At 70.6% G+C, this 55,170-nt stretch carries 59 protein-coding genes (1 of these 59 cut by a window edge); 26 read left to right on the forward strand and 33 right to left on the reverse strand.

Features of this window, described 5'->3' with window-relative positions; all coding sequences use genetic code 11:
* Positions 1 to 59: 59 nt before the first annotated feature.
* The 8 genes from ACFWI4_RS11230 to ACFWI4_RS11265 all read left to right on the forward strand — a co-directional run bounded on the left by ACFWI4_RS11230 (position 60) and on the right by ACFWI4_RS11265 (position 5,724).
* Entirely contained in the window at positions 60 to 551 is a 492-nt protein-coding gene (locus ACFWI4_RS11230; RefSeq protein ID WP_387193778.1) for a SitI3 family protein, read from the forward strand.
* A gap of 126 nt (positions 552 to 677) precedes the next feature.
* A complete protein-coding gene (locus ACFWI4_RS11235; RefSeq protein WP_387193781.1) occupies positions 678 to 1,529 on the forward strand; it encodes a helix-turn-helix domain-containing protein in 852 nt (283 codons plus the stop codon).
* A gap of 9 nt (positions 1,530 to 1,538) precedes the next feature.
* Positions 1,539 to 1,742, forward strand: coding sequence for a DUF397 domain-containing protein (locus ACFWI4_RS11240; RefSeq protein ID WP_387193784.1), 204 nt, complete (start codon positions 1,539 to 1,541; stop codon positions 1,740 to 1,742).
* 105 nt (positions 1,743 to 1,847) lie between these two features.
* The gene (locus tag ACFWI4_RS11245) at positions 1,848 to 3,434 is read left to right on the forward strand and encodes a WXG100 family type VII secretion target (RefSeq protein ID WP_387193787.1); all 1,587 of its coding nucleotides are present in this window, start codon (positions 1,848 to 1,850) and stop codon (positions 3,432 to 3,434) included.
* A gap of 50 nt (positions 3,435 to 3,484) precedes the next feature.
* Positions 3,485 to 4,171, forward strand: coding sequence for a hypothetical protein (locus ACFWI4_RS11250; RefSeq protein ID WP_387193790.1), 687 nt, complete (start codon positions 3,485 to 3,487; stop codon positions 4,169 to 4,171).
* A gap of 15 nt (positions 4,172 to 4,186) precedes the next feature.
* A complete protein-coding gene (locus ACFWI4_RS11255) occupies positions 4,187 to 4,831 on the forward strand; it encodes a hypothetical protein (protein WP_387193793.1) in 645 nt (214 codons plus the stop codon).
* Positions 4,832 to 4,865: 34 nt separating this feature from the next.
* Entirely contained in the window at positions 4,866 to 5,219 is a 354-nt protein-coding gene (locus ACFWI4_RS11260; protein ID WP_387193796.1) for a hypothetical protein, read from the forward strand.
* Between the two features lie 103 nt (positions 5,220 to 5,322).
* Positions 5,323 to 5,724 (forward strand): hypothetical protein, encoded by a 402-nt coding sequence (locus tag ACFWI4_RS11265; RefSeq protein ID WP_387193799.1) that lies wholly within the window; start codon positions 5,323 to 5,325, stop codon positions 5,722 to 5,724.
* A 128-nt stretch (positions 5,725 to 5,852) separates the two neighbouring features.
* On the opposite strand, the gene ACFWI4_RS11270 is transcribed toward ACFWI4_RS11265, so the two are convergent.
* The 10 genes from ACFWI4_RS11270 to ACFWI4_RS11315 all read right to left on the reverse strand — a co-directional run bounded on the left by ACFWI4_RS11270 (position 5,853) and on the right by ACFWI4_RS11315 (position 13,580).
* Positions 5,853 to 6,320 carry a Tad domain-containing protein gene (locus ACFWI4_RS11270; RefSeq protein ID WP_387193802.1) on the reverse strand — a complete coding sequence of 156 codons (468 nt, stop codon included), beginning with the start codon at positions 6,318 to 6,320 and terminating at the stop codon, positions 5,853 to 5,855.
* The gene (locus tag ACFWI4_RS11275; protein WP_387194017.1) at positions 6,317 to 6,739 is read right to left on the reverse strand and encodes a TadE/TadG family type IV pilus assembly protein; all 423 of its coding nucleotides are present in this window, start codon (positions 6,737 to 6,739) and stop codon (positions 6,317 to 6,319) included. Before ACFWI4_RS11275 ends, ACFWI4_RS11270 begins: the two co-directional genes overlap by 4 nt.
* A 23-nt stretch (positions 6,740 to 6,762) precedes the next feature.
* Positions 6,763 to 7,224, reverse strand: a complete 462-nt coding sequence (locus ACFWI4_RS11280) for a TadE family protein (protein ID WP_385401901.1) — start codon at positions 7,222 to 7,224, stop codon at positions 6,763 to 6,765.
* A 12-nt stretch (positions 7,225 to 7,236) separates the two neighbouring features.
* Entirely contained in the window at positions 7,237 to 7,488 is a 252-nt protein-coding gene (locus ACFWI4_RS11285) for a hypothetical protein (RefSeq protein WP_037627216.1), read from the reverse strand.
* A gap of 65 nt (positions 7,489 to 7,553) precedes the next feature.
* Positions 7,554 to 8,477 carry a type II secretion system F family protein gene (locus tag ACFWI4_RS11290; RefSeq protein ID WP_387193806.1) on the reverse strand — a complete coding sequence of 308 codons (924 nt, stop codon included), beginning with the start codon at positions 8,475 to 8,477 and terminating at the stop codon, positions 7,554 to 7,556.
* Positions 8,474 to 9,463 carry a type II secretion system F family protein gene (locus ACFWI4_RS11295; RefSeq protein WP_387194020.1) on the reverse strand — a complete coding sequence of 330 codons (990 nt, stop codon included), beginning with the start codon at positions 9,461 to 9,463 and terminating at the stop codon, positions 8,474 to 8,476. Before ACFWI4_RS11295 ends, ACFWI4_RS11290 begins: the two co-directional genes overlap by 4 nt.
* An 11-nt stretch (positions 9,464 to 9,474) precedes the next feature.
* Positions 9,475 to 10,785 carry a CpaF family protein gene (locus ACFWI4_RS11300; RefSeq protein WP_387193809.1) on the reverse strand — a complete coding sequence of 437 codons (1,311 nt, stop codon included), beginning with the start codon at positions 10,783 to 10,785 and terminating at the stop codon, positions 9,475 to 9,477.
* Positions 10,782 to 11,678, reverse strand: a complete 897-nt coding sequence (locus ACFWI4_RS11305) for a hypothetical protein (RefSeq protein ID WP_387193812.1) — start codon at positions 11,676 to 11,678, stop codon at positions 10,782 to 10,784. The genes ACFWI4_RS11300 and ACFWI4_RS11305 overlap by 4 nt, the downstream gene beginning before the upstream one ends.
* A 20-nt stretch (positions 11,679 to 11,698) precedes the next feature.
* Positions 11,699 to 12,433 carry a hypothetical protein gene (locus tag ACFWI4_RS11310; protein ID WP_387193815.1) on the reverse strand — a complete coding sequence of 245 codons (735 nt, stop codon included), beginning with the start codon at positions 12,431 to 12,433 and terminating at the stop codon, positions 11,699 to 11,701.
* A gap of 496 nt (positions 12,434 to 12,929) precedes the next feature.
* Positions 12,930 to 13,580 carry a hypothetical protein gene (locus tag ACFWI4_RS11315; protein WP_387193817.1) on the reverse strand — a complete coding sequence of 217 codons (651 nt, stop codon included), beginning with the start codon at positions 13,578 to 13,580 and terminating at the stop codon, positions 12,930 to 12,932.
* A gap of 347 nt (positions 13,581 to 13,927) precedes the next feature.
* On the opposite strand from ACFWI4_RS11315, the gene ACFWI4_RS11320 reads away from it, so the two are divergent.
* From ACFWI4_RS11320 to ACFWI4_RS11355, 8 genes are all read left to right on the forward strand, one after another.
* Positions 13,928 to 14,581: a hypothetical protein gene (locus ACFWI4_RS11320; RefSeq protein ID WP_387193820.1), complete on the forward strand. Its 654-nt coding sequence runs from the start codon at positions 13,928 to 13,930 to the stop codon at positions 14,579 to 14,581.
* A 360-nt stretch (positions 14,582 to 14,941) separates the two neighbouring features.
* A complete protein-coding gene (locus ACFWI4_RS11325; RefSeq protein ID WP_387193823.1) occupies positions 14,942 to 15,616 on the forward strand; it encodes a hypothetical protein in 675 nt (224 codons plus the stop codon).
* A 142-nt stretch (positions 15,617 to 15,758) separates the two neighbouring features.
* A complete protein-coding gene (locus tag ACFWI4_RS11330) occupies positions 15,759 to 16,397 on the forward strand; it encodes a hypothetical protein (RefSeq protein ID WP_387193826.1) in 639 nt (212 codons plus the stop codon).
* Positions 16,385 to 17,425, forward strand: coding sequence for a hypothetical protein (locus tag ACFWI4_RS11335; protein WP_387193829.1), 1,041 nt, complete (start codon positions 16,385 to 16,387; stop codon positions 17,423 to 17,425). The genes ACFWI4_RS11330 and ACFWI4_RS11335 overlap by 13 nt, the downstream gene beginning before the upstream one ends.
* A 52-nt stretch (positions 17,426 to 17,477) precedes the next feature.
* Positions 17,478 to 17,780 carry a hypothetical protein gene (locus ACFWI4_RS11340; protein WP_387193832.1) on the forward strand — a complete coding sequence of 101 codons (303 nt, stop codon included), beginning with the start codon at positions 17,478 to 17,480 and terminating at the stop codon, positions 17,778 to 17,780.
* A 1-nt stretch (position 17,781) separates the two neighbouring features.
* The gene (locus tag ACFWI4_RS11345; protein ID WP_387193835.1) at positions 17,782 to 19,062 is read left to right on the forward strand and encodes an enoyl-CoA hydratase/isomerase family protein; all 1,281 of its coding nucleotides are present in this window, start codon (positions 17,782 to 17,784) and stop codon (positions 19,060 to 19,062) included.
* Between the two features lie 13 nt (positions 19,063 to 19,075).
* Positions 19,076 to 19,966, forward strand: a complete 891-nt coding sequence (locus tag ACFWI4_RS11350) for a hypothetical protein (RefSeq protein ID WP_387193838.1) — start codon at positions 19,076 to 19,078, stop codon at positions 19,964 to 19,966.
* A 13-nt stretch (positions 19,967 to 19,979) separates the two neighbouring features.
* Positions 19,980 to 20,669 carry a hypothetical protein gene (locus ACFWI4_RS11355; protein WP_387193841.1) on the forward strand — a complete coding sequence of 230 codons (690 nt, stop codon included), beginning with the start codon at positions 19,980 to 19,982 and terminating at the stop codon, positions 20,667 to 20,669.
* Between the two features lie 4 nt (positions 20,670 to 20,673).
* Here the strand turns inward: ACFWI4_RS11355 and ACFWI4_RS11360 are convergent, their stop codons facing one another.
* The 6 genes from ACFWI4_RS11360 to ACFWI4_RS11385 form a co-directional block, all read right to left on the reverse strand.
* A complete protein-coding gene (locus ACFWI4_RS11360) occupies positions 20,674 to 21,273 on the reverse strand; it encodes a hypothetical protein (RefSeq protein ID WP_387193844.1) in 600 nt (199 codons plus the stop codon).
* A complete protein-coding gene (locus ACFWI4_RS11365) occupies positions 21,273 to 21,851 on the reverse strand; it encodes a hypothetical protein (RefSeq protein WP_387193847.1) in 579 nt (192 codons plus the stop codon). The genes ACFWI4_RS11360 and ACFWI4_RS11365 overlap by 1 nt, the downstream gene beginning before the upstream one ends.
* Positions 21,852 to 22,033: 182 nt before the next feature.
* A complete protein-coding gene (locus ACFWI4_RS11370; RefSeq protein ID WP_387193850.1) occupies positions 22,034 to 22,852 on the reverse strand; it encodes a hypothetical protein in 819 nt (272 codons plus the stop codon).
* Positions 22,853 to 22,921: 69 nt separating this feature from the next.
* A complete protein-coding gene (locus tag ACFWI4_RS11375; protein WP_387193854.1) occupies positions 22,922 to 24,325 on the reverse strand; it encodes a hypothetical protein in 1,404 nt (467 codons plus the stop codon).
* On the reverse strand, positions 24,322 to 24,636 hold the full coding sequence (locus ACFWI4_RS11380) for a hypothetical protein (RefSeq protein WP_387193858.1): 315 nt from the start codon (positions 24,634 to 24,636) through the stop codon (positions 24,322 to 24,324). The genes ACFWI4_RS11375 and ACFWI4_RS11380 overlap by 4 nt, the downstream gene beginning before the upstream one ends.
* 196 nt (positions 24,637 to 24,832) lie before the next feature.
* Positions 24,833 to 25,138 (reverse strand): WXG100 family type VII secretion target, encoded by a 306-nt coding sequence (locus tag ACFWI4_RS11385; RefSeq protein WP_078943692.1) that lies wholly within the window; start codon positions 25,136 to 25,138, stop codon positions 24,833 to 24,835.
* 277 nt (positions 25,139 to 25,415) lie between these two features.
* Between ACFWI4_RS11385 and ACFWI4_RS11390 the strand changes: the two genes are divergently transcribed.
* Positions 25,416 to 29,984, forward strand: a complete 4,569-nt coding sequence (locus ACFWI4_RS11390) for an FtsK/SpoIIIE domain-containing protein (RefSeq protein ID WP_387193862.1) — start codon at positions 25,416 to 25,418, stop codon at positions 29,982 to 29,984.
* Between the two features lie 115 nt (positions 29,985 to 30,099).
* Here the strand turns inward: ACFWI4_RS11390 and ACFWI4_RS11395 are convergent, their stop codons facing one another.
* On the reverse strand, positions 30,100 to 31,932 hold the full coding sequence (locus ACFWI4_RS11395; RefSeq protein WP_387194023.1) for a serine/threonine-protein kinase: 1,833 nt from the start codon (positions 31,930 to 31,932) through the stop codon (positions 30,100 to 30,102).
* 120 nt (positions 31,933 to 32,052) lie between these two features.
* Positions 32,053 to 32,901: a menaquinone biosynthesis protein gene (locus ACFWI4_RS11400; RefSeq protein WP_339130810.1), complete on the reverse strand. Its 849-nt coding sequence runs from the start codon at positions 32,899 to 32,901 to the stop codon at positions 32,053 to 32,055.
* 343 nt (positions 32,902 to 33,244) lie between these two features.
* Between ACFWI4_RS11400 and ACFWI4_RS11405 the strand changes: the two genes are divergently transcribed.
* The gene (locus tag ACFWI4_RS11405) at positions 33,245 to 33,448 is read left to right on the forward strand and encodes a cold-shock protein (RefSeq protein WP_010986243.1); all 204 of its coding nucleotides are present in this window, start codon (positions 33,245 to 33,247) and stop codon (positions 33,446 to 33,448) included.
* 125 nt (positions 33,449 to 33,573) lie between these two features.
* Here ACFWI4_RS11405 and ACFWI4_RS11410 read toward each other — a convergent pair whose 3' ends face one another.
* Positions 33,574 to 35,478 (reverse strand): AMP-dependent synthetase/ligase, encoded by a 1,905-nt coding sequence (locus ACFWI4_RS11410; protein ID WP_387193866.1) that lies wholly within the window; start codon positions 35,476 to 35,478, stop codon positions 33,574 to 33,576.
* A gap of 527 nt (positions 35,479 to 36,005) precedes the next feature.
* Here ACFWI4_RS11410 and ACFWI4_RS11415 point away from each other — a divergent pair.
* Both ACFWI4_RS11415 and ACFWI4_RS11420 read left to right on the forward strand, forming a co-directional pair.
* Positions 36,006 to 36,962, forward strand: coding sequence for a MaoC family dehydratase (locus ACFWI4_RS11415; protein WP_387193869.1), 957 nt, complete (start codon positions 36,006 to 36,008; stop codon positions 36,960 to 36,962).
* Positions 36,963 to 37,170: 208 nt separating this feature from the next.
* Entirely contained in the window at positions 37,171 to 38,460 is a 1,290-nt protein-coding gene (locus ACFWI4_RS11420; protein WP_387193872.1) for a DUF6716 putative glycosyltransferase, read from the forward strand.
* A gap of 20 nt (positions 38,461 to 38,480) precedes the next feature.
* Here the strand turns inward: ACFWI4_RS11420 and ACFWI4_RS11425 are convergent, their stop codons facing one another.
* The 8 genes from ACFWI4_RS11425 to ACFWI4_RS11460 form a co-directional block, all read right to left on the reverse strand.
* Positions 38,481 to 39,179 (reverse strand): TetR/AcrR family transcriptional regulator, encoded by a 699-nt coding sequence (locus ACFWI4_RS11425; RefSeq protein ID WP_387193874.1) that lies wholly within the window; start codon positions 39,177 to 39,179, stop codon positions 38,481 to 38,483.
* Between the two features lie 47 nt (positions 39,180 to 39,226).
* Complete coding sequence (locus tag ACFWI4_RS11430; RefSeq protein WP_385401837.1) at positions 39,227 to 39,532, reverse strand: DUF4229 domain-containing protein; 306 nt, start codon at positions 39,530 to 39,532, stop codon at positions 39,227 to 39,229.
* 83 nt (positions 39,533 to 39,615) lie between these two features.
* Positions 39,616 to 40,149: a GNAT family N-acetyltransferase gene (locus ACFWI4_RS11435; protein WP_387193877.1), complete on the reverse strand. Its 534-nt coding sequence runs from the start codon at positions 40,147 to 40,149 to the stop codon at positions 39,616 to 39,618.
* A 1-nt stretch (position 40,150) separates the two neighbouring features.
* Positions 40,151 to 41,314, reverse strand: a complete 1,164-nt coding sequence (mqnE, locus tag ACFWI4_RS11440) for an aminofutalosine synthase MqnE (RefSeq protein ID WP_382793727.1) — start codon at positions 41,312 to 41,314, stop codon at positions 40,151 to 40,153.
* A gap of 95 nt (positions 41,315 to 41,409) precedes the next feature.
* Entirely contained in the window at positions 41,410 to 41,865 is a 456-nt protein-coding gene (locus ACFWI4_RS11445) for an Lrp/AsnC family transcriptional regulator (protein WP_266761447.1), read from the reverse strand.
* Positions 41,866 to 41,920: 55 nt separating this feature from the next.
* Positions 41,921 to 42,610 carry a UbiX family flavin prenyltransferase gene (locus tag ACFWI4_RS11450; RefSeq protein ID WP_385401830.1) on the reverse strand — a complete coding sequence of 230 codons (690 nt, stop codon included), beginning with the start codon at positions 42,608 to 42,610 and terminating at the stop codon, positions 41,921 to 41,923.
* 31 nt (positions 42,611 to 42,641) lie between these two features.
* Complete coding sequence (gene mqnP / locus ACFWI4_RS11455; RefSeq protein ID WP_385401828.1) at positions 42,642 to 43,544, reverse strand: menaquinone biosynthesis prenyltransferase MqnP; 903 nt, start codon at positions 43,542 to 43,544, stop codon at positions 42,642 to 42,644.
* The gene (locus tag ACFWI4_RS11460; protein WP_385401826.1) at positions 43,541 to 44,992 is read right to left on the reverse strand and encodes a menaquinone biosynthesis decarboxylase; all 1,452 of its coding nucleotides are present in this window, start codon (positions 44,990 to 44,992) and stop codon (positions 43,541 to 43,543) included. The genes mqnP and ACFWI4_RS11460 overlap by 4 nt, the downstream gene beginning before the upstream one ends.
* 89 nt (positions 44,993 to 45,081) lie before the next feature.
* On the opposite strand from ACFWI4_RS11460, the gene ACFWI4_RS11465 reads away from it, so the two are divergent.
* Positions 45,082 to 45,480, forward strand: coding sequence for a PLD nuclease N-terminal domain-containing protein (locus tag ACFWI4_RS11465; protein WP_387193883.1), 399 nt, complete (start codon positions 45,082 to 45,084; stop codon positions 45,478 to 45,480).
* A gap of 30 nt (positions 45,481 to 45,510) precedes the next feature.
* On the opposite strand, the gene ACFWI4_RS11470 is transcribed toward ACFWI4_RS11465, so the two are convergent.
* A complete protein-coding gene (locus ACFWI4_RS11470) occupies positions 45,511 to 45,846 on the reverse strand; it encodes an ArsR/SmtB family transcription factor (protein ID WP_387193886.1) in 336 nt (111 codons plus the stop codon).
* Positions 45,847 to 45,996: 150 nt separating this feature from the next.
* Between ACFWI4_RS11470 and ACFWI4_RS11475 the strand changes: the two genes are divergently transcribed.
* The 5 genes from ACFWI4_RS11475 to ACFWI4_RS11495 all read left to right on the forward strand — a co-directional run bounded on the left by ACFWI4_RS11475 (position 45,997) and on the right by ACFWI4_RS11495 (position 50,522).
* Positions 45,997 to 46,974, forward strand: coding sequence for a zinc-binding alcohol dehydrogenase family protein (locus ACFWI4_RS11475; protein WP_387193889.1), 978 nt, complete (start codon positions 45,997 to 45,999; stop codon positions 46,972 to 46,974).
* Between the two features lie 46 nt (positions 46,975 to 47,020).
* A complete protein-coding gene (locus ACFWI4_RS11480) occupies positions 47,021 to 47,689 on the forward strand; it encodes a class I SAM-dependent DNA methyltransferase (protein WP_387193892.1) in 669 nt (222 codons plus the stop codon).
* Positions 47,690 to 47,759: 70 nt separating this feature from the next.
* Entirely contained in the window at positions 47,760 to 48,218 is a 459-nt protein-coding gene (locus tag ACFWI4_RS11485) for a nucleoside deaminase (RefSeq protein ID WP_387193895.1), read from the forward strand.
* A gap of 127 nt (positions 48,219 to 48,345) precedes the next feature.
* A complete protein-coding gene (locus ACFWI4_RS11490) occupies positions 48,346 to 49,305 on the forward strand; it encodes an isopenicillin N synthase family dioxygenase (RefSeq protein WP_387194026.1) in 960 nt (319 codons plus the stop codon).
* Between the two features lie 131 nt (positions 49,306 to 49,436).
* On the forward strand, positions 49,437 to 50,522 hold the full coding sequence (locus ACFWI4_RS11495) for a hypothetical protein (protein WP_387193898.1): 1,086 nt from the start codon (positions 49,437 to 49,439) through the stop codon (positions 50,520 to 50,522).
* On the opposite strand, the gene ccsB is transcribed toward ACFWI4_RS11495, so the two are convergent.
* The 5 genes from ccsB to ACFWI4_RS11520 form a co-directional block, all read right to left on the reverse strand.
* The gene (gene ccsB, locus ACFWI4_RS11500; RefSeq protein WP_387193901.1) at positions 50,507 to 51,628 is read right to left on the reverse strand and encodes a c-type cytochrome biogenesis protein CcsB; all 1,122 of its coding nucleotides are present in this window, start codon (positions 51,626 to 51,628) and stop codon (positions 50,507 to 50,509) included. The genes ACFWI4_RS11495 and ccsB overlap by 16 nt on opposite strands.
* On the reverse strand, positions 51,625 to 53,463 hold the full coding sequence (locus tag ACFWI4_RS11505) for a cytochrome c biogenesis protein ResB (RefSeq protein ID WP_387193904.1): 1,839 nt from the start codon (positions 53,461 to 53,463) through the stop codon (positions 51,625 to 51,627). Before ACFWI4_RS11505 ends, ccsB begins: the two co-directional genes overlap by 4 nt.
* 3 nt (positions 53,464 to 53,466) lie before the next feature.
* A complete protein-coding gene (locus ACFWI4_RS11510) occupies positions 53,467 to 54,204 on the reverse strand; it encodes a cytochrome c biogenesis CcdA family protein (protein WP_387194029.1) in 738 nt (245 codons plus the stop codon).
* Positions 54,205 to 54,254: 50 nt separating this feature from the next.
* On the reverse strand, positions 54,255 to 54,872 hold the full coding sequence (locus ACFWI4_RS11515; RefSeq protein WP_387193907.1) for a TlpA family protein disulfide reductase: 618 nt from the start codon (positions 54,870 to 54,872) through the stop codon (positions 54,255 to 54,257).
* Between the two features lie 66 nt (positions 54,873 to 54,938).
* A protein-coding gene (locus ACFWI4_RS11520) for a hypothetical protein (protein ID WP_387193910.1) crosses the window boundary here: on the reverse strand, positions 54,939 to 55,170 show its final stretch. It continues 1,031 nt past the right edge of the window; 232 of the gene's 1,263 nt are visible here — the last part of the coding sequence; its start codon lies beyond the right edge, outside the window — the gene reads right to left on this strand; it ends in the stop codon at positions 54,939 to 54,941.

A 55,170-nucleotide genomic window follows, 5' to 3' on the forward strand; every position in this document is an offset into this window, starting at 1 on the left:
GCTCCGGCAGCGGCACCATGGTCCAGCTCCGCCCACGGCAACCAAGGAAGTCTTTCGCCATGGCAATCGAATACGACCTCGACATCGCCACCCGCTCGACTCCGGCCGAAGTCGCGGCATGCCTCGCCGAGATCGGCAGGAAATCCGACGTGTTCGACGAGTCGATCACGGGCGGCCGGTTGGCGGAGGCCGGAACCTTCGCGTACACCCGTCGGGGGACCTGTGTCAGCGTGATCCAGCAGCGGCGACCTCAGCCGTGGGACCCCGTGGCCACCGGCCTCGGGTTCACTCCGACGGTCGGCGTCGGCTTCCGCATGGGCAAGGAGGCGGACACTTCGCAGCAGCAGGACGACATGATCCGCCTGGTCGCCCCTCTGCTGGATCACGTCGGGGGCGACGCCGTGCTCCACTACCAGTTCGAGGTCGTCTGGCTGCTCCGCAGAGGCGGCGAACTCAGCCTCAACGACCGGGACGATCTCTGGCGGCCGGAGCGACTGGCGCTGATGACCCGGGCCTATCGCCGGGAAACCCACGCCATGGATGTGGATTGATCCCGTGCGGCTCAGAGTGATGGCCGTGTGACCGAACGTAGCCCTAACTCTTTAGATACCTCATGGCGGTCGCATAATCTGCCCTCGAGCACCTCACCTTCAGGGGAACGTCGAGAGGGGAAGCCGATGGCACTGAGGCGTGACCCGACAGCACGTCAGCTGCGGCTGGCGGCCGAACTGCGGCGGCTCCGCGAGGCGGCGGGGCTCGCGTCGCGGGAAGCGGCCACACTCCTCGGCGTGAGCCCCGCGCAGATCAGCCAGATCGAGGCGGGCCTCGCGGGCGTGAGCGAGAAACGGTTACGCCGGCTCGCGGCGCAATACGTCTGTACGGACGAGGAGTTCGTCGAGGCGCTGGTCTCCACGGCCACCGACCGGACACGCGGGTGGTGGGAGCCGTACCGCGGCTCACTGCCCACTCCGTTCCTCGACCTCGCCGAGCTGGAGCACCACGCGACGTTCCTGCGGGACGTCCAGTTCCTCCACGTCCCCGGCCTGCTCCAGACGGAGCGGTACGCCCGCGCGATCTTCTCCTACCGCGTACCGGAACTCCCGCCCGAAGAGGTGGAGTTGCGCGTGCAGCACCGTATGCAGCGCCAGGCACTGCTCGAAAGCCCCGCCCCCAAGCGGTACGACGGCGTCGTCCACGAGGCCGCGCTGCGCATCATGGTCGGAGACCGGGCCACGTCCAGGGCCCAGCTCGCGCACGTGCTCGACCTCTCCGAGGCCGACCACATCACCGTACGGGTCATCCCCTTCGACCTGGAGGGCTTCGGCGGGGCGGCGAGTGCCATGACCTACGCGGGAGGCTCCGTTCCCAAGCTGGACACCGTCGTGCGCGACGCTCCGCAGGGCGCGGCGTTCATCGACTCCGAGGCCCAACTGGGCGCGTACCGCACGCTCTTCCATAAGGTCGAGAAAGTGTCGCTGGACGCCGACCGGTCTCGCGACTTCATCCACAGGTTGACGAAGGAGCTGTGAAAGGCACCCATGACCACCCCTGACAACTGGCAGAAGTCGTCCTACTCGGGGCCCGGGGACGGCGACTCCTGCGTCGAGCTCGCCTCCACCCCCGCCACCCTCCACCTCCGGGAGTCCGACGACCCGACCGTCGTCCTCACCACCACCCCCACCCCCGTGGGCCACCTCCTTCTAGCCATACGCACCGGGACGGTCGCCACACCCCGTACGTAACAGCCCCTCCACGAAGCCCTGTTCGGCGTTCCACTCGCAATGACCGACGCGCTACGTTCACACGTACGTTCTGATGCAGAGGTTGCGGGTGTTACGGGGGAACGCGTGTCGAACAGGCCGACGGACTGGCACATACTCGACCTGGACCAGGACCCGACGCCGGGCGACCCGCAGCGGGTACGCAAACTCGCCGGCTCGCTCCACGACTTCGCCGACGACGTCTCGGACATCCTGCGGGACGTCAAGGGTCTGGCGCACGACGACGCGGTCCTGAAGTGGGCGGGCAAAACGGCGGACTCCTTCGCTTCGGAGTTCGAGGACGTCCCCGGACAGCTGAAGAAGCTCAAGAAGTCCTACGGCATCGCGGGCGACGCGCTCGCCTCGTACTGGCCCGATCTGGACGACGCCCAGCAGAAGGCGGACAAGGCGCTGCGCGACGGCCGCAAGGCCCGCCAGGATCTTTCCACGGCGAACACCGCGCTCTCCGGCGCCGACGACTGGGTGCACACGGCCACCGCGAAGGCCGACTCCTACGACCCGGCCAAGCACCCCGGCAAGGACGTACCCCCGCCGGACGAGGCCGACGTCCGGCGGGCGACGCGGGACGCCCAGCACGCCAAGGAGCGGCAGACCGCCGCCCGCAAGGACGTGGCCGACGCCCAAGGGCTGCTGGAGGCGGCGAAGAAGCTGGCCGCCCACGCGAAGGGTCTGCGCGAGGAGGCCGCCCGGCGCACGGTGAAGAAGCTGCACGAGGCGTCGGACGCCGGCATCCACAACCGCCACTGGTGGGAGGAGCCCCTCGACTGGGTCTCCGACCACTGGGACGAGATCGTCACGGTGTGCAAGTGGGTCGTGACGATCGTCGGCGTCATCGTGATGATCGTGGGCGGCCCGCTGGGCTGGCTGGTGTTCGCGGCGGCCCTGGTCGTGCTCGCGGACACGGTGAGAAAGATGCTCGACGGCCAGGCGGGCTGGGGCGATCTGATCTTCGCGGTCCTGGACTGCATCCCCGCCACCAAGGGCTTCACGAGCATCGCGAAGATGGGCAAGCTCTGGAAACTGGGCGGCCTGAGGGCCCTGGGCGGCGCCTTCATGAAGGGGATCGGCGGGGGGCTGCTGAAGACGGCCCGGAACCTCCGGTCCGGAGAGGCCCTCCGGGGGATCACCCGGCCGTTCAAGGGGTCGACGCGCCTCTTCGGGGGCACCGTCCCCTACCGCGACCTGTCGCCGAAGGCGCGCCAGCTCGCCAGAGCGCTGACGCGCGGCCCTGTCCGCATCGGTCCGAACGAAGTGAATGTGTCGCACATGGCCGAACTCCAGAGGTTCCACGGTGTCGAGCACGCCGTGGTCCAGAACCCGGCCGGTGAACTGCGACTGTTCCAAGGGACGGAAGTGACCACCAAGATTCCCGATGAACTGGCCGGTGACGGATACAAGTTCATCGCCCATACACATCCCGAGGATCGAATACCCGGGCCGCCGGACGAGTTGGAAGCCGCGCGCGGTACCAGGAACAGCATGAACCGCGACCTGGACAACAAGAGAAGTCCGCATATGGAGGTCGTGATCAGCCGGGACGGCAATCTGAGATTCTTCGACAACAACGGGGTGTTGGAGCTGCCGCAAGGGACCTATCCCCCTGGCGGACCCATCAGCGACCGGGGCGGACTCGTTCCGGTGCCCGGCATATAGTCCAAGCATTCGTCGAAGCAGGCTTCCGAGATCCGACCAGCAGGAGAACCATGCCCGACATCAACCGCTGCCAGATCTGCGGCGAGGCGGCTCCGCCGATCGACGGTCAGTGCGGAGAGATCACCGGATACCGACTGGTCCGGGATCCCTGGTCCGATGGTCCCGCCTTCCTCGACGGCAATCTCCATTTCTCCTGCCTTGAGCGATCGGACAAGCGGGAGGAGTTCCATGCGGAGTTCGTGCGCCTCGTCCAGGCCGGGCACGAAGAGGTCCCGGGTCTTGACGCTTCCCACCCGCCGTTGACGAGGATGGGGCTGGGCATGGCCCCCGTCTTCTCGGGAGACGAATGTGACATCTTCCAGAGCGAGCTCGCGGACCGCTGGATGCTCGTGAGGAAGACCGGTCCATGGTTCGGCTTCGGCCTCTCCCAACTCCGGGCCATCGGCTCGGGCGACATTCCGTTCTCGGATTCCGACGTGAACCGCTACCGGCTCCCCGTCGATCCCGGAGACGAGGTGGCCACGTACGGCCTTTCCGATCTCCTGGAATCCCTCGGGGTGGCGCATCGGTACGAGGACGCGACCGGACTGGCCCGCGTGAAATACCGTTTCATCGACTACTACGCCCCGAAACAGCTCATCGACTACGTGGCCGTGGCGCCCTTGCCGCTGCCCGAGGAGGCCCGGACCTTCCTCGCCGCCCACGCGAAGACGTACACCCCCGTCACCTTCGAGTGAGAGAGGCGATCGACCTTGACCACAAGCTCTACCCCGCCGCAGAGCCCGGGTCTGTCCTCGGGGTTCTCGCTGTCCGTCCCCGACTCCTGGTGGGAGTTCGACATCCGTCCGGAGGGCCGGGACGCGACCGTTCGCGCGCTGGTCGACGAGCGGATCCGTGAAGTGCCCGAACTCGCGGAGTACCGCGGCGATCTGGCGGCCGTGCTGCGCAGGATGGCCAAGGACGCGTACGACTCCGGCGCCGTGTACATGGGCTGCATGGCCGAGAACTTCGAGGGCGTTCCGCTGACCGCGACCCTCACCGTGTCGGCGCTGGGCGCCCGGAACAAGCAGGGCGTGGCGCTGTCGACCGACCCGCGCGCCATCGCGGAGAGCCTGCGGACCGTCACGGCCCGCCGCGAGGGCGACGCCTGGCGCACGGTGACGACCGTCGACATCCCGCAAGTAGGCGTCGCCGCCCGGACGTTCGGCGTCGAGGACGTACCCGTCGCGCAGGGCGACACCCGTACCCTTCGTACGGTGCTGACCCAGACGTACATCCCGGTCCCGGGAACCACCGACAAGGTCGTTCTCGTCTCCGGAGCCAGCCCGGTGCTCGACCTGGCCGAGGCCTTCCACGACATCTTCGACGCGGTGACCAGCACGTTCCGGTTCGTCTGACCGGGACTTCGGGACTCCAGGAGGGGGAACCTTCATGAGTGGTGGCGGCAAGAGCGACCTCGCGCTCCCGCTGAGCGAGCTGGAGGACTACGGCGACCGGCTGCGGGACATCAAGACCCGGCTGAACCAGACCAAGAAGCTCTTCGAGTCGTACCGGGACGACCTCGGCGACCACACCGTGGTCGACGCGCTGGACGACTTCGAGTCCGGCTGGGAGGACGGCCGCGAGGACATCGGCCAGTCCCTCGACGCCCTGGCCAAGATGTCCGACGCCGTGGTCCGGGAATTCAAGAAACTCGACGACAAACTGGCGAAGGAAGTCGCCGAGGGCGTGAAGACGGAGAAGCAGGGCGGGACGAACCAGCCGGACGGCAGACCGTCGCCGTGACAGCCATTTCCGACGGCCCGGAGTGCGGCGGGCGGATTGACGACCGGAGGTTCGACGCGTGACGTCGGCCTCCGGGAAACCAGGACGTGACCGAGGTACGGACGTGATCCGGCCCGTGGGGTTCTTCTCCGAGCTCGATCCCGGTTGGGGGCTCCCCCTCGGCGGCCTCATGCGGGACTTCGTGCGTCCCGTCGGCGACCCGGACGAGGCGGAGGTCATCGGCTATCTCAGGCAGGGCGTCCGGATCTGGGCCGAGATGAGTGCGGGGCCTGATGTCCTGGACCCCGACGCCGATGCCCCGGTTCTGTCCGGCATCGGGTCGCTCTGCACGGACGGGGTCTGGCTCTGGCGTCAGGATCTTCCGTACTACCTCTCCAAGTACCACCTCTCCCTGCCCGCGGAATTCCTCGCACGGGTCAGGAAGGTCCGGTACGAAGTGCCGGAAGTGCCGGAGGCGAAGGCGAGGGAGATCCTCACGCGGGATCTCGGCGTCGCCATGGACTGAGCCTCCGGGCCCGCCGGTACGGCCGACCTGGCCGAGGGCGACGGCACCCCTGCCCGCCTACCGCCTCGGTGATCCCGCCGGCACCCCTGCCCGCCGACCGCCTCGGTGATCGCCGCCGGCACCAGGACTCAGCCCACCTCGTTCTCCGCCACCGCTCGGCCGTGGACCGTCACGTCTCCGCCGTAGAACATCCCCGTGAAGACCGGCGAATAGGTCAACTGGACCTCGACCTCGACCTGTTCGGCGTCCGCGCTCACGCAGTGGGTCGCCGCGATGTCCGCGCCGGACATGCCCATCTCGCGGGCGAACGCCTTCACCCGGGCGCCGCAGTCCTCGAAGTTGATGGGGGCCGGACCGTTCCGGTTCTCGTAGAGGGATTCGAGGTCGATGTCCTGGGCGGCGTAACGGGCCGCCTGTTCGGCGATGTCCGCCGCCCGCTCCCGCTTGGAGATGGACATCCCGCCGTCGATGACGAACGCCGAGAGCGACAGGAACACGAGGGCGAAGATGATCACCGCGCCGGCGCCCGAGCCCCGGTCGTCGAGCCGCGCCCACCGCCGTGCGACCCAGCCCCGTACCACGGACCCGGTCGTCATGCCGTCCTCCGGAACGGGTCGAGGGGGGAGCTGAACGACGACTGCAGGGTGGTCGGCACATCGAGGCCGATCATCGCGAGGCCCCGTACCTCGCAGCTCACCTCGACGGTGAACAGCGTGTCCGGCGCGAAGCCCGCGCTGGTTTGCGTCACGCTCACCGGCCCCGAGCAGACGTCCCCGAGGTCGGCCTCGGCGGCCTTCCGCGCCTCGGCCATGGCCGTCGCGTGGTCCTTCTGGATCGAGCCGGCCCGCGCCGCGTCCCTGGCGGCGCCGTCCAGCGCGCCCCGCCCGTTGACCAGCTGCCCGAACGCCACCAGCACCAGGATGAACAGGATCATCACCGGCGCGAGGATCACCACCTCGATGGTGGACAGCCCCCGGTCCCGGCCCGGCCGCCCGGAAACACGGTCCCGGACCAACGCGGCCAGAGCCCTCGCCCCCCTCACGGCCTCTCCTCCTTCACGAACCGCTCCACCGGACCCGACGACCGCGCGTGCACGGTCAGGTCCAGGCCGGGGAAGACCGCCGGCACCCTCGCCGTGATCTCGACGCCCACGGTGTCCGGCTCCGGCTGGAGCATCGTCACGTCGGGGGACAGCACCAGCTTCGGCCCGAGCTGGCGGATGTAGCTGTCGACGACGTCACCCGCCTCGCCGCGCCAGGCGCCCGGCTGCGCGTCCGCGGTGGCGCGGGCCTTGCGCGCGCCCGCCTGGGCCGCCGCCTGGGCGACATGGTCCGCGAAGAAGTACAGCGCGAACTGCACCGTCGCGAAGATCATGAAGAAGAGCACCGGAGTGAGCAGCACGAACTCGATCGCGGTCATGCCGGAGTCACCGCGGGCGGAGGCTGCCTCCACCCGGCGGCGCACCCGGCCACGTACCGCCCGCTCCTCGCGCACTCTCATCCCCGTACGGACTCAGCAGGTCTTGCCCGCGTCGGCGCCCTTGATGCAGTTGCCGACCTTGTTGGCACCGTCGCTCAGCGCGGCGTTGATGATCGCGGCGACCACGCCGACGATCGCCACGACGACGGCGGAGATGATGACCCACTCGACCGCGGACGCGCCCCGGTCGAGTTCGCCGGAGCGGGCACGCTGCACCCGCCCCTGGAGGAAGGTGATCAGGAAGTCCACCCCCGGGATCCCGGTGCTGAAGTTCCGTCCGTTCATGGTGAGTTGTCCCCTCGGAAAGTAGTGGTGGCCGAAATCGGTGGCCCTGCGGGCGCGGCGGACGATCAGACCTGGAACACCCGCATCGCCGCCGGGAAGATCAGGAAGACCAGGAAGCCCGCGCACAGCAGCAGTTGGGCCACGAGCATCGACTGCGACTTCTCGCCCGCGCTTCCCTCGATCTCGGAGAGCTCGCGGTGGCGCATCGTCTCGGCACGGGAGGCGAGCGACTCGCGCACCTTCGCGCCGTCGTCCGCGACCAGCGCGAGCGAGGCGGACAGGTCCTTGAGCTCCTCGACCCCCAGCTCCTCGCCGAGCGAGCCGAGCGCCTGCCACTGGCTGATACCGGTGATCCGGGCGTCGGCGAGCGCGTTGCGGATGCGCTGCGTGGCCCAGCCGTCGGAGATCTCCGCCGCGGCCATCAGCGCCTCGGGCAGACCGCGGCCGCCGGCCAGGCTCATCGACACCAGGTCCAGATAGGCGCCGATCACCCGGCGCAGATCGCGCCGCCTGTCCACCGCGTCCCGCCGCACCTCGAGGTCGGGGAGGAAGAAGAAGACGCCGGCGAAGAGCAGCGCGAGCCAGACCGGGATGATCGGACTGTGCCCGACGCCGAGGGTCCAGACGACGGCGAAGAGGAACGGCCCGAAGAAGACGCCGGCCGCGGCCAGCAGCACCTTCGTCGCGAGGAACCTCTCCCAGCTCCGGTCCAGGACGGCCAGATCGGCGCGCAGGGAACGCTGTTCCCAGCCCTGCTGGAGGTACAGCTCGGCGACGCGCGCGCCGACCTGCGCGCGCAGACCGGCGAAGCGCCCGCCGTCCCGCTGTCCCTGGTGCGCCGATTCGTACGCCGCCCCGCGGGCCCGCATCGCGTCGATACGGGCGACCTGCGCGACCGCGCTGCGCCTGGACGGCATGAGCGCGCGGACAAGGGCGTAGACGCCCAGGCCCAGCACGGCGCCGATCAGGACGGGCATGGTCAGGTTCATCGGCGTACCGCCTCATCCCCGGAAACCGGTGTACGGGGCCGCACGAACCGCACGGACGACTCGTCCCGCACCAGGAAACGCTCCGGCGTCTCGATCGTGGACAGCTTGCGCAGCCACCAGAAGCCGAGGCCGAACAGACCGCAGACGCAGGCGAGTACGAGCTGGCCGACCGCCGTGCCGTACGGCGCGACGAAGTCACGGTTGAAGACCGACAGTCCGAGCACGAAGGCGACGGACACCGCCACGACGATCTGCACGGAACGCCGGGTCGAGGCGCGCTGGGCCATCACGCGCTGTCGCATGTCGACCTCCTCGCGCGCCGACTTGGCGAGCGCGCCCAGCACTTGGCGCAGACCCGGGCCGCGCAGCCGCGCGTTGAGGATGAGCGCGGCCACGATGATGTCGGCGGAGGCGTCGTCGATCTCGTCGGCCAGTTGCTGGAGGGCCTCGGGGAGCGGTGTCCTGGAGCGCAGCCGGTCCACGAGCGCGTCCAGGTGCGGCCGCAGTACGGGGGCGGAGGCGCGGGCCGAGGCCGGGATGGCCTGCTCCAGACCGACGGCGCCGGCGATGGTGTCGCGCAGCGACTCGGTCCAGGACGCCAGGGCCTCGACGCGGCGCATCGCGGCCCGTTCCTCGGAGGCGCCGCCGAAGAGCTTGTCCCAGAAGAAGACGAGGATGCCCGCGGCGAGGCCGGCGACGGCCCAGCCGGTGACGAGGAGGACGGCCAGACCGGCGAGGGCGGCGATCGAACCGCGCTGTCCGGCGAAGCGGATCAGCTCGCTCGCGCGCTCGCTCGCCCGCTGCTTCTCGTGCTCGGGCTTGGCGGGCAGTCCGCGCACGGCGGCGGCGAACAGCGCGAGGCCGCCGCCCACGGCCACGCCGCAGGCGAGCGCGTACAGCACGGGCAGGGAGAACAGGCCTCCCAGGGAGCCGTCCTGGATCACCGTCGTCGCCACGGTCGTCCTCAGGTCCGTGGTGGTGGTCATCGTCATCGTCGTCACCAATTCCCGCTGCCGGGCAGCCGGTAGCCCTGCGCGACGAGGTCGTCGAGGCAGGCGATGGGCGCGTGCGGGACGATCCGGCCGTCCGGGGCCTCGGCGAACACCTCGCTGGACAACACCCGTCCGTCGACGCCGTTGACCTCGCGCACGGAGGTCACCATGCGCTGGAGCCGGCCGCCGGACTCGTAGTCGTTGCGCCGCTGGATGAAGACCACGAAGTTCACCGCGCCCGCGATGAGCATCTGGCTGGCCTCGATGGGCAGTCGTTCGGTCGCCTGGAGCGCGTACGTGGAGATGCGGTTGAAGACCTCGCTGGAGCTGTTCGCGTGGATCGTGGAGAGCGAGCCGTCGTTGCCCTGCGACATCGCGTTGAGCATGGTCACGATCTCGTCGCCGAGGACCTCGCCGACGATGACGCGCGAGGGGTTCATGCGCAGCGACCGGCGTACCAGTTCGGCCATCGTGATGGCGCCCTGGCCTTCGGAGTTGGGCAGCCGTTCCTCGAACGCCACGACGTTCGGGTGGAGTTCGGCGAAGGTGTCGAGGCCGAGTTCCAGCGCGCGTTCCACGGTGATGAGACGCTCGTACGGCGGGATCTCGTTGGCGAGGGCGCGCAGCAGGGTCGTCTTGCCGGCGTTGGTGGCTCCCGCGATCATGATGTTCTTGCGGGCCCGGACGGCGCAGGCGAGGAAGTGCGCGACCTCGGGGGTCAGGGTGCCGTTGCCCACGAGGTCGGACATGAAGACCTTGCCCATGCGGGCGCGGCGGATCGACAGGGCGGGCCGGCGGGTCACGTCCATGACGGCGGAGAGCCGGGAGCCGTCCGGCAGCCGCAGGTCGAGCTGCGGGTTCGCGGAGTCGAAGGGGCGGGAGGACAGCCCCGAGTAGGCGCCGAGGACCTGGATGAGTTCGACGAGTTCCTCGTCGGTCTCGGCTACCGGGTCCCCTTTGGCCTCCCGGCCGTCGGCGTAGCCGATGAAGACCTCGTCGTACCCGTTGATGTCGATGTTCTCGACCTCCGGGTCGTCGAGGAGCGGCTGGAGCCGGCCGACGCCGAAGAGCGCGGCGTGGACGGCGGCCGCGTACTGCTCCTCGGTCTCCGCGTCGAGCGGGGTCCGGCCGATGCTGATCTCGCCGCGGGCGTGGTCCTCGAGTATCTGGGCGATGACGGCGCGGGCGTAGTGCCGTTCGTCCTCGCTGGACATCGGGGTCACGCCGCGGACCTGGTCCTCGCGGCGCTGTTCGGAGATGCGGTCGCCCGCGTCCTGCCGGAACCGCTTGACCAGCTGGTGGTCGACGGCGGTCATCGGCCGGCTCCGGCGGCGGGCTGTCCGTGCCCGGCCTGCGGCCCGTTCCCGGTGTGCGGTCCGTGTCCGGTGTGCGGTCCTTCGGCGGGTACGGACCAGGCGGCGCCGTACTGCTGGTACAGGTCCGCGGTGACCTTGCGGGCCGAGCGGATGAGCAGCGACTTGTCGAGGCGCCCTCGCCGGCGTCCGGCCAGCTGGGCGGCGCCCGCGGGGTCGTCGGCGATGGTGCCCACGACGGCGGCCCCGGTCCGGCCCGCCACCAGCATGTCGTTGACCTGGTGGACGAGCTTGGCGGAGTCGCCGGGGTCGGCGACGAGGACGACGCCGATGAAGGGGGTGGCGAGGCCGCCCGCGCCGTGCGGGCCCCCGTGCAGTTTGGCGGAGAGCGCGGCGGCGCGGTCGCGGACGCGGGCGATGGCCTCGGGTTCGGTGCGGGAGAGCAGCAGGACGAGGGCCGCGTGCGGGAACAGCTCGGCCGCCGGGGTGTCCCCGCTGATCCGGCCGCAGTCGGCGATGACGTCGGCGGGCGCGTTCGGGGAGTCGCCGAGCTGCGCGAACGCCCGGCCCAGGGTGGGCCAGAGTCCGGAGAGACCGGCGGCCTGTTCGGCGATCCCGAGTCCGACGAGGACCTCGAGTCCGCCGCTGAGCGGCTGCGCGTGGTCCCAGAGCTGGTCGGGGACGAGCCCGCGGCGGGCGGTTGCGGCGATCGACAGCATGCCGGTGTTGGGGTTCAGCGGGCCGCCGTGGGCGGCGGCGCTGCGGTACACGAGGTCGCCGCCGGCCGGGTCGGTCTCGGCGAGCAGGACCCTGCGGGGCCAGACCGCGGAGAGCGCCACCGCGGCGGTGGTCACTCCGGGGGAACCCTTGTCTGCGGCGAGGGCGATGAGCGCCATGTCCGTCTACTCACTCGCCTCTAGTTGCCGGGGACGATGACGAGGGCGACCTGGCCCGCGGAGGCAGCGTCGGCGACGGAGGCCGCCTGGCCGCTGTCCACGATCAGGGTGACCGGCAGGTTGGTGCTGCTGATCGTGCTGTCCTTCTGCTCCTGGACGTAACTGACCTTCGCCCGCTCGACGATGGGGCTGCCGTCCGCGTTCGAGGCACCGGAGTTGGCGGAGTTCGACGATCCCGTCGTACCGCGGCTGCCGCCGGTTCCGGTGTCGCCGACGCGGTAGACCGCCACCGTGTCACCGGACTTGATGCCCGCGGGGTACTGGCCGTCCTTGAGGGAGACGCCCACGGATGCCTTGCCGGCCGGGAGCGTGGAGCCCGAGGTGAACATCTCGCCGATGACCACGGTTCCCCGGTAGATCGTGGACTTGGCCTTGAGCTTCCTGAGCTGGGTGAGCTGGCTCCACGGGACGTAGTGGATGGAGGCGTCGTCCGCGACGAGCGCGGAGATCACGTGGTCGCCCACCGACTCGCCCGCCTGGATGTCACCGGTCACCTTCACGACCTCGACCCGGTCGCCGGCCCGCAGCACCAGCATGGTGGCGCCGAGGGCGCCGACGAGGATCAGCAGCACCGCGAGTGCGGCGAGTGCGGGTTTGCGCTCGCGAGGCGGGGTGGGGAGACGCTCGCCCGTCGCCGGGTGCGCCGACGTGGCGGAACGGTTGCCGCCCGCCCCCGTACGCTCTTGGATCTTCACGCGACCGCTCCCCGTACACCCAAGAAAATGTCTGTCAATTCACGTTCCAAGCAGGACACTTCACCCCTGGGTCACTTTCCGGGACGTACCGTGCGACCTGGCCGGATAGCCAACGCGGGAACGAGTGTCAAGCCATGGCACCGTATCAGCCGCTCATAGGCCCCTCAAGGCGCCCCAAGACCCCTGAACCACACCTGACTCGACGTTATCGACGCGCAACGCGGGCCGTTCGGTTCCGTGTTGAGCCCGGGCGCACGACCTTTCCGCCACCTGTGCGCCAGCGAATCACCGCCGCCTGCCGGGGGCGCCGTCACGGGGCGTGCACGAGGCCTGCACGAGGTGCTCACGGACGGGTCGACCGCGAGGCGGACTCACGACCCCCACGGGTGGGGCGGGGGCGAGGCTTGACGTCCGGACTGCTGCACCCCAGCCACCGCATGAGGCCACCGCATGAAGCCGGCGAGTGGAGCGGCCGCGTGACGCGGGCCGCGCTCGCTCACCGGTCGGCGAAACGGAACGTGGAGGTGACAGCGTCGAAGATGTCGAAGAAGGAGTCGGCGAGGTCGAGGACCTGGCTGCTGCCGGCCACCAGGGCCACCTTGCCCGCCTGGCCGGGCACCGGGATGAAGGTCTGCATGAGCACGGCCCGGACGGTGCGCTGGAGGCTGTCGTCCGGGACGGCGATGTCCTCGATGCCGTACGTCCTCGCGGCGGGACCGACGCCGGGTATCTCGACGGTGGTCACCTTGCGCCACGCGTCGCCCTCCTTCCTCGCCTCCCGCACGGCGAGTTGCCCCGCGATGGCCGCCGGGTCGGTGGGAAGGGGCTCGCCGTTCCGTGCGCGGCCGCCGACGATCGAGACGGTGACCGAGCCGGTGATCGGGGTGTCCCCGCCGAACGACTCCGCCATGCAGCCGCAGTACAGGGCGCCGGAGTTCCAGGCGTCGGCGGCGGCCCGGCGCAGGAAGGTGACGTAACTGTCCCGGTGCTGCGCCAACTCCGGGTGCGCCGCGATGCGTTCGCCGACCATCCGCCGGATCGAGTCGTCCCGTGACTCCGGCCGCACGTCGAACTCCCACCACGATTCCGGCACCTTGATCCGGAATCCGCCCCGTTCGACGGTCAGGGTTTCGATGTAGCGGTCCATGGTGTGCCCCCGAGTGCGCCGTTCTTCCACTGGCTTCTGTGTACGAACCTGCCGTGTGCGTTCGGCCTGTCCGGCTCGGGTCAGCCTACGAGGTGGAGCCCGGGGTGGCGGCGTGTGAAGGTGTCGAACGCAAACCCCGGGCGAGGTGTGGACGCCGGTCCGCCCCCGCTCGGACCGATGTGTCCCGGAACACCATCCGGCCGTCACAGAGCTCCGGTTCACCCCGGAAATCCCCTGTTTGACCGCCACCGGCGTGCGCTTTCCGCCTGGCGAAACCAAGAGGCACATGGATACCGTCATTGCCCTTGACCGACTTCGCTCAACCGATGTCCCACGGGGAGTCACTTGTGAAGCGCCGCACTTTGCCCGTTGCTACCGCGTTCGCCGCGGCGACAGCTCTGCTGCTGACGGCCTGCGGAGGCGGGGGCACCACCCCGAAGGCGAACGACAAGATCGCCGGGGCGGACCGGGGAAGCACGGCTCCGGCGTCCCCGAGCGCGGACGCTTCGGACAACGCGGACCGGCCGGACATCACTCTTCCCGGTGACGTGAAGGACCAGTTCGAGGGGTGGAAAACGGGGGACGCGACGAAGGACGCGGTCCTCGCGGACGCGGGGCGAGCGCAGACGGCCACCAATTACGCCATCATCAAGGGGAATCCCGACGAGCCGGCCCTCGCCTTCTACCGGCAGGGCGACGCCCTCGTCGGAGGCGCCCGGTGGGTCAAGTCCTTCGTGGACGCCGGAATCACGTACACCGGCACCGTTCGGTACTTCCGTCCCAGCGTGACGCTCTACGGAGCGACATCCGCGGGGGTCACGTTCTGCACGGACGAGACCAAGGCCTTCAACAAGAACGTGAAGACGAAGAAGGTCGACCGAACCCCGGCGACGAAGAACTCGTACGTCTACTACAACACCCACCTTAAGAAGGCCCGCAACGGCGTCTGGCAGACGACACAGCTCGTCTCCGAAAGGGGCAGCGGCAAGTGCACGCGCTGAGCGAACTGGACGCCTCCGGCCTGCGGGTACGAGCCTGTCGCGGCCGCCGAATTCACGAGGAAGGTCGAAGGCGAATACGACGACGTCGTCAACGACCCCCAACAGCCGAACTACGCCAAGTCGGCGACGGGTCAGTTCCGGGACGTCTACAAAGACGGCAAGTACAAGGACTACAACCTCGACGAGGCCGACAAGCCGGCGGCAACCTCCCCGACGGCACCTTCGGAACCACCCAGGACATCACCGTCCAGGAAATCCAGGCGGTCAACCGGTGAACACCGAAACCGCCCTTGAGAAGTAGCTCACGAAGGTGCGCCGCGTCGGCTGAACACCTCGGCCCACCTGTCCCACTTTCAACCGATGCCCCCCGGGAAGTCCACCGTGAAGCACCGCTCTTCAACCGCCGCCATCGCATTCGCCGCGACCGCGGCTCTACTCCTGACGGCCTGTGGAAGCGGAAGCGACACCCCGAAGGCAAACGACAAGATCGCGGGCACCGACCAGGACAGCACGCGTTCGACCTCCCCCAGCGCGACCGCTTCGAAGAACGCCGACCGGCCCGGCATCACTCTCCCGAAGGACCTCAGTGACAGGTTCGAGAACTGGAGTACCGGCGATGCCGCCAAGGACGCCGTTCTCGCGGACGTCGGGCGGAGGGTCGACGCGACCAACTACGCGATCGCCGAGGGTGATGCCGCACTGCCCGCTCTCGGTTTCTACTACAGCGGCACCGCCTTGACCGATGCCGGGGCCTGGGTCACGTCCATCGCGAAGAGCGGCTACTCGATCACGGGAGTCAACCGCTACTACAACGCCAAGATCGACCTCTTCGACTCGGCCTCGGCGGGCGTCGTGTACTGCGAGGACCAGTCCAAGGCGTTCGCCAAGGACAAGAAGTCGGGCAAGGCCATCAAGACGGCTGTGACGGCCAAGTCCTACGTCCTTTACTCAACGCGGCTCGAAAAGAACAAGAAGGGCGTCTGGCAGACGACGAGGCTCAGCTCGCAGAGGGGCCACAAGTCGTGCACTCCGTAGCCAACTCGGGCTGCATCGGCGGAACTCTGCCGGCTCGACCCGACGCCATCATCTACCCAAGTGCCTCACCAATAGCGTCATTTGCCCCTGACCGAATCCATTCGACCGATACCCCAGGGAGTCCACTGTGAAGCGCCGTACCTTGCCCGTTACTACCGCGGTCGCCGCGACGACAGCCCTGCTGCTGACGGCGTGCGGAGGCGGGGGCACCACCCCGAAGGCGAACGACAAGATCGCCGGGGCGGACCGGGGCAAGACGGCGTCGGCTTCGCCGAGCCCGACTGTCAAGGACAACGCCAAGCGGCCGGACATCACTCTTCCGGGCGACGTGAAGGACGAGTTCGAGGGGTGGACGACGGGAGACGCCTCAAAGGACGCCGTCCTGGCGGACGCAGGGCGCGCGCAGACGGCCACCAATCACGCCATTCTCAAGGGCACACCGAACACCCCCGGACTCTCCTTCTACTACAAGGGCAAGGCGTTGACATCGTCCGTCCAATGGGTGGAGAAGTGGCTGGACGCAGGAATCACCTACACGGGGACCACGCGCTACTACAGTCCCAAGGTCGAGATCTTCGACAGCAGGTCCGCGGGGGTCTCGTACTGCGCCGACGAGAGCAAGGCGTACAACAAGAACCGCAAGACCGGGAAGGTCGACAGGTCGCCCGCCGGCAAGGACGCCTTCGTTCTTTACAACACCCGCCTGGAGAAGACCGATCAGGGGGTGTGGCAGACGTCCGACGGAACGTCCGTCCGAGGGAGCAAGACGTGCGTCCGGTGACCCGGGGCCGCGTGGTCACCGCCGGAGCACTCGCGATCACCTGCGTGTTGGCCGTGCCCACCTCGGCCTTCGCCAAGGGTCCCGGCGGATCCCAGTTCGACGTCGAGGGCAACAATCAGCACGACGGCGGCAAGACCCTTGAATCCCGGATCGTCTACAGCGGCTCGACCGGTGGCTCCAGCGGTAAGCGTTCCGGCGGTTTCGCTCCCGTCGGCGACTGGTCACCTCCCGCGTGCTGGTACGAGCCCAAGTGGACACCGGCCGAATTCGCCGAAGAATTCCAGAAGGAGTGGGACATCCCGAACGCCAGTGGCGTCGGAGAGGCGTACGGACTGGCCAAGGAGCACTACAAGAACGGTCAGCCCTACAAGGACTTCAACAAGTCCGAGACGGGCAAGGGCATGTGGTGGGACGCAGTCCGCGACCCCGGCCGCGAGGATTCCGGTGATCCCGCCGCGTTCGCCTGCGACACCGCGACCTTCTGGGTGGAGAACGGCAGAACTCCGACCGTCAAGAACGCGGTGACGCCGGAGATCCTCGCCCAGCTCGCCTACAGCCGTATCAGGGTGCCCGACACGAAAGTCACCCTCGCCCCCCAGGACACCACCAAGGTCAACCTCCCGACCTGGGCCTGGCTCGACAAGGCGACCTTCAAGGACGTGTCCGTCACCGCGTCCCTCAACGTCGCCGGTCTCGACATCTCGGCGACCACCACGGCGAAGCCCGTCGCACTCAAGCTGGAACCGGGAACGAGCGACGCCGAGACGTACCCGGCCACGGGAGAATGCCGGATCAACGACGACCACTCGATCGGCACGCCCTACGCCAAGGGAAACGCCGGAGAAACCCCGCCCTGCGGAGTCAAATACCTCCGCTCATCAGGCGGCGGCAGCTACAAACTCCGCGCCACCATCACCTGGCAGGTCACCTGGACCGGCACAGGAGGCGCCGGCGGCAACCTCCCCGACGGCACCTTCGGAACCACCCAGGACATCACCGTCCAGGAAATCCAGGCGGTCAACCGGTGAACACCGACCGGATGCCGCGGTACGGCACGAGCTCAGGAAACGGGGATCGGACATGAGTGACCTTCGCCTTGAGGACACCGTTTTCGAGGATCTGCGGAAGACGTTCTCGACGATCAGCGACCGTATGGAAGCCACCCGCCGAGGCCTGCGCGGCACCGACGCCTCAGCCGTCGGGGATCCCAAACTCGTCGAAGACGTGCAGGACTTCGCCGACGACTGGGGCTACGGCATCAAACAACTCGGGAAACACACCAGCGGCGCCGTCAAGATGATCGACAAGATCGCCGATTCCTTCGGCAAACTCGACCTCGACCTCGCCGAGTCGCTCAAGGCACCCACGAAGAAAGGCGCATGAGGTGGCTGTGAAGCGCCCCGGATTCCCGCACATCGGCTGGGATCCCACTCCGGGCGATGTCGAGGACACCCGGGAGCTGGCAAGGAAACTCGGGAGTCTGGCAGGCGAGCTGGGTACGGCGCTGAGGGAACTCCGGCAGATCGAGGCCGGGGCGTGGAAGGGCAAGACCGCGATCGCCTTCACCGAGTACATCGGCGAGGATGTCACGCCTCTGATCCAAAAGAGCCACGACTCCTTCGACAAGGCGTCTCGTGCCCTGCACCGGTGGGCCACCGAATTGCACGGCTTCCAGGACGAAGCGAACCGCCTGGAGAAATCCGCCGGGGAGAAACTCGAAGCCAAAGCGAAGGCCGAGCAGAAGGCCGAAGGGAAGGGCAGCGAGGAACTGGGCAAGGCGTCCGGTGCGGTGGACGAGGTCACCAACAAGGTCCACGACCTCGAAGACCGTTACAAACGGGCCGCCGGGCTGATCAGCAAGGAACTCGACAAGGCGGCGGACATCGCCCCCGATGAACCAGGATTCTGGGACAAGCTGGGGCACGGGGTCGTGGACGCCTGGGACGCCACCGGACAGTGGATCAAGGACCACGCCGATCTGATCGCCTTCATCGGCGACCTGCTGAGCGATCTGACAGCGATTCTGGGCCTGCTCGCGATCATCACCATCCCCTTCGAGCCCCTCGGCGCCATCTTCGGCGCCGCCGCCCTTCTCACCAGTGGACTCGCTCTGCTGACGCACTCCATAGCCAAGGCGGCCGGAGCGGACGTCAGCTGGATGAAGCTGGGCACGGACGCGCTCGGCCTCCTCCCCGGCATCGGCCTTTTCGGCAAGGGCGTAAAGGTGGCCACAGAGGCTACGGCCATCGAACGCGCGGCCATGTTCGGAAAGGGGATGCAAGGCTCGGAACTCGCGGCGGGGACACGCAATCTCTTCGCGACCGGAGACCTTGCGACCAAGGTGGAGGGCGGCCTCGGCCTTCTGGGCAAACGAGTCGTGCTGGGCGGATCCTTCAAGGAGATCGGTCTCATCAGCTCGGAGTCCGGGACCATGAATCGGCTCGCAGGACTCGCCGAGGCGGGCTATCACCAAGGTCAATGGGTCGGGACCAAGGGACTGAAGCTCATCAGCGGCAGCAAACTCACCTTGGACCCCGAGAAGCCCTTGGGTATCGCGATCGACGCCGCAGGCAAGATCGGTCCGAAGATCACCACCATCACGCAGCACATCGGAGAAGCGATCCATCCCGGTGACCGGTTCCACGAAGCCGCCACCTCACACTGAAGGCGTCACTCAGATGGCTACCTGGCAACCCCTCCCCGGCGAGATCTGCCTGGCACGAAGCCCCGGAACCTTCGCGACGGGCACGGCCGACGCGGTGGCCGGCATGCGCTGGTTCCGCGACACAGAGCGCAACGACATCCAGAACGAGCTGGCCGGATGGCCCGAGGGCCCTGTCTTCACCGTCCGTTCGAAGTCCGAACGCCGGGCACGGGCCACCCGGGCCTTCGGTGTTCGGGCCGCCGCTCTCGCTGTCCTGGGCGCGGTGGAGACACTCGCAGCGGCCGGAAGCGTGGGCAACGCCCCCAGGGGTACCGGCCGCTCTCACGATCGCGAGAACGAGGTCGACGACTTCCCTGTCCTGTGGGCGGGTCCTGGAACTGTCGCACGCACGCTCCCGTGGCAACTCGACCCTGGCCGGTGCCCCGAGGGCTATCGCACCCACATCGTCGTCACAGACCGACGCGTACTGGTCATCGGCTTCCCCGACGACGACACCACCCGCGACGAAGTGCTCTGGCAGACGGAACGGGACGGCATCGCGGACGTCGAACGCCGCACGTTCACCAAGGTGGGCCTGGAGGCGGTGATCACCTTCACGGACCGTTCGTGGTGCAGGCTCGCCCCGCCGAGCCCCAACGACCACTGGGAGATCGTGCGCCATCTCGCCTACGCCTCCGAGGTTGTCACGCCCGAAGAACTGACTCCCGGCCAGAAGGAGAAGGTGGCCGCGTTCATGGCGGAGCACCCGTCATCGCGCAGCGTGGTCACCCTCAGGCCCAGCGGGAACTTCACGATCGAGGTGACGTCCGCATCGGGTCCCGACCCTCACGAGGGAAGCAACCCACGGCTCCGGCTCATGGGGCCGGACGGCGAGCACGTGAATTTCAAACCCGGCGACCTCTGAGCGGATCCATCACATGGCAACTCCCACCAGCGCCGTCCCGCCCGTATCCGGCGACGGCGCATCCGATATCCCGCCCATATGGTTCACGGTTCCCGAGGGCTTCTTCGCCCTCCCTGTGGCCCCGACGCCGGAGGAACGCGAGACCCTCGCCCACGCGTTCGTGCGTGAGCTCTACTCGCGAGGTGACGAGTCGCTCTGGGATCCGGCGGCCCCGTACTACGCGGCAGTCGCCGAATACATGGCCGGCGAAGGCGTTTCGTACGCTGCCATGGGGCTCTTCTCGACCGAGGGGAGCGGCGTCGCTCAATGTGCCTTCACCGTGGCCGCGGTGCAGACCGACCAGACGGATCCGGACATCGCCGCTCACGGCACGCTCGCCGTTCTCTCGGCGGATCCGTTGAACGACGCCCGTTGGCTGGACCTCCCCTGCGGTCCGGCGGTTTCCTGCGTGACGCTCAGCGAGTTCACGCTCCAGCCGGACGTCACGGCGTCCTGCGAAGAGACCAAGCTCCTCACCGGTCAGATCCAGGTCCATGTTCCCTTCGCCACGGGCCCGTACACGGCGGTGTTCACGCTGCACACCGCCTCCACCGAATACTGGGCCGAATTCTGCGACCTCCTGGTGGCACTCCTCCGCACGGTGTCCTTCGTCGAGCCGGACGGCGGTGCCGGCGGTGTCGGTGGGGGCGTCGGATCGGGCTGAGGGGTCAGCGGGCGGTCGTCACCGTGATCGTCTTCGCCAGGCCGTCCGTCAGCTCGCACAGGGCGTCGGTGTGGGCGAGGGCCCGCCACGAGGTGAGCAGGACCAGGCCCCACGTCTCGTCGGGGCAGATGCCGTAGGCGCAGGTCTCCAGGATGGTGCCGGTCCCGTCGCGGTCGGGTTCCTGGACGTACGCGTGCCGGACGCGGACCGCCGGACCGGCCGGCAGGGTGCGCCGCTCGGCCTCGGGCGGCCGGAACGACCGGTCCGTCGGCATGGCGAGATAGCGCTGGAGGAGGTCGACGGTGACCTCCGGGTACGTGTCGTCGGCGACGAGCGGGGACAGCTCGATACGGGCCAGCTCCCCGAGCGTCGGCTCGGGAACGTACGAGAGCGCGACGAGCGGACCACGGCCGCGCGCGTCGGCCGCCGCCTCGCCCAGTTCGACGGCGAGCGCCTCGACCAGCCTCGCGTCGGCGCCCGTGCCCGCACGGAGGCGGGCCGCGTCGCGCGCCCAGGTGTCCAGGTCGGCGGCACCGCGCACGGGCAGGGAGACGGCGCCGTCGGGCGCGCGCAGACGGACGGTGGAATCGGAGTACGCGGGCATCAGGCCATCCACTGGAGTGTGCGGGCGATCGAGTCGAAGAGCGTCACCAGCGCGTCCGCCAGCGGCTCCATGGGGGTGGAGAAGGAGAGCAGCAGGCGCAGGTCGCTGTTCGGTACGGCGAGGTGGACGTCGAGGTGGGTGACGGTGAGCTTGTTGCCGTCGGGGTCGTCGGGGGCCGGGCGGCGGCGGTAGAGGTGGCGTACGGCGGGGCCGGCGGGCAGGTCGACCGTGGTCACGTCGGCGCCACCGGCGGCCAGTGACAGGGCTGTGTCCCCGAGGCTCCCGTGGGCGGTTCCGGGCGGTGGCCGCAGAAGGGTCACGACCAGTCCCGCGGAGACGGGTACCTGCCCGATGACCTGGTTGACGAGGTACATCTCCACCCCGCCGTTCGCGTGCGCGGCCTCGGCCTGGTCCCGGATCCGTTCCGCCAGCGCCGCCTGGAGCCGCGGTGTCGCCCGCGTCCCGCGCAGACCGCGCCGGACGAGCTTGTCGATGCGGTAGGACCAGCGTTCCGGGTCGAGGACGACGCGCTCCCAGCCCTCCGGTACGGCGAGTCGATAGTCGGAGGGCGGCGCCACCCCGACAGCCGCGCCCACCTCCGACCCCGGCCCCGCCTCCGACCCCGACCCCAGACCCACCTCCGGCCTCAACCCCGACCCCACCTCCGACCCCGGACCCGACCCCGGACCCGGCCCTGGCCCCGACCTCGACCCCGCCCCCGTCCCGCCGTCCGACCGCCCCGTCGTCCCACCCGCACCGCTCATACCGCCCCGCCCCCCGTCCGTTCCCCGCCCTGCCGCCCGTTCCGTGATGTCCTTCCCAGGGCCACGGCGCTCGCCGGAGCCAGGATCAGGACGACCGCCGCGCCCAGCGCGACGATCGCCCCGGCCGTGCCCCCGATCTCGGACCGCGTGCCGAGGAACGGGCGGTAATGGCCCGCCGGGTCGACGACCGCGGTGTCCCCGAGGCCGGTCCGGTCGGCGCAGTCCCGTCTGTTGCCGAGCACCTGGTGGACGGAGCCGTCCCGGAGCCGGACCCTGCAGTACGTCTCCCGGGTGCCGTGGGTCCACTGATGGAGCGGCCGGACGATCGTCACCCGCTGCTCGGACCCGTGCAGCCGCAGGTACCACTGCTGGGTGCCGAAGGAGCCGTCGACGACCAGGACGGCGTACGCCGCCACCGTGATCCACCGCAGGACGAGCCCCCCGCGCGACGCCCGGGTTCTGGAGGCCACGAACACGACACCCAGGGCGCACAGAGCCCCCACCAGCAGCGCCGTCTCGTGCAGCGCGAGCGTGGAGACCTCGGTGAGGACCACTCCGGCGAGGGACGCAGCGAACAGCAGCAGCCACGGCCGTACGGCGGTCCGCCGTGCCGGCCCCTCGTCGTCGCCGGGTCGCCGTGACCGCGGCTCACTGGTGAACTCGGAGAGCACGGCGCGCACCTTTCGCATCCCGCCGTCGCCCGCGGCCATACGGCGCAGTTCCGGCAGGTCCATGCCGACCTGCTCCAGGGTGCGGCGCCCGTCCTCCGGCAGCCGCGCGAACAGCTCGTCGACGGACTCCTCGTCCTCGTTCACCACGCGTTCCTCTGTTCCGCCGGGCCGCCCGCGCCGGCCCCGTCCCCGGGCCTGCCGTCTTCGTCCGTCTCAACCACTCGCGTGCCACGTCCAGTTGTAGAAGGGGATGCCGCCGGCGCCGATGCCCGGAATCCCCTTCAGCCCGCTCAGCAGGTTCGGACCCGTCACCTTCGACTCGCCCTCGCCGACGGGTGCCAGGTTGGACCAGCCGAGCGCGAGGGGCAGGGTCTGGCTCCCGATGTAGAGGGCCTTGCCGATCCCCGCCATGGTCTTGAACGTGGATCCCGAGATCTGGGCCAGCCCGGGTGCGCCGTCGGTGACGAGGCTCGCCTCCCGGGGCAGCAGGCCGGCCGCCACCTTGATGTCGTCCACGTACGCCTTGGCGTCCAGCGACTCCTTGACCACCGACCGCATACGCGGGAGGAGTTCGGCCGGTCCCTCGGCCAGCGCCCTTCCGATCTGGCCCGGCTCGACCCCGTTGAGGGCCTCGGCGAGACCGCGGGCGGCGGCGGGGTTCAGCCCCGCTTCTCTCGCGAGGCCGACGTCCTTGAGGGCGGAGGCGCCGCGGGCGGCCACGGACGCCTCCTTGGCCGCGGTGCCGAGCAGGCGTCCGGCGCCGAAGGACAGCACGCCGATCGCGTCGATGGCGACGTCCAGCCAGGTGCCCTTGCCGTCGAGGGCGGAGACCGTGTCGCAGACCAGTGCCACGACCGAGGCGATCAGGGCCAGCGCGGCGAGCACCTCGCCGAGCACCGGCACCCAGCTCAGAACCAGTGCCAGTACGCCGAGAGCGGCCGCCGCGACTCCGGCCCAGTGTCCGATGTCGGCGACCCAGTCCTGCCAGCCGTCCCACCAGTGGTGCCGCGGATCCTTCAGACCGTCGTGCTCGACGGCGTCCTGGATGGCCGCCTCGGCGTGTCCGGCCTGGGTGTCGCGGTACTCGAGGGCGCGCCGCAGGTCCCTCTTGGCCGCCTCCAGGTCCGCGTCGGCGCAGTCCTTCTGCTTGTCCAGTCTTTGCTTGTCCGGGTGATCGTCGGGGCCCGGGTGCGCGTCGAGCTGCTTCTGGCAGTGACCGCGGTCGGCGTCGGCGGTCCTGGCGTCGACCAGGGCGGCCCGTACGAGGTTCTGGGCGTGGTCGAGCGCGGTGGCCCAGTCGGTGTGCGCGTGTTCGTCGGCGGGGGCCGCGCCCACGGTGGAGCCCAGGGCTTCGGCGGCGGCCGCGTACCGCCGGTGCGACTTGGTGAGGAGTCCGACCGTGTCCCCGGTCTTCTTCTGGAACTCACGGCCCGCGTCGGAGTCCCATCCGTTGCCGTCGACCAGGTTGTGCAGTTTGGCGGCCTGGTCCTCGATCAGCGCGGCGGTGTCGGCGATGCGCTTGCCGAGCCGGGCCACCTCGTAGGGGTCACCCGGGGTGAATTCCTTGTCGTCGTAGCGGGCGGTCTGCCAGTCGACGCCGGAGAAGTCGTCGCTCATCCGCCGTTGCCGTCCTTGCCCGACCGGGACTTGAGCAGTGCGTCGGCGAGATGCTGGTCAAGTCCGTCGTAGGCCTTGGCGGCCTCCTCCGCGGTCCGGCCGAGGAACTCCAGGCCGTCACAGAGCTGTTCGCGCTTCTTCTTCCAGTCGTCCGCGAACGCGTCGAGCGCTTCGGCCACCTCGGCCGAACCGATCTCGGCGTCATAGGAGTCGACCAGGTCCTTGGCGTGTTCGAAGTGCGTCTTCAGTTTTCCGACGGACCGTCCTATGTCCCGCAGTTCCTTCGTGGAGACCGCGATGTGATCGGCCACTGCCACCCCCGTGCGCCCGCTGCCCGGCGGCCGTCACGGCCGCCCCGTCCGGCACACCGGCCTCGCGGCAGCCGGTCTCCACCCTCGTGCAGCCGTTTTCGAACCGGCAACCAATGACGGGCAAAGGCGGGGCGCGCGGCACGGCGGGGCGCCGGAGCACCCCGCCGTGCCGAATCACCCGAGTGCCGGGGACGCGTCAGCCCTTGACGCCCTTCGCCAGCTGGTCGTCCAGGTCCTCGTACGCCTTGGCCGCGTCCTCCAGGAACTTGGCCATGCCCTTGAGGCCTTCGAGGGTGTCCTTCATGCCCTTGGTGAACTCCTTGAAGGAGTCGTCGAAGGCCTGGGAACCCTTGGACGTCGTGTAGCCGTCGGCGACGAGGCCGTCGATGTAGCTGTCGAGGCCGTGGAGCTTGTCCTCCATCTTCTCCTTCTCGTGGCCGAGTCGCTTCGCAGCGTGCCGCATCTTCTCGTAAGTGATGTCCGCGTCTTTGCCGCCGGCCATGTGGCGTCCTCCAAGCTTCAACTCGCCGCAGGGCCAACCCCCGTGGCTCCTGATGCGGATGGTGCGACCGTCCGCGTCGAGCAAGCAGCTTACTTACGGCGCTTGCAGGAGCACACCCCGGTTGTGTCACGAGCGCGCACCAAGGGCCCGCCGGGGAGCGGGCCTTCGCGGTTCCCCCACATGGGCCGTTGCCTGCGGGAAGCGGCGAGCGGCTATCGTCGGGAGCACTGTGGCCCGCGTTCCGGAAGGGGCCTTCGGTGTCTGGGGGAGGACGAGCGTGCGGTTGACTCTGACCGTCGTCGACCCGCTCGGCGGCGCCACCGCCGACGTGGTGCTCGACGCGGATCCCGAGTCCTCGGTGGGGGACATCGCCAAGGAGCTCGCGGAGCAGGTCGGTTACGGCGGCGGCGCGCAGATCATCCCCATCCAGCAGCACCGGGCCGCCGGGAGCGGCGGCGCGCCGGTCGCGTACGTCGACGGACACCCCGTCGATCCCGCCGCCACCATCGCCACCTCGCCGCTGCGCGAGGGGGCCGTCGTGAGCCTGCACGACCCCGCCGGCTGCCTGCCCGGCGAGCCGACCGGCCTGGTCGAACTGCGGGTGGCGGGCGGCCCGTCGGCGGGAGCGGTGCACCGGCTCGGGATCGGCCGGTACGACATCGGCGCCGGGGCCGCCTCGTACGTCCGGGTCGAGGATCCCGAACTTCCGCAACGGGCGCTGACGTTGTCAGTTGCAACGGACGGAACCTGCCGGGTCGCCGTGCACGGCGGGAAGGAGGGCGTGACGCTCGACGGCACGCCCTTCGCCGAGCGCGAGGACGACGAGTGGCCGCTCGGCAGCCAGGTCGCCGTCGGCAACACCCTTTTCCAACTGGACCGTTACGCACAGCCGGACGCCGCGCTCAAGTGGTCGGAGGACGGCGCCGGCCTCGACTACAACCGGCCCCCGAGGCTCCAGCCGCCCGAGCGCGAGACGAAGTTCCGGCTGCCGAACCCCGTACGGGACTACGAGGCCCGGCCGCTGCCCTGGCTGATGGCGCTCACCCCGCTGGTCAGCGCCGTCGTCATGGTGATGGTGTTCGGGCGCTGGTACTACATGATCATGGCCTTGCTGAGCCCGCTGATCATGCTCGGCAACTACTTCATGGACAAGAAGCAGGGCCGCAAGTCCCACGCCAAGCAGGTCAAGGAGTACAAGGAGCACAAGGAGCGGATCGAGAAGGACGCCCGGGAGGCGCTGCTCGCCGAGCGGCTCGACCGGCGCCGGGCGATCCCCGATCCGGCGACCGTGCTGTCGCTGGGCACCGGTCCGCGCACCCGGCTGTGGGAGCGGCGGCGCACCGACGCGGACCATCTGCTGCTGCGCGTGGGCACCGGGAAGCTGCCGTCCGAGGTCGTCCTCGACGATCCCGAGCAGGACGACCACAGGCGCCAGGTCACCTGGACCATCGAGGACGCCCCGGTCGCCCTCCCGCTGGCCGAGCGCGGTGTCGTCGGCATCGCGGGGCCCGGTGACTCGGCCCGAGCCCTCGGCCGTTGGGCCGTGGCGCAGACCGCGGTGCTGCACAGCCCGCTGGACGTCCAGTTCTACGTCCTGACGGAGAACGGCGGCCGGGACAGCTGGGACTGGGTGCGCTGGCTCCCGCACAGCAGGCCCGCCGGCGCCCAGGACGCCAACGTCCTCATCGGCACGGACGCCGAGACCGTCGGCGCCCGCATCGGCGAGCTGACCCAGCTCCTCGACGCCCGCCAGAAGGCCGCGAAGCAGAACGGCAACAAGGCCGTCTTCGGCGACCCCGACATCGTCGTCGTCTGGGACGGGTCCCGGCGGCTGCGGTCCATGCCGGGTGTGGTCCGGCTGCTCCGCGAGGGCCCGGCCATGTCCATGTACGCGATCTGTCTGGACGCCGAGGAGCGGTTCCTGCCCGGCGAGTGCCAGGCCGTCGTCGTCGCGGAGCCCAGGCCCGAGGAGCACGAGAGCGCCCGGACGCCCGCCGCCCCGGCCGTGCCGGCCGCCCCCGGCGGCTTCCCCTCCTTCCACGCCTGGCACGCCACCGGCACCGACGACTCCGCCGCCGGGTCGCAGAAGCCGCTCGAACTGCGTCTGCGCGTCCAGCAGACGGGCATCGCCCGCGTCCGGGACGTACGCCCCGACCTCGTGCCGGCCGCCTGGTGCTCCCGGCTCGCGCGTTCCCTCTCCGCGCTGCGTGACATCAGCGGCGAGACCGAGGACTCGGCGCTGCCCGGTGCCAGCCGGCTGCTCGACGTGCTCCAGCTGGAGCCGCCGACCGGGGACGCGATCGGCGCGCGCTGGCGGCTGGGCGGGCAGTCGACGACGGCGGTCATCGGCGAGTCGTACGACGGTCCGTTCGGCATCGACATGCGGCGCGACGGCCCGCACGGCCTGATCGCCGGTACGACGGGCTCCGGAAAGTCGGAGCTGCTCCAGACGATCGTGGCCTCGCTCGCCGTGGCCAACACCCCCGAGAACATGACGTTCGTCCTCGTCGACTACAAGGGCGGCTCGGCGTTCAAGGACTGCGTCCAACTCCCGCACACCGTCGGCATGGTGACCGACCTCGACGCCCACCTCGTGGAGCGGGCGCTGGAGTCGCTGGGCGCGGAGCTGAAGCGGCGCGAGCACATCCTCGCCGCCGCCGACGCCAAGGACATCGAGGACTACCAGGACCTCGTACGCCGTGATCCCGCGCACGCCCCGGTGCCCCGACTGCTCATCGTCATCGACGAGTTCGCCTCCATGGTGCGTGACCTGCCCGACTTCGTGACGGGCCTGGTCAACATCGCCCAGCGGGGCCGCTCGCTCGGCATCCATCTGCTGCTGGCCACGCAGCGGCCCAGCGGTGTCGTCTCGCCCGAGATCCGGGCCAACACCAACCTGCGCATCGCGCTGCGCGTGACCGACGGCGGCGAGTCGAGCGACGTCATCGACTCCCCCGAGGCCGGGCACATCTCCAAGAGCACGCCGGGCCGCGCGTACGTACGGCTCGGGCACGCCTCGCTCGTCCCGTTCCAGTCGGGACGCGTCGGCGGCCGCCGCCCCGGTGCCGCCGACCCTGCGGCCCTCGCGCCCTGGGCCGGACCGCTCGGCTGGGCCGATCTCGGGCGGGCCGCCCTGGTCAAGCCGAGGACGGAACAGCGCGAGGAGGAGGAGATCACCGACCTCAAGGTGCTGGTCGACGCCGTCCGCGAGGCCAACCGGGCCCTCGGCATCCCGCCCCAGCACAGCCCCTGGCTGCCCGCGCTCGCCGAGACGCTGCTGCTCGACGAGATCACCGCGCCGGCGTTCGCGGGCGGCCCCGGCAAGCTCCCGCCCGCCCCGTACGGCCTCGCGGACCTGCCCGCCGACCAGGCCCGCCGCCCCGTCGTGGTCGACTTCGCCTCCTTCGGGCACCTGCTCATCGGCGGCGCCCCGCGCAGCGGACGCTCGCAGATCCTTCGTACGATCGCCGGTTCGCTGGCCCGTACGCACTCGGCGGCCGACGTCCATCTGTACGGCATCGACTGCGGCAACGGCGCGCTCAACGCGCTGACCCGGCTGCCGCACTGCGGCGCCGTCGTCGGCCGCAACCAGACCGAGCGCGTGGTCCGTCTCATCGCCCGCCTGAAGGGCGAACTCACGCGCAGGCAGGACCTGTTGGCGGACAAGGGGTTCGCGGACATCGGCGAGCAGCGGGCCGCGGCGCCGGAGGACGAGCGGCTGCCGCACATCGTGGTGCTGCTCGACCGCTGGGAGGGCTGGCTGCCGACGCTCGGCGAGTACGACCACGGCGATCTCACCGACCAGCTGACCGCGATGATGCGCGAGGGCGCGAGCGTCGGACTGCATCTGGTGATGACCGGCGACCGGCAGATCCTCTCCACCCGGATCGGCTCGCTCACCGAGGACAAGTACGCGCTGCGGCTCGCCGACCGCTCCGACTTCTCGCTGATCGGCGTCAACGCGCGCAAGGTCCCCGAGGAGATCCCGCCCGGCCGCGGCTACCGCAACGAGCACGGCACCGAGACCCAGTTCGCCCTCCTCGCCGAGGACGCGACCGGCCAGGGCCAGGCCGCGGCGCTCACCGCGATCGGCGAGGCCGCCGCGGCGCGGGACGCCGGACTGCCGCGCTCCAGGCGCCCGTTCAGGGTCGACGTGCTGCCCACCCGGATCGGTTTCGCCGAGGCCTGGGAGATGCGCGACCCGGAGGCCTCCCGCTCCCGGCTGTGGAGCCTGGTGGGCATCGGCGGCGACGACGTCCGGGGCTTCGGCCCCGACCTCTCCCAGGGCGTGCCGACGTTCGTCGTCGCGGGCCCCGCCAAGTCCGGCCGCAGTACGACGCTGATGAACATGGCCCGCTCGTACCTGGCCCAGGGTGTCCGGCTGGTCGTCGCGGCGCCGCGTCCGTCGCCTCTGCGTGAACTGGACGGCCGGGACGGCGTGTTGAAGGTGTTCGACGAGGACGACATCGAGGGCGACGAGCTGCGCGAGGCCATCGCCTCGGCGACGCCCGAGGAGCCGGTCGTGGTGCTGGTCGACGACGGCGAGGTGCTGGAGGACTGCGACGCCGAGACGGTCTTCAAGCGGATCGTGCAGCGCGGCGCCGAACGCGGGCTCGCGCTGGTCATCGCCGGTGACGAGGAGGACGTGTGCAGCGGCTTCTCCGGCTGGCAGGTCGAGATGAAGAAGGGCCGCCGGGGTCTCCTGCTGTGTCCGCAGGACTCGTCCGCGGGTGAGCTGATCGGCATCCGGACGAACCGCAGCATGGTCGGCGGCCCGGTCGCCCCGGGCAAGGGCCTGCTGCACCTCGGTGACGGCGAGCCGATGACGGTGACGACCCCGATGTGAGCCGCCCCCCGCGCGGACGGCGCGGGGCGGGACAGCGGGAGCGGGGGCGAGCCGAAGCACCGCCGCGACCGGGACTTCGGGTGCTACAGCGGCCGACTGAACCGGGCCCCCTCGCTCAGCCGACCCTGGCCATGCGGGCCACCGGATCCCCCGCCTCGGGGTTGTCCGTCTCGTAGGTGAGATCGGTGCCGACGGGCCTCAGCCTGACCTCGTGCCGCCCCTTGGTGCAGACGTCCCGGTTGGACTCCGACGCCACGCTCGTGGCGACCAGCAGGGTCTTCGTGACCTTCTTCAGGACGAGGACGTCGTCGCAGATGCCGCCGATCTGGTCGGTCTGCCGGAAGGTGCCCAACTCCTGTCCCACGGCGGCCTGGTGGACGGTGACACGGAAGGTGCCCATCGGGAGCGTTCCGCCGAGGCCGAGACCGTCGCCCTCCCAGGTGCCGAGGTAGGACGCCGGGATCGACGACAGCGGCGTCCCCCGGCCGGACCCGCTCGCCGTCGGAGCGGGCTCCGGGGCGCTCGCCGTGGAGCCGGGGTCCTCGGCGGTCGCGCTCGGCCCGGTGGCGGACAGGCTCCCGCTCGCCGTGGGCGACGGCCGTCCGCCCGCCACGCTCCCGTGGTCGTCCTTGCCGGTGCCCGGCAGCAGGTCGAAGAGGAACGCGGAACCCACGGTCACCGCCGCCAGCGCTCCCGCGACGGCCAGGGCGACCGTGCAGCTCATCCTGCGGCCCTGTCCGCCCGTCCCGGGCGCCGAGGTCGCCGCCACGCTGACCGAGACCTTGCCCGGCCGGCCGGACGCCCCGGTCCCGGCTCCCGTGGCCTCCTCGCGGTGAACGGCGTCCTGGGGTCCGGTGGTACGGCCCCCGCCCTGACCCGGTACGTACGCGGGCATCGGGGGCGGCGGACCGAACCCCGGCGGAGGCGGCCCGAAGCCCCCGCTGCCGCCCGCACTCGCGTCCGCACCGGCACTCGCACTCGCGCCCTGCCCCGCCTCGACCGAAGGACTGCTGAACCCCAACGGCCCGGACGGCGTGGCCTGCGGGACACCCGCGGCCTCAAGGTTCAGCAGCTGTACGGCACTTCGGCTCACCCGCTCGACCAGGGCGCCCGGCAGCCAGCCCGCCGACACCAGCCGGGCGGCGCCCTGCGGGGCCAGCCGGGCGGCCACCTCTCCCGGACCGGGCCGCGCCGCGGGCTGCTTGGCCAGACAGGCCGCCACCAGCTCGCGCAACTCGCCTTCCAGGTGGTCGAGCCGGGGCTCCTCGTGCACCACCTTGTAGAGCAGCGAGGCCGAGGAGTCGCCGGGGAAGGGCGGCTCGCCGGTCGCCGCGTACGCGAGGACGGCGCCGAGCGAGAAGACGTCCGCGGCTCCCGTGACGCCCTTGCCGAGGATCTGCTCGGGCGACATGTAGCCGGGGGAGCCGACCGAGACGCCGGTCGAGGTCAGCGAGGCGGTGCCGTCGGTGGCCCGCGCGATGCCGAAGTCGATCAGGAGCGGGCCGTCGAGGGTGAGCAGCACGTTGGAGGGTTTGACGTCACGGTGGACGAGGCCCAGCGCGTGGACCGCCACGAGCGCCTCGGCCAGACCGGCGCCGAGCACCCGCGCGGAGTGGACGGGCAGCGGCCCGCCGTCGGCGATCGCCGCCGTCAGGGAGGGCCCGGCCGCGTAGCCGGTGGCGACCCAGGGGACCGGAGCCTCGGGGTCCGCGTCCAGGACGGGTGCCGTCCAGGCGCCGCCCACCCGCCGCGCGGCCTCGACCTCGCGGCGGAAGCGGGCGCGGAACTCCTCGTCGAGCGCGAAGTGCGGGTGCACGATCTTGACCGCGACCGTACGCCCGCCCGCGCTGCGTCCCAGATACACGCGCCCCATGCCGCCGGACCCCAGCCGGCCGAGCAGCCGGTAGGGCCCCACGGCCGTGGGTTCGTCGGCTCCGAGCGGCTCCATGGCACTCACGGTTCCCCCTCCCCCGTACACACTGCCCAGCAGCGTAGTGCGCTGCGCGCCCCCGGCCCCTGAACTCGCGCCCCCGGCCCCGGAACTACCGGGACCGGGGAGGCCGGCGCCTCACGGCTGGAGGAGCCGCACGTTCACGTCCGCGGGGAACCCGGTGGTGGAGCCGACCCGGCGCGCGAACTCCCGTACGGCCTCCAGCTGCGGGCCGCCGAAGCGGAAGTCGAGCGTGGTGAAGTACTGCTCCAGGACGGCCTCGTCGAACTCCTCCCAGCGGGCCGCCTGTTCGGCGACCTTGGAGACCTCGTCGAGGGAGAGGTCACGGGAGGAGAGGAAGGCCTGGTGGACCTTGCGGGTGACGAGCGGCTCGCGCTCCAGGTAGTCGCGCCGGGCGGCCCACACGGCGAAGACGAACGGCAGTCCCGTCCACTCCTTCCACAGCGCGCCGAGGTCGTGCACCTGGAGCCCGTACTTCGGCCCGTCGAGCAGATTGGCCCGCAGCGCCGCGTCGCCGATGAGGACGGCGGCGTCGGCCTCCTGCATCATCAGGCTCAGATCGGGCGGGCAGGTGTAGTACGAGGGGGTCACCCCGACCTTCTCGGCCAGCAGGAGCTGGGCGAGCCGCACGGAGGTGCGCGAGGTCGAACCGAGGGCGACGCGGGCGCCGTCCAGCTGGTCGAGGGGGACCTGGGAGACGATCACGCAGGACATCACGGGGCCGTCGCAGCCCACGGCGATGTCGGGAAACGCGACCAGGTCGTCGGCGTGCTTGAGGAACTCGACGAGCGTGATGGGCCCGATGTCGAGATCCCCTCGCACCAGCTGCTCGCTGAGCTTCTCGGGGGTGTCCTTGGTGAGCTCGAAGTCGAGGAGCGTGCCCGTTCTCGCGAGCCCCCAGTACAGGGGCAGGCAGTTCAGGAACTGGATGTGGCCGACGCGCGGCCGGGTGCGAGAATTGTCCACATCGCGAGGCTAGCCCCCATGCGATAGCGTGCAGGCTTCAGGGTCGGCGTGTGCTGGTGGAAACCATCCCGACCGCGCGTGTCAACCGTCGTGACACCTTGCAGTCAACGCACGTCAGGCCGCTGACCGGGGCGGACCACCCGTCCGGATGACGTGATCTTCGCCTCTATTGCTTTCGGCTGCCTGCGTGCTAGGCTCGCCGCAAGTTGCAGTTTGGTTTCCCTTGCAGTACAGAGCCTGCGGAGCATGTGACCGCGGGCTCTCGTCGTTTTCAGACGTATGCAGTTGTTTACACAATCGCAGGTTCTGGAGCAGGGCAACCCTTTGGGCCCAAGGAGGGCTTATGGCTACCGGAACCGTGAAGTGGTTCAACGCCGAAAAGGGCTTTGGTTTCATTGCCCAGGAAGGCGGCGGCCCGGACGTCTTCGTCCACTACTCCGCGATCAACGCGAGCGGTTTCCGCTCCCTCGAAGAGAACCAGTCGGTTTCCTTCGACGTCACGCAGGGTCCGAAGGGCCCGCAGGCGGAGAACGTCACCCCGCTCTAAGCCTTCGGCTCCATGAGCCCGATGCTTTGATCCGGAACGGATAGCAGTACCCAAGGAGCCCCGCGCCAGCCGGCAGCGGGGCTCCTGCCTTTTCCCGTCGCCCCGCGGGAAGAGGGACGACGGGGCTATACGGCGTACAGGGCTTCTATCTCCCTGCCGAAGTCCTTCTCGATCGCCGCGCGCCGCAGCTTCATGGACGGGGTGAGGTGACCGGCCTCCTCCGTGAAGTCGACGGGCAGGACGGTGAAGCGGCGGATGGACTCGGGGCGGGAGACGTGCCGGTTGGCCTCGTCGACGGCGCGCTGGAGGATGGCCAGCAGATCCGGGTCGTCCATGACCAGCTCGGGCGGGACCGGGTGCCTGCCGTTCATCCGGCGCCAGTGGGAGATGCCCTCGGGGTCGAGGGTGATCAGGGCGGAGACGAAGGGGCGGCGGTCGCCGAGCACCATGCACTGGGCGATCAGCGGGTGGGAGCGGAGGAAGTCCTGGAGGGGTGCCGGGGCGACGTTCTTGCCGCCCGCGGTGATCAGGATCTCCTTCTTGCGGCCGGTGATGGCGAGGTAGCCGCCGTCGTCCAGTTCACCGATGTCACCGGTGGCGAACCAGCCGTCGGGGGCCGCGTCGACGACACCGCCCGCGTGCGGGTCCCAGTAGCCGCGGAAGACCTGCGCCCCGCACAGCAGCACCTCCCCGTCGGCGGCGATCCGCACCCGGGTGCCCGGCAGCGGCCGGCCCACCGTGCCGAGGCGCGGCTTCTGCGGCGGGGTGACGGTCGCGGCGGCCGTGGTCTCCGTCAGCCCGTACCCCTCGAAGATCTCGATCCCGGCTCCCGCGTAGAAGGCGGCGAGCCGGCGGCCGAGGGGTGAGCCGCCGCAGATCGCGTACCGGACCCTGCCGCCGAGGGCGTTGCGGATACGGCGGTAGACGAGGGGGTCGTAGAGGGCGCGGGCGGCGCGCAGGGAGCGGCTCGGACCGGGTCCGACGCCGTGCTGCCGGGCCTCGACGGCCTCCCCGTACTTCTGCGCGATGCGGGCGGCCCGGTCGAACGACGAACCCCGGCCCATCCGTTCGGCCGTGGCGCGGCCGGTGTTGAAGACCTTCTCCAGGACGTAGGGGATGGCGAGCAGGAAGGTCGGCTTGAACGAGGCCAGGTCCGCGAGGAGTTCGTCGGTCTTGAGGCTGGGCGCGTGGCCGAGTTTCACGCGGGCGCGCAGACAGGCCACGGCCACCATGCGGCCGAAGACATGGGAGAGGGGGAGGAAGAGCAGGGTGGAGGCGGGGTCCTGGGGGCGGGCCTTGAAGATCGGGTAGAGCAGTTCGACGGCGTTGTCGACCTCGGCGAAGAAGTTGCCGTGGGTCAGGACGCAGCCCTTGGGGCGGCCGGTGGTGCCCGAGGTGTAGATGAGGGTGGCGAGCGTGTCGGGGCCGAGCATCCCGCGCCGTACGGCCACCTCCTGGTCCGGGACGTCACGGCCGAGTTCCGCGAGGCGCTCCAGATGCCCCTTCTCGAAGATCCACATGTGCCGCAGGTCGGGGAGGTGATCGCGTTCGGGGCCGAGTGCCGCCGCCTGGCCCACGGTCTCCACGGCGAGGGCGACGGCCCCCGAGTCCTGGAGGATCCAGCGGGTCTGGAAGTTCGAGGAGGTCGGGTAGACGGGCACGGTGACCAGGCCCGCGGCCCAGGCGGCGAAGTCGAGGAGCGTCCATTCGTACGTCGTCCGGGCCATGATGGCGATCCGGTCGCCCGGCACGAACCCCTCCGCGATCAGCCCCTTGGCCACCGCCAGGACCTCGTCGGCGAACTCGGCCGCGCTCACGTCCCGCCAGCCCTCGCCGTCCGGCGTCCGGCGGCTGAGGACGGCGTCCTGGGGGGCGGCGGCCGCGTTGTCGAAGGGGATGTCCGCCAGGGACCCGTGTGTCACCTGCCCGGCGATCGGCGGCACCGCGACCTCGCGCACGACTCCGTCCAGCCGCTTGATCTCGGGCTCCGGAAGGAAGGGGGCGGAGTCGGGCGGGTACGGGCTGGACACGGGGCGGCTCCTTGTCGGCCGGAGGCCGGGGCGGGTGCAAAGCGTGTTCGGGCTCGGAGGAGCGCGCGGGCGCGCGAATCCTGATACGGCCCCGGAGGGTGGGGGGTTCAGGCCTCTCGGCAACCCGGTGAGACGGGGATCCTACGGCGCCGAAGTGTGGGGTTTGTGACGCTTTGCCGCAGGCGGAGTGGGAGTTACCCGGGGTAGCTGTGCGCTCCTCCGCCCGGCGACCCGTGGCGCCGGCCGCGCGTCGAGCCGCCCCGGCACCCTCACCGACGGAACGCCGGTCATCGGCGCACCCGGGGCTCCGCGCACGCCGAACCGTCGCGCGCACCCGACACCCGCGCCCCCGCGCGCGGCTCGCAGCCCCCGCCCCCCCGGCACCTCGCTCCCGCGCCTGGAACTCAGCCGTACTCCATCTCGACCCCGCCCTCCCCCTGACGTAGCCTTACCCACGGTAACTTACTCCAGAGTAAAGAGATGCCCGCACAGAAGCCGGCCAATCCCCCGTCCGTCCGGAGACCCCGATGCGCACTCAGCCGCCCGTCCGCCCCGAGCCCGCGCCGCGCACCCTCACCCTGGCCTCTCCCCCCTCGCTCGCCCCGCTGCTGGCCCGCGGCACCCTGCTCTCCCCGTTCAAGCGCCCCCGCCCGGACGCCCCCGTGCCGGCCACCCGGCTCCTCCTGCCCGGTGTGCGGATCGACCTCGCCCGCCTCGCCGCGTACGAGAGGGTGTGCGGGTTCCCGACCGGCGCGGACTCCCTCCCGGTCACCTATCCGCAGGTGCTCGCCTTCCCGCTGGCGATGCGGATCATGGCCGGGCGCGCGTTCCCGCTGCCGCTGCCCGGGCTGGTGCACACCTCGGTCGAGATCACCCGGTACCAGGAGTGCGGCGCGACGGCGGAGTACGAACTCGGGGTGCTGGTGGAGAGGCTGGCACCGCACCGAAGGGGGACGGAGGCGACGGTGCTGACCGAGGCACGGGCCGGCGGCAGGCTCGTATGGGAGTCGCGCAGCACCTACCTCGCCCGGCACAGGCCCCGGAAGGCGGACCGGGACCACGGGGCCACGGACGGGACCCCCGGACCCTCGCCGGACGCCCCCGGGCACCTGCCGGACGCCCCCGCGCACCCCGCGGCGAGGCCCGGACCGCCGCCCGCGCTCGCCGAGTGGCGCCTAGCGCCGGACGTCGGCCGTCGCTACGGCGCCGTCTCGGGCGACCGCAACCCCATCCATCTGCACCCCCTGGCCGCCCGCCCGTTCGGCTTCCCGGGTGCCATCGCGCACGGCATGTGGACGGTCGCCCGCGCCCTCGCCGAGTACGGACCGCCTCAATCGGTGCGGATACGGGCCGAGTTCAGGGCGCCGGTACCGCTGCCCGGGACGGTCACGTACGCCGCCCGGGGCCCGTTCTTCGAGCTCCGGTCGGGCGGACGGGTCCATCTGGCCGGGGAGGTACGGCCGCTGCCCGCGCTGAGCGCGTGAACTTCCGGCGAACACCGGACGGCAAGAAGCCCTCGGAACGCACCACCGGAGCCGTCAACTCGCAGATGGTAAGGGCCCGTCGAGAAAGCTCTCACAGTTCGCACCCAGCGCACCAAGGTGCCTTCAAGCAGCCGCTCATCCCACCCTCAGACACCGTTCCTAGCCTCGGTCCACTCCCCCGGCCGCCGCCAGGAAAGGCAACCGAACCATGCCGCCCAGACGTATCGCCGTCATCGCCGACTCCGACACCCGCTGGAAGTGGGGCGCGTCCGTCGCCCGGCGCATCGCGCCCGGGCACGCCCTCGACGCCCTCTTCCTGCGCACCCGCGCGACCCCGACGGAGCGCCAGCTGACGGAGATCGGGATCGTGCCGGACACCCGGCGCGAGGTCACGGTGGCGGAGCTGGTCGACGACGCGGAACTCGCCGCCGCCGACGTGGTGGTCCTGGCCACGGTCGGCGGTACGACCCTGGCGCTCACCCACGGCCTGGGGATCGCGTGGGAGGGGCGGGAGCGGCGGCCGGTCACGGTCACCGGCTATGTCGGGGTCGTGTACGAGAAGATGGTCGACGGGCTGATGACCCGGGCCGGCACCGACCTCGTCCTCGCCAACAGCGCCTACGACGCCGACCGTTTCCGCGCCGCCTTCACGAGCGTCGGCGTCGACCCCGACACGGTGGTGGAGTGCGCGCTGCCCTTCCTCGGCGGCGAGCCCTACGCGCGGTCCGCGGAAAGGCCGTTCACGCTCACCTTCGCCGTGCAGCCGTCGGTCCCCAAGGGCCGGGAGGCCCGGCTGGGACTGCTGGAGCGGGCGGCGGCCCACGCGCGACGGCATCCCGAGCGGCTGGTGCTGATGAAGCTGCGCAGCCTCCCGGGCGAGCACACCACCCACGTCGAGGCCGACCCGTACCAGTTGCTCGTCGAGAAGCTGGCCGAGCCGGCCCCGGCCAACCTGCGGCTCGTCTACGGCAACATGGGCGAAGTCCTCGACCGCACCGACCTGTTGGTGACGGTGAGCTCGACGGCCGCGCTGGAGTCGATGCACCGCGGCATCCCGACCGCGATCCTCACCGACTTCGGGGTCCGCGAGGCGCACGGCAACCACTACTTCGTCCACTCGGGCTGTCTGGCCTCCTGGGACGACCTGGACGCCGGCGCGGCACCCCGCGTCGATCCCGTCTGGGCGGCACGGCAGGGCGTCGGCAAGAGCGATCCGTACGCCGCCGCCCGCGCCCGGATCGCCGCGCTGACGGCCGCCGGACCGCTGCCCGCGCTGCGGCCCTACTACTCACCGCAGCGGGCGGGGGCGTACCTGACCGGCATCCTGGAGCGCAACGGCCTCGACGAGAAGGGCGGACCGCTCGCGCCGCTGCCGGGCGACGGCACGGGCCCGCTGCGGACGGTGGTCCGCCGGGCGGCACGCAGCGGCGCCCGGTCCCTCTACCGCGTGGGCCGGGAGAAGGTCGCCCCCGCCCTGCGCCGCTGGGGCCGGAACTGACCCGCCGCCGGCCCCGGGTGTCAGGCCTCGTCCTGCCCGGGGTGGCGGGCCTCCGGGACGGTCCGCGCCGGGATCGCCGGGGGCGGCGGGGTCCACGGCCGCCCCTGCATGAGGGTGCCGAGTCCCGCCCAGGCGAAGTTCATCAGGGTGGCGGCGGCCTGCCGGGCCGAGACGCCCGGGGTGGCGTTGGCCCACGCGGCCATCGACTCGGCGGCGCCGACCAGCGCCTCCGCGAGCCCGGCGACCTCCCGGGCGGGCAGCGACGGGTCGCGGTGCGCCTCGCGCGCGGCGACGACGATCAACTGGGTGACGAACCGGACCAGTTCCTCGCGCATCGCGAAGACCTCGGCGGCGAAGGGCTCGCCGTGGGTACGGGCCTGGAGGTGCAGGACCGACCAGCCGTCGGGGTTCTCCGCGGTGTGGGTGAAGAACGCCCGCAGCCCTTCCCAGAGTTGCCGGTCGGCGGGCAGTTCGGGGCGGACGCCCGCGCGGACCGCAGCGGTGAGCGCGGCGGCCTCACGCCGGATGCACGCGGTGAACAGGTCTTCCTTCGAGTTCAGGTACAGGTACACCAACGGCTTGGACACGCCCGCCAGTTCGGCGATCTCGTCCATCGACGCGGCCCGGTACCCACGCTGCCCGAAGGTCCGTACCGCCGCGTCCAGCATCTGCTGTTCGCGCACCGCACGCGGCATCCGCTTGTTCTTCACAGCACCCATGCGCCAAGCCTACGAGGGGCCGCCCCGCGGCCGGACGCACAGCGGTTTCAGGAGGCCTGGTTCGCCGCGCCCCGGGACGCCTCGTCCACGGCGGCGTCCTCCTGGTTGCGGTTGCGCTCCAGGTTCGCCCGGGCGCGGTCGACGCGGGCGACGACCTCCTCCGAGGCACGGTCGCGCGCGCCGCGCAGGACGACGAAGCTGATCGGCGCGGAGATCACCAGGGCCAGCAGGACGACCCACATGTAGTTGGAGTCGCCGAGGCCGCGCGGGGCGATGCCCGAGTAGACGAGGCCCCAGACGACCACGAGGCAGCCCACGAAGATACCGAGGCGCATCAGTGTGTAGCGGAACATCTCAATCCACTCTTCCGTTTCGAACGGTCCCAAAGAACTCCGTCCAGTGAAGCACGCCCGGACGGCGATCTTGCAGCGGGTCCTCAGCCGCGGACGGGGAGGGTCAGCAGCAGCGTGATGTCGTCCCGCTCGTCGCCGGGCGCGACGCGGATCGCGCCCGGCACCCGCCCGACCTCCTTGTAGCCGCAGGAGGCGTAGAAGCGTTCGAGGCCCTCGCCGCCCCGGCAGGTCAGCCGGATCGCGTCGACGCCGTCGATGCCGCCCGCCGCGTCCTCGGCGGCGGCCAGCAGGTCACGGCCGTACCCCTTGCCCTGGTGCCGCGGGTGCACCATCACCGTGTACAGCCAGACCCAGTGCCGCATCAGCCGGTGGGTGTTGTGGGTGATGAAGGCGGTCGCGGCGACCCGGCCCTCCTCGTCCCGGCCGACCAGCAGCCGAGTGCGGCCCTCCGCCATCGCGACGAGGTGCTTCACGAGTTCGGGGCGTACGTCGCCGGCGGCCACCGGCGGCACGAAGCCGACGGAGCCGCCCGCGTTGGAGACGTCCACCCACAGACCGACGACACCGTCCCTCAGCTCGGGGGTGACCGCCGGGTCCAGCTCGAAGACCAGTGACACGTCAGACCCGCATGGCCTGGGGGGTCTCGCGGCGCGCCGCGTCCGGTCCGTCGTACTCGCGGATGATCTCGTAGCGCGTGTTGCGCTCCACCGGACGGAAGCCCGCGTCCCGGATGAGGTCCAGCAGGTCCTCGCGGGTGAGCTTGTTCGGCGTGCCGTAGTTGTCCGCGTCGTGCGTGATCTTGTACTCGACGACCGAGCCGTCCATGTCGTCCGCGCCGTGCTGGAGCGCGAGCTGGGCGGTCTGGACGCCGTGCATGACCCAGAAGACCTTGACGTGCGGGACGTTGTCGAAGAGCAGCCGGGAGACCGCGAAGGTCTTCAGCGCCTCGGCGCCGGTCGCCATCTGGGTGCGGGCCTGGAGCCGGTTCCTGACCTTGCCGTCCTTCATGTCCACGAAGTCGTGCTGGTAGCGCAGCGGGATGAAGACCTGGAAGCCGCCGGTCTCGTCCTGGAGCTCACGCAGCCGCAGCACGTGGTCGACCCGGTGCCGGGGCTCCTCGATGTGCCCGTACAGCATCGTGCACGGGGTCTTGAGACCCTTCTCGTGCGCGAGGCGGTGGATGCGCGACCAGTCCTCCCAGTGGGTGCGGTGGTCGACGATGTGCTGGCGGACCTCCCAGTCGAAGATCTCCGCGCCGCCGCCGGTCAGCGACTCCAGACCGGCCTCGATCAGCTCGTCGAGGATCTCCGAGGCCGACAGCCCCGAGATGGTCTCGAAGTGGTGGATCTCGGTCGCGGTGAACGCCTTCAGCGAGACGTCCGGCAGGGCCTTCTTCAGCTCGCTGAGGGAGCGCGGGTAGTAGCGCCAGGGCAGGCTCGGGTGCAGGCCGTTGACGATGTGCAGCTCGGTGAGGTTCTCGCCCTCCATCGCCTTGGCGAGACGGACGGCCTCCTCGATGCGCATCGTGTACGCGTCCTTCTCGCCCGGCTTGCGCTGGAACGAGCAGTACGCGCAGGACGCGGTGCACACGTTCGTCATGTTGAGGTGGCGGTTGACGTTGAAGTGGACGACGTCGCCGTTCTTCCGCGTGCGCACCTCGTGGGCGAGTCCACCCAGCCAGGCCAGGTCGTCCGACTCGTACAGCGCGATGCCGTCCTCGCGGCTGAGCCGCTCACCGGCCCGGACCTTGTCCTCCAGCTCGCGCTTGAGCCCGACATCCATGCGATTACCTCTCCCTGTGACGAACGCTGCCAACCGTACTCCCCGCCATTCCGGCGAAAGGCCCCCACCTGGGCCTTTCGCCCCGGGGGGTGTGTCTACTCCTCCTCGGGCAGCTCTCCGACCCGGTTCTCCCACTTGGTGGAGAGCACGATCGTGGTGCGGGTACGGGAGACTCCCTTGGTCCCGGACAGGCGCCGGATGGTCTTCTCCAGTCCGTCGACGTCGCTGGAACGCACCTTGAGCATGAACGAGTCGTCGCCCGCGATGAACCAGCAGTCCTCGATCTCGCTGAGGTCGCGCAGGCGCCGGGCCACGTCCTCGTGGTCGGCCGCGTCGGACAGCGAGATGCCGATCAGGGCGGTGACGCCGAGACCGAGCGAGGCCGAGTCGACCGTCGCGCGGTACCCGGTGATGACGCCGGCCGCCTCCAGCCGGTTGATGCGGTCGGTGACACTGGGTCCCGACAGACCGACGAGGCGCCCCAGCTCCGCGTAGGAGGCCCGGCCGTTCTCTCTCAGGGCCTGGATGAGCTGCCTGTCCACCGCGTCCATGCGATCGAAGCCTTCCGCTGAAAAAGTTCTGAGACGTCCTGAGAATCTTGCGAGTCTAGGGGGTGGCGTCCCGGGAACCGCTCCCGAGTTCGCCCTTCCACCGGCGGTACAGGCCGTGTTCGACACCCGCCGCGTCGAGGGCCCGCCCGGCGACGAAGTCCACCAGGTCCTGGATGTGCGTGGCCCCCGCGTAGAACGCCGGCGACGCGGGCAGGACGGTGGCGCCCGCGTCGTCCAGGGAGACCAGGTGACGCAGCGTCTGCCCGTTCAGCGGGGTCTCCCGTACGGCGACGACCAGCGTCCGTCCCTCCTTGAGGGTGACGCTCGCGGCCCGCTGGAGCAGGTCCTTGGACAGGCCCAGGGCGACTCCGGCCACGCAGGCGGTGGAGGCGGGCACGATGATCATGCCCTTGGCCGGGTACGAGCCCGACGAGGGTCCCGCCGCCAGGTCACCGGCGCTCCAGTGCCGTACCCCGTCGAGGTGTTCCCCGGGGACGTCGAAGGTGCCGGGCTTGCCGTCGGCGCCCCGCTCCAGCCAGGCGCGCAGGTCGTCCCGCCAGTGGGCGTCGCGGAACGGGAGGCCGGTCTCGTCGAGCAGCGTGAGCCGTGAGGCCCGGCTGACGACCAGGTCGACGCTCTCCCCCGCTTCCAGCAGCGAACGCAGCACCGCGGCCGCGTACGGCGTACCGGACGCGCCGGACACCCCCACGATCCAAGGCCGGCGCTGCGTCTGTCCTGGCTTCATGATGTCGAGCCTATCCGGCCACCGGCCATGTTCAGACCGTGAGCCCGCGCACCAGCAGGTCGAGCAGGGCGCACACGAAGAGGGCGATCCCGATGAAGCCGTTGACCTGGAAGAACGCCCGGTTCAGCCGGCTCAGGTCGTGGGGCTTCACGATGGAGTGCTCGTAGAGGAACGCGCCGGCGACGATCACCAGGCCGAGCCAGAAGAAGGCGCCCGCGCCGGTGGCCGCTCCGTACCAGACGAAGAGTGCCGTGGTCACGGCGTGGCAGCCCCGCGCGCCGCGGATGGCGGCCGGGATGCCGAACCGGGCCGGCACCGACATCACCCCGATCTCGCGGTCGGTCTCGACGTCCTGGCAGGCGTAGATCAGGTCGAAGCCGCCGATCCAGACGCCGACCGCGAGCCCGAGGACGACCGCGTCCCAGGACCAGGTGCCGGTGACGGCGATCCAGGCGCCGATCGGGCCCATCGCCTGGGCGAGACCGAGGATGGCCTGCGGGAAGTTCGTGAACCGCTTGCCGTAGGGGTAGACGACCATCGGGATGACCGCGATGGGCGCGAGTGCCAGGCACAGCGGGTTGAGCAGGGCCGCGGCGGCGAGGAAGACGACGAGGGCGACGAGCGCGCCGGTCCAGGCGTGCTTCACGCTCATCGCGCCGGTGACCAGTTCGCGCTGGGCCGTACGGGGGTTGCGGGCGTCGATCTCGCGGTCGATGATCCGGTTCGCCGCCATGGCGAAGGTGCGCAGGCCCACCATCGCGACGGTGACCAGGAGCAGTTTGCCCCAGTGGATGTTCTTGTCGACCTCGAACATCGCGGTCAGCGCCGCGATGTAGGCGAAGGGCAGCGCGAACACCGAGTGCTCGATCATGACGAGCCGCAGGAAGGCCTTGGTGCGGCCCGGCTGCGGAAGCGCCGCGGAAGCTGAACTCACAGCCCGTACTCCTTCCAGCGGCGGTCGACCGTCGCCGCCGTCTCCGGGTCGGACAGCACCATCTCGGGCCAGCCGCCGTCCCGGGTGTAGCCCTCCTCGGGCCACTTCCTCGTCGCGTCGATGCCCGCCTTGCCGCCCCAGAACTGCTGGTAGGAGGCGTGGTCGAGATGGTCGACCGGGCCTTCGACGACGGTGAGGTCACGGGCGTAGTCCGTGTTGCCGAGGGCGCGCCAGGCGACCTCGTGCAGATCGTGGACGTCGCAGTCCGCGTCGACGACCACGATGAGTTTCGTCAGGGACATCATGTGGGCGCCCCAGACGGCGTGCATCACCTTCTGGGCGTGCTTGGGGTACTTCTTGTCGATCGCGACGATCGCACAGTTGTGGAAACCGCCCGCCTCGGGCAGGTGGTAGTCCACGATGTCCGGCACGATGATCTTCAGCAGGGGGAGGAAGAACCGCTCCGTCGCCCGGCCGAGGGGACCGTCCTCCGTGGGGGGCCGGCCCACCACGATGGACTGGAGGAGCGGACGCCTGCGCATCGTGACGCAGTCGATGGTCAGGGCCGGGAACGGCTCCTGCGGGGTGTAGAAACCGGTGTGGTCGCCGAACGGCCCCTCGGGCAGCATCTCGCCCGGCTCCAGCCAGCCCTCCAGCACGACCTCGGCGTTGGCGGGCACCTGGAGCGGGACCGTCTTGCAGTCGACCATCTCGATCCGCTTGCCCTGGAGGAACCCGGCGAAGAGGTACTCGTCGATGTCGCCGGGCAGCGGGGCGGTGGAGGCGTAGGTGACGGCGGGCGGGCAGCCGAAGGCGATCGCCACCGGAAGCCGCTCGCCCTTGCGCGCCGCGACCTGGTAGTGGTTCCGGCTGTCCTTGTGGATCTGCCAGTGCATGCCGATGGTGCGCTTGTCGTGGCGCTGGAGCCGGTAGAGGCCGAGGTTGCGGACGCCGGACTCGGGGTCCTTGGTGTGGGTGAGGCCCAGGTTGAAGAAGGAGCCGCCGTCGTCGGGCCAGGTGAACAGGGCGGGCAGCGCGTCGAGGTCGACGTCCTCGCCCCGCAGCACGACCTCCTGCACCGGCGCGTCCTTGACCTTCTTCGGCGGGACGTGCGCCATCGCGCCGAGCTTGCCGAAGGCCTCGCGCACGCCGACGAAGCCGTGCGGCAGCTCGGGCCTGAGCAGTCCGCCGATCTTCTCGGAGATCTCGGCGTACGACTTCAGCCCGAGGGCCTTCAGCAGGCGCCGGTCGGTGCCGAACACGTTCATCGCGAGGGGCATGGCGGAGCCCTTCACGTTCTCGAAGAGGAGCGCGGGCCCGCCGGCCTTCTGCACCCGGTCGACGATCTCCCCGACCTCCAGGTACGGATCCACCTCTGCCTTGATGCGCTTGAGGTCTCCCTCGCGCTCCAGCGCCCTGAGCAGGGAGCGAAGATCGTCGTAAGCCATGTGTCCAAGTATCGGCCACCCGCTAATCTGTGCCCGTCACCGGGGGGCCCGTGCCGCCCCGCCGTCGCACACTGGGGGATCGTTCGGCCATGCTCAGGTATCTGCCCTTCCTGCTGGTCCTGGCGCTGTGGATCTACGCCTTCATCGACTGCCTCAACACGCCGGAGGAGGAGGTCAGGGGCCTGCCGAAGGTCATCTGGGTCATCGTCATCCTGCTCTTCGGCGAGGTGCTGGTCGGTCCGGTCGCCTGGCTGGTCGCGGGCCGCGCCCGCCGTGGCCCCGCCGGCGGTTCCACCCCCTCCGAGTGGCACCGCAGCCACCGGACGACGTTCGTCGCGCCCGACGACAACCCCGAGTTCCTGAAGTCCCTCAAGGCCGAGAACCGCAAGGACGAGGCCCTGCTGAAGGACTGGGAGGCGGACCTGCGCCGCCGCGAGGAGGAACTGAGGCGGCGCGAGGAGCAGAGCAGGTCCGACGAGGAGTCCTGACGCCGCGAGCGCCCGACGCAACGGCGGCCGCTAGCGCGGCTGGTCCGGGCGCAGGACGAGGCCGAGGAGCCCGGGGAAGCGGGCCTCGAACTCGCTCCGGCGCAGCCGGTTGACCCTCCTTGGGCCCTCGTCGCGCTGCTCGACCAGGCCCGCGCCGCGCAGCACGGTGAAGTGGTGGCTGAGCGCCGCCTTGCCGACGGGCACGTCGAAGCTCCCGCAGGCGCGGCTCCACTCCGTGGACCCCGCCAGCTCCCTGACGATCTGAAGGCGCACCGGATCGGCGAGGGCCGCGAGGGCGGTGAGCACGGGGACCTCGTCGGGGTGGGTGTGCTCGGGCGCCGCCCGGTGACTGCCGCGCTCGGCCACGCCGGCCTCCGTGTGTTCCTGGTCCGTGGCGCCCGGATCGTGTTCCCGGTCCGTGGTGCCCGGATCCGCTTGCAGAGTGTTCGATGAAAACCATACACTTCCGAGTGTTCGCTTTTCATTGAACAGTCGAGCGCCTACCAGGGGTGTGCCATGCGTACGGTCGAGATCCAGGAGTACGGCGGTCCCGAGGTCCTGCGGGTCACCGAGGCGGAGGTCCCCGATCCCGGGCCGGGGCAGGTGAGCATCGACGTGGCCTACGCGGGCGTGAACTTCGCCGACATCCTGGCGAGGTCCCAGGGCTACCGCGTACCCGGCCTGCCCTTCGTACCCGGCCTCGAGGTCTCGGGCCGGATCCGGGCGGTCGGCCCCGGCGTCACGGAACTGCGCGCCGGCCAGGAGGTCGCGGCGCTCACGCCGGGCGGGGCGTACGCGGACGTGACCGTGGCCGAGGCCGCGACGGTCTTCCCGCTGCCCGAAGGCGTCGGCCTGCGCACCGGCGCCACCCTGCCCACCGTCCTGCCCACGGCGTACGCGCTGCTGCACACCGTGGGCCGGATCCGGCCGGGCGAGACCGTGCTCGTGCAGAGCGCCGCCGGCGGTGTGGGCACGGCGCTCGGCAGGCTCGCGAAGGCGGCCGGGGCCGGTGCCGTGTACGGCGTCGTGTCGAGCGCGGCGAAGGCCGGGTACGCCCTCGGCAACGGCTACGACCAGGTGTTCGTGGGTTCGTTCCGCGACGAGGTGCGCGCGGCGACGGCCGGCCGCGGGGTGAACCTGGCCCTGGACGCGGTGGGCGGCGAGACCTTCCGGGACACCCTCGCCTCCCTCGCCCGCTTCGGCCGTCTGGTCGCCTTCGGCAACGCGGGCTCGGCGGAACCCTGGACGGTGGGACAGCAGGAGCTGAACCCCACCGGTCTGTCGGTCGCCGGTTTCTCGATCCTCGGCCTGGCCGCGGCGGACCCGGCCGCCCTCCGCGCCATCGCGGCGCGCGCGTTCGAGGCCGTCGCCGACGGCACCGTGAGCCTGCCGGTGACGGCGGAGTTCGCCCTGGAGGACGCGGCCGAGGCGCACACGCTGATGGGCTCGCGGACGAGCACGGGCAAGCTGCTGCTGCGGGTGGCCGGTTCCTGACGGTCACGACCGTGACTGTCGGACCCGCGGTCTAGCCTTCCGCGCCATGACCACTCGCCTTCAGGCCACCCGCGCCTCCTACGACACCGTCGCCGCCGACTACGCCGAACTGCTCAAGGACGAACTGGCCGCGAAGCCGCTGGACGTGGCGATGCTCGCGGCGTTCGCCGAGCGGGTGCGGGCCGGCGGTGGCGGGGCCGTGGCGGACCTCGGGTGCGGGCCCGGCCGGGTGACGGTCCAGCTGGAGCGGCTGGGGCTGGACGCGTTCGGGATCGACCTGTCGCCCGGGATGGTGGCGGTGGCCCGGCGGACACATCCCGGGCTGCGGTTCGAGACGGGCACGATGACCGGCCTCGACCTCCCGGACGGGAGTCTCGCCGGAGCCCTCGTCTGGTACTCGACCGTGCACACCCCGATCGCTGAACTGCCGTTGATGTTCGCCGAGTTCCACCGCGTCCTCGCCCCCGGCGGCCATCTCCTCATCGCCTTCAAGGTCGGCGACGAACAGGTCAGGCTGGAGCACGCGTACGGCCATGACGTGGACCTCGACGTCCACCGCTTCCCGCCCGAGCGGGTCGCCGCGCTCCTGCGGGCGGCCGGCCTGTCCGAGGTGGCCCGTCTCGTCCGCGAGGCCGACCCCCACGAGAGCACCCCGCAGGCGTTCGTCATGGCCCGCAGGACCGGTGACCCCGTGGCACCCGTCGCGGCCCCCTGAGCGAGGCGGTTCCCGGCGCCGCCCTCGTGTTCCAGCCTTGGGAGAGGGCGCTGCGGGGGACAGTGGTGTCATGGAGCTCATCGATCAGGCACAGGCCCGCGCATGGCTCGCGACCGCCCTCTCGGAGGCGCGCGCCGGACTCGCCGAGGGCGGGATTCCCATCGGGGCCGCGCTGTACGGCGCGGACGGCACCCTGCTCGGCCGGGGCCACAACCGCCGCGTCCAGGACGGCGACCCCTCGGCGCACGGCGAGACGGCCGCCTTCCGGGACGCGGGACGGCAGCGGTCGTACCGCGGCACGACCATGGTGACCACCCTGTCGCCGTGCTGGTACTGCTGCGGACTGGTCCGGCAGTTCGGGATCTCCCACGTCGTCGTCGGCGAGGCGGCCACCTTCCACGGCGGCCACGACTGGCTCGCCGCCCACGGCGTGCAGATCGTGCTGCTCGACGATCCCGAATGCACCGCGCTGATGCGCGACTTCATCGAGAAGAACCCCGCCCTGTGGAACGAGGACATCGGTGAATGAGGTGAACGAGGTGAACGACACGACGGACGCCACGCTGAGGAACCCCGCGAACGACCCCACGAACGGCCCGGCGGCCGCCCCCGCGAACGGCCCGGCGGACGACCCGGGCGAGGCCGCCGCCGGCCCCGTGGCCGCCGTCCCCACCGTCGACCTCGGCCCCTGGCTCGGCGGGGACCACGACGCCCGCGCCGCGCTCACCCGCACCGTCGACGACGCCCTCCGCACGGCCGGCTTCCTGCTCGTCACCGGCCACGGCGTGGACCCGGGACTGCGCCACCGGCTGCGGGAGTCCGCCCGCGCCTTCTTCGCCCTGCCCGCCGCGGCCAAACGGCCGTACGCCACACGGGTCGGCGGACGCGGCTGGCTCGGGCCGGGCGCTGAGGCCAACGGCTACGCCGAGGGCACCGAGACACCCCCGGACCTCAAGGAGTCCCTGACCTTCGCGACCCGCGAACCCTTCGAGGACCCGGAGACCGACGCGGAGTGGTACGCGCCGAACGTCTGGCCCGCCGAGACCCCCGGACTGCGCGAACTCTGCGAGGAGTACCTGACGGCGATGGCCGGGCTGCAACGGCTGCTGCTCGACCTGCTGGGCGAGGCGCTCGGCCCCGGACGGGACTTCTTCACCCGGCACATGGACCACCCCACGTACGGCTTCAACATCAACTGGTATCCGGGCACCGAGGTCGTCGGCACACCGCGGCCCGGCCAGTTCCGCATCGGGCCGCACACCGACTTCGGCACCGTCACCATCCTCGACCGGCAGACCGGCAGGGGCGGGCTCCAGGTGTTCACGGACAAGGACGGCTGGCGCGACGCGCCGTACGATCCGGCCGCGCTGACCGTCAACATCGGTGACCTCATGGCCCGTTGGACCGGAGACCGCTGGCGCTCGGGACGGCACCGGGTGCTGCCTCCCCCGGCCGACGCGCCCGCCGAGGAGCTGATCTCGCTCGTGTACTTCGGCGAGTGCACCCCCGGAACGCTGGTCGAGTCGGTGCCCGCGCCGGTGGGACGCGTGACCTACGAACCCGTGGACTCCCACGTCTATCTGCGCCGCAAGCTCGATTCGATCACTGTCGACTGAATCGCCGGGCGATTCCGGAAGCGAACGGACACCGTACGACCTATCCCGAACCAACTGCCCCTTCTTCAACAGTTGTTGATACACATCACAACAGCACATCCGGACCGGACCGCGGACCAGGGGGAGATGTGGTGCACACACAACTGGACGACCGGGAAGCCTTGTTCGACACGGAACCGCCCGGACTCGCGTCACGGCTGGTCGGCCTGCGCCCGTACCAACCCGGCACCACACCCTACGAACACCCGGAGGAACCGCCCTTCGTGGTGTTCGCGGGCGACCGGGGACGGGGCAAGACCGCCGTCCTCCACGCCCTGCGCGAGGCCTACCGCGGACACACCCCCACCGCTCTTCTCGACGGCGAGGAGAGGCAGTTCGCCGCCCCGCCCCCGGACCGCCCGGACGCGGCCTGGTCCCCGGTGGTCCAGGCGCTGACCACGGCCGCCGAACAGCTCGCCGGACCGGTGAAGGGCGCCGGCCGGATCGGATTCCCGCGGCTGTCCTGCGGACTGCTGGCGGTGGCGGCGGGCGGCTGGAGCGACCGCGACGCACCGCGCCTGCGGCAGGAGGCGGAGCGCGTGCTGCTGCTCGGCGGGGGCGAGTCCTGGCTGCCGGGGTTCACGGGACGCTGGGCGGGCAAGGTGGGTTCCCGGCTCGTCGCGTCGGCGGGCGGAACCGGCGCGGTGGTGGAACCGGTCATCGAGGCGGCCCTCGAGGCCTTCACGGAAGGGGTCTCCACGGCCCATCGCCGGCTGCGCGGGGCCGCCTCCTGGTACGGCGACTACCCGAACGCGGACGGCAGCCCCAAGCTCGCGCTGATCCTGCTCTCCCGGCACTTCCGGGCGGGCGGCCACGGCCGCAGACACGCGGAACGCCATCTCGTACGGGCCCTGCTGGCCGACCTCGACGACGCCTACGCGGGGGTCGTCCAGCGCTCGCACCGGCGGGGGCGCCCGGTCCTGCTCATCGACAACGTCCAGGAACCCGCGGGCCTCGGACTCCTGGAACCCGTCCTGCGCGACCGCGCCGACGGCATCAGGGACCAGGCCGTGTTCTTCGCCGGGCTGCGGGGCCGGACGCATCCGGCGCTGCGCAACGCGGGCCGCCTCGACCTGCCCGAGACGGCCCGGACCACCGGCTGGCGGCCCGGACCCTCACCGTCCTCGCGGGCCCTGCTCGTATCGCTGCCCGCCGGCGCGGGTCACACCCCCGCGTAGGAGTGCTTGCCGCCGACGAAGATGTTGACGCCGTAGTAGTTGAACAGCCAGCAGCCGAAGGCGATCAGGGCGATGTAGGCGGCCTTGCGGCCCTTCCAGCCGGCCGTGGCCCGCGCGTGCAGGTGGCAGGCGTAGGCGACCCAGGTGATGAACGCCCAGGTCTCCTTGGGGTCCCAGCCCCAGTAGCGGCCCCAGGCGTCGCCCGCCCAGATCGCGCCCGCGATGATCGTGAACGTCCACAGCGGGAAGACGGCCGCGTTCACACGGTAGGAGAACTTGTCGAGCGAGGCCGCGGAGGGCAGCCGCTCCATGACGGAGGTGGCGAAGCTGCCCGGCTGTCCGCCGTTCTCCAGCTTGCTCTCGTACGAGTCCTTGAACAGGTACAGGATCGTGCCGACGGCGCCCACGTAGAAGACGGCGCCGCACAGGATCGCGGTCGACACGTGGATGTACAGCCAGTACGAGTGCAGCGCGGGGACCAGCTGGTCGCTCGCGGTGTACAGGACGGTGACCGCGAGACCGAGGTCCAGCAGGACCGAGGTGATCAGGGGCAGGCCGAGCCAGCGGACGTTCTTCTTCAGCGCGAGCAGGACGAGGAAGACCCCGACGGCGACGGTGGAGAAGGTGATGTTGAACTCGTACATGTTGCCCCAGGGGGCACGCTGCACGGACAGGGCGCGGGCGAGGACACCGGCCGTCTCGACGGCCCACGCCAGCACGCTGAGGGAGATGGCGATACGGCCGTAGAGGTCGCCCTGCTCGTCACCGCCGTGCGCGCCGGGCCCGTCGGGCACGTCCCGCGCGCCCGCCGAGGACCGGGTGACGACCGTCGGCCGCTCCAGCACGGCGGTGCCGCCGGCCTTCTGCACGGTGATCCCGGGAGCCGCCGCGGACGCCTTCGCGCCGTTCGCGGTGAGCGCGTTGGCCGTGCGGGCCACCTTGCTGCGGCTGCCGAAGAGCCATTCGGCGATGAAGGCGAAGAAGGCCAGGGTGTAGACGGCCATCGCGGAGTAGATCAGCGTGTTGCTGATGTTGGCGAGGTGTTCGTTGGTCGCGGTGGCCAGATCGGTCACGGCGCCCAGGTCGTGTGCGGTGGCGAGCGTCACTGCTTCTTGGACCCTTCAGCGGCGGGTACGGGGGGTTCGGCGTCGGCGTCGGTGGGGGCCGCGTCTTCGTCGGGCTTGGTGGGTGCCTGTTCGTGCACGAGCGCGGCCAGGTCGCCGAGCTCCTCGGGAAGCTTCGCGGACTCGCTGCGGCCGAGGCCGGCCATCTCGACGACGGTGACCCCGTCGTCGCCGGTGGTCGCCCGCACCCAGACACGGCGGCGCTGGATGAACAGCGAACCGGCGAGACCGAGGATCGCGGTGAACGCCCCGGCCAGCGCCCAGTCACTGCCGGGCTGCTGGGTGACCTGGAAGTTCGCCCACTCCTTGATGTCCTTGTCGAAGGTGATCGAACCGGCGCCGTCCGGCAGCGTCATCGTCTCGCCGGGCCGCAGCCGCGCCTTGACGATCTCGCCCTTGGCGTCCTTGTACTGCTTCATGTGGGACGTGTCGAGCTGGTACACGTTCTGCGGGAGGCCCGCGTCGACGCCGAGGCTGCCGTGGAAGCCGCTCAGCGCGAGCACGGGATAGTCGAGCGCGGGGAACTGGGAGAACATGTCGCCCTTGCCCGCCCCGGCGAAGGTCGGCACGAAGAAGGCGGAGAAGCCGAGCTGTTCGCTCGTGCCCCGCGCGTTCCTGTACCCGTCCATGACCTTGATCGCGCCCTGCGAGGTGACGTTGGAGTCCAGCGGCAGCATGGGCACGGCGTCGTGGAAGACGACCTTGCCCTTGCCGTCCCTGACGGTCACGGTGGGCGCGTAGCCGTGGGCGGTCAGATAGACCTTCGAGTCGCCGATCACCAGCGGCTCGTTGACCTTGACGAGCGTGTCGCGCTCCTTGCCGTAGGCGCCCTCGCTGTAGGTGAGAGCGGCCTGGTACGTGCGGGGCGTGCCCTTGTTGGGGCCGGTCCGCTCGTAGGTGCCGGTGAACTTCTTCAGCTGGAAACTGAACGGGGTCAGGTCGTCGGTGCTGAAGAGGTTGCCGGACTTGAAGTCGTCGTAGGACAGGAGCGTGTTGGAGAAGCCGTCGCCCTCGACGACCAGCTTGTCGCCCTCGGACTTGAAGAGCTGGCCCCAGGCGAAGGCGACGAGCATCACGATCAGCGCGATGTGGAAGAGCAGGTTGCCGGTCTCGCGCAGATAGCCCTTCTCCGCGGCGACGGCGTCCTTGTCGACGTGCGCCCGGAACCGCTTCTGCCCGAGCACCTTCAGCGCGATCTCGCGGACCTGCTCGGGCTCGGCCGCGGTCCGCCAGGTCGTGTACGCGGGCAGCCGGGTCAGCCGCTTGGGCGCGCCCGGCGGACGGCCGCGGAGCTGTCCGACGAACTGCCAGGTGCGGGGCACGATGCAGCCGATGAGCGAGACGAACAGCAGGATGTAGATCGCGGAGAACCACACCGAGCTGTACACGTGGAACAGGCCGAGCTTGTCGTAGACCGGTCCGAGCCAGGTGTGCGCGTCCTTGAAGTCCTGCACCTTCTGGGCGTCGGTGCCGGACTGCGGGATCAGCGATCCGGGGATGGCGCCGAGCGACAGCAGGAAGAGCAGGATCAGCGCAACCCGCATCGAGGTGAGCTGGCGCCACATCCAGCGGGTCCAGCCGGTGGCCTCGCGCCCGGTCCAGGCGATCCAGCCCAGGGCGCCGGGGGTCCGGGCGCCGCCGAAGGAGCCGGGCATCGCCGTCTCCACGGGCGCGGTGGACAGCTGGGATCCCGCCGCGCCGAGCTCGCCGTCCGCGGCCACTCCGACGTGCCGTTTCGCGCTCACCGGATCGGGGGTTCCGTCGTCCTCCGGTGTCGGGGCGGACTCGGCCGCCTTGCCGGTGTCAGTGCTGCTCATGGATCAGATCCCTACCGTGAAGCCGTCGGACCAGGTCTGCATCTGCTGCACGATGCCGTCCCAGGCACCGGTGAGCAGGAGCAGGCCCGTCACGATCATCATTCCGCCGCCGATCCGCATCACCCAGGTGTAGTGGCGCTTGACCCAGCCGAAGGCGCCGAGCGCCTTGCGGAAGGCCACCGCGGTGAGGACGAAGGGCACGCCGAGACCGAGGCAGTAGGCGACGGTCAGTATGGCCCCGCGTCCGGCGCTCGCCTGCTCCATGGAGAGCGTGTTGACGGCGGTGAGCGTCGGGCCGAGGCACGGGGTCCAGCCGATGCCGAAGAGCGCGCCCAGTATCGGCGCCCCCGCGAGCCCGGTCACCGGTCGCTTGTGGAAGCGGAACTCGCGCTGGGTCAGCCAGGGCATCAGGCCCATGAAGAAGACGCCCATCGCGATCATCAGCGCGCCGAGGACCTTGCTGAGCGTGCCGTCGTACTCGTGCAGCGTGGAGCCGAAGTAGCCGAACAGCGCGCCGCCGGAGACGAACACGGCGGTGAAGCCGAACACGAACAGGCTGGCGCCCGCGACCATCCGCCCCCGTCTGGCGTCGGCCAGGTCGGTGCCGCTGACTCCGGTGACGTACGACAGATAGCCGGGTACGAGCGGCAGGACGCACGGCGAGAAGAAAGAGACGAGCCCGCCGAGCACGGCGATGGGCAGCGCGAGCAGCAGGGCGCCGCTGTAGACCGTGGTGTTCATGTCGGTCGAGGCGGCCAGGTTCGTGGTCGTCTGGAGAAGGGACACGTCGGTCACTTCTCCGCGAGGACGGGGTCGAGCATCTCGTGCAGCTTGTCCTCGCTGAGCGCCTGGAGCGTGCGGGCCGCGATCTTCCCGTCCCGGTCGATGATGATCGTGGAGGGGATCGTCTGCGGGTTGAGCGTGCCCTTCTTGAAGCGGAGCATCAGCTTGCCCGTCGGGTCGTACAGGCTGGGGTACGGGACGCCCTGCGCCTTCTCGAAGGCCTTGGCCGGGGAGGTGCTGGGGTCACGGGTGTTGATGCCGACGAACTGTACGCCCTGCGCGGCGGTGGCCTTGGCGACCTTGACGAGGTTCGGCGTCTCGGCGCGGCACGGGGGGCACCAGGAGCCCCACACGTTGAGGACGACGACCTTGCCCTTGTAGTCGGCGACGTCGAGGCTCTTGCCGTCGATGGTCTTGCCGGAGAGGTCCGGGGCGGTGTCCCTGGACCCCTTGGCGACGGTGGAGATGCCGTCCTTGCCGGCGACGAAGTTGCTGTTGCCCGCGCCGCCGGAGGTGCCGCCGGATCCGCACGCGGACAGGACGAGCGCGGCGATGGCGGCACCTGTGCTGAACAGGGCGGCGCGGGTGCGGTTCGGGCGCTGGTCTGCGCGGCGGGCGGCACTCATGTGAAAAGTTTCGCATGCCCGTTTCGGGGATCTTCCGCACCCCCCTTGCGGGTGGAAACCCGCATTTCAGGCGGCCTGCCCCCGAAGGTAGCGGTGCCAGCCTCCGACGGGCTCCTCGGCCACGTCCATCGCCTGGAGCTTCGCGAGCACCTCGGGCCGCTGGACGTCCAGCCAGTCCACGAACTGCCGGAAGGAGACCATGCGCACGTCGGCGCCCTTCTCCTTCTCCTGGGCGATGTGGGTGAAGACGTGCTCGACGGCGTCCATGTAGATGCCGCCGTTCCACTCCTCGAAGTGG

It is taken from the genome of Streptomyces sp. NPDC127038 (assembly GCF_042725875.1).
Classification (GTDB): Bacteria; Actinomycetota; Actinomycetes; order Streptomycetales; family Streptomycetaceae; genus Streptomyces.

Bases quoted from the DNA above. Each gene is read 5' to 3' on its own strand.
- ACFWI4_RS11230 (WP_387193778.1), top strand. From the start codon at position 60: ATGGCAATCGAATACGACCTCGACATCGCCACCCGCTCGACTCCGGCC.
- ACFWI4_RS11235 (WP_387193781.1), top strand. From the start codon at position 678: ATGGCACTGAGGCGTGACCCGACAGCACGTCAGCTGCGGCTGGCGGCC.
- ACFWI4_RS11240 (WP_387193784.1), top strand. From the start codon at position 1,539: ATGACCACCCCTGACAACTGGCAGAAGTCGTCCTACTCGGGGCCCGGG.
- ACFWI4_RS11250 (WP_387193790.1), top strand. From the start codon at position 3,485: ATGCCCGACATCAACCGCTGCCAGATCTGCGGCGAGGCGGCTCCGCCG.
- ACFWI4_RS11260 (WP_387193796.1), top strand. From the start codon at position 4,866: ATGAGTGGTGGCGGCAAGAGCGACCTCGCGCTCCCGCTGAGCGAGCTG.
- ACFWI4_RS11270 (WP_387193802.1), bottom strand. From the start codon at position 6,320: ATGACGACCGGGTCCGTGGTACGGGGCTGGGTCGCACGGCGGTGGGCG.
- ACFWI4_RS11280 (WP_385401901.1), bottom strand. From the start codon at position 7,224: ATGAGAGTGCGCGAGGAGCGGGCGGTACGTGGCCGGGTGCGCCGCCGG.
- ACFWI4_RS11285 (WP_037627216.1), bottom strand. From the start codon at position 7,488: ATGAACGGACGGAACTTCAGCACCGGGATCCCGGGGGTGGACTTCCTG.
- ACFWI4_RS11290 (WP_387193806.1), bottom strand. From the start codon at position 8,477: ATGAACCTGACCATGCCCGTCCTGATCGGCGCCGTGCTGGGCCTGGGC.
- ACFWI4_RS11295 (WP_387194020.1), bottom strand. From the start codon at position 9,463: ATGACCACCACCACGGACCTGAGGACGACCGTGGCGACGACGGTGATC.
- ACFWI4_RS11300 (WP_387193809.1), bottom strand. From the start codon at position 10,785: ATGACCGCCGTCGACCACCAGCTGGTCAAGCGGTTCCGGCAGGACGCG.
- ACFWI4_RS11305 (WP_387193812.1), bottom strand. From the start codon at position 11,678: ATGGCGCTCATCGCCCTCGCCGCAGACAAGGGTTCCCCCGGAGTGACC.
- ACFWI4_RS11315 (WP_387193817.1), bottom strand. From the start codon at position 13,580: ATGGACCGCTACATCGAAACCCTGACCGTCGAACGGGGCGGATTCCGG.
- ACFWI4_RS11325 (WP_387193823.1), top strand. From the start codon at position 14,942: ATGCCCCCCGGGAAGTCCACCGTGAAGCACCGCTCTTCAACCGCCGCC.
- ACFWI4_RS11340 (WP_387193832.1), top strand. From the start codon at position 17,478: ATGAGTGACCTTCGCCTTGAGGACACCGTTTTCGAGGATCTGCGGAAG.
- ACFWI4_RS11350 (WP_387193838.1), top strand. From the start codon at position 19,076: ATGGCTACCTGGCAACCCCTCCCCGGCGAGATCTGCCTGGCACGAAGC.
- ACFWI4_RS11355 (WP_387193841.1), top strand. From the start codon at position 19,980: ATGGCAACTCCCACCAGCGCCGTCCCGCCCGTATCCGGCGACGGCGCA.
- ACFWI4_RS11360 (WP_387193844.1), bottom strand. From the start codon at position 21,273: ATGCCCGCGTACTCCGATTCCACCGTCCGTCTGCGCGCGCCCGACGGC.
- ACFWI4_RS11375 (WP_387193854.1), bottom strand. From the start codon at position 24,325: ATGAGCGACGACTTCTCCGGCGTCGACTGGCAGACCGCCCGCTACGAC.
- ACFWI4_RS11385 (WP_078943692.1), bottom strand. From the start codon at position 25,138: ATGGCCGGCGGCAAAGACGCGGACATCACTTACGAGAAGATGCGGCAC.
- ACFWI4_RS11395 (WP_387194023.1), bottom strand. From the start codon at position 31,932: ATGGAGCCGCTCGGAGCCGACGAACCCACGGCCGTGGGGCCCTACCGG.
- ACFWI4_RS11405 (WP_010986243.1), top strand. From the start codon at position 33,245: ATGGCTACCGGAACCGTGAAGTGGTTCAACGCCGAAAAGGGCTTTGGT.
- ACFWI4_RS11415 (WP_387193869.1), top strand. From the start codon at position 36,006: ATGCGCACTCAGCCGCCCGTCCGCCCCGAGCCCGCGCCGCGCACCCTC.
- ACFWI4_RS11420 (WP_387193872.1), top strand. From the start codon at position 37,171: ATGCCGCCCAGACGTATCGCCGTCATCGCCGACTCCGACACCCGCTGG.
- ACFWI4_RS11425 (WP_387193874.1), bottom strand. From the start codon at position 39,179: ATGGGTGCTGTGAAGAACAAGCGGATGCCGCGTGCGGTGCGCGAACAG.
- ACFWI4_RS11430 (WP_385401837.1), bottom strand. From the start codon at position 39,532: ATGTTCCGCTACACACTGATGCGCCTCGGTATCTTCGTGGGCTGCCTC.
- mqnE (WP_382793727.1), bottom strand. From the start codon at position 41,314: ATGGATGTCGGGCTCAAGCGCGAGCTGGAGGACAAGGTCCGGGCCGGT.
- ACFWI4_RS11445 (WP_266761447.1), bottom strand. From the start codon at position 41,865: ATGGACGCGGTGGACAGGCAGCTCATCCAGGCCCTGAGAGAGAACGGC.
- ACFWI4_RS11450 (WP_385401830.1), bottom strand. From the start codon at position 42,610: ATGAAGCCAGGACAGACGCAGCGCCGGCCTTGGATCGTGGGGGTGTCC.
- ACFWI4_RS11460 (WP_385401826.1), bottom strand. From the start codon at position 44,992: ATGGCTTACGACGATCTTCGCTCCCTGCTCAGGGCGCTGGAGCGCGAG.
- ACFWI4_RS11465 (WP_387193883.1), top strand. From the start codon at position 45,082: ATGCTCAGGTATCTGCCCTTCCTGCTGGTCCTGGCGCTGTGGATCTAC.
- ACFWI4_RS11475 (WP_387193889.1), top strand. From the start codon at position 45,997: ATGCGTACGGTCGAGATCCAGGAGTACGGCGGTCCCGAGGTCCTGCGG.
- ACFWI4_RS11480 (WP_387193892.1), top strand. From the start codon at position 47,021: ATGACCACTCGCCTTCAGGCCACCCGCGCCTCCTACGACACCGTCGCC.
- ACFWI4_RS11485 (WP_387193895.1), top strand. From the start codon at position 47,760: ATGGAGCTCATCGATCAGGCACAGGCCCGCGCATGGCTCGCGACCGCC.
- ACFWI4_RS11505 (WP_387193904.1), bottom strand. From the start codon at position 53,463: ATGAGCAGCACTGACACCGGCAAGGCGGCCGAGTCCGCCCCGACACCG.
- ACFWI4_RS11510 (WP_387194029.1), bottom strand. From the start codon at position 54,204: ATGAACACCACGGTCTACAGCGGCGCCCTGCTGCTCGCGCTGCCCATC.
- ACFWI4_RS11515 (WP_387193907.1), bottom strand. From the start codon at position 54,872: ATGAGTGCCGCCCGCCGCGCAGACCAGCGCCCGAACCGCACCCGCGCC.